Origin of the sequence: Galbibacter kalidii (assembly GCF_026241135.1) — a bacterium.
In the GTDB taxonomy this organism is placed as follows: domain Bacteria; phylum Bacteroidota; class Bacteroidia; order Flavobacteriales; family Flavobacteriaceae; genus Galbibacter.
This window is the reverse complement of the sequence record NZ_JAPFGA010000002.1, coordinates 346,029-403,699: the sequence shown is the minus strand read 5'-3', so window position 1 is coordinate 403,699 and position 57,671 is coordinate 346,029. Positions and strand designations below refer to the sequence as shown.

Below are 57,671 nucleotides of genomic sequence, written 5' to 3'. Positions count from 1 at the left end.
TCAGAACAGCCGTTGGCGTCTACAACCATCACCTCATAAATTCCGCTTTCCCTGATCACATAAGTGGCATCACTTCCCTGGGAAACCCCGTTCACGAAATATTCATAGGGTCCAGAACCTCCAGATGGTGTCATGGTAAATTCATTCAAGTTGCTTTCACCGACACCCATCACAAGTGGATCTACCGAGTCTACGGTAAAGCCTTCCTCTATGGTTTTATCACATCCTTCGTAGAAAATGGTTATGTAATGCTCAACTTCAGGAGTAACATTTCTAATGATCCCTTCCCCGTCGATAACCTCATCAAACAATTGCGCTTGACTAACGTCGGTAGAGTTAAGGGCATACATCACATCTGCAGGGTCTATGTCTGAATCTGGCAGGCTTACCCTCACTACATTTACAGCGGTATTATCCTGACAATCAAAGCCAACCTGAACCTGAGCTGTTAAATCGCCTAAGGACGGAATAGTAAACGGACGTTCTACTTCACAACCATTAGCATCATTCACAAGGACTCTGTAATCTACTCCTCCTCGAAGCTCTGTTAATGGAACCTCCTCATTTTCATTAGCAGTACGCAATTCCATTTCTTCTCCGGTCGTATCGTTAAACACTCTCACATCATATGGCCCTGTACCTCCGCTAACACTAAAATTATAGTATCCTTCGTCGGCTCCATGACAAACAACATTGGATTTATCCAACTCATTGAACACAATCTCCTCCGGTTCTTCGATGGTTACTTCTTCACTAGTATAGTCACAGCTCCATGCGTCGAATATGGTAACCGTATAAGTTCCTGCAGTCAATCCACTAAATACCGGTGATTCTTGGGTGTCTGATGATACTCCCGTAGTTACGTTGGTCAAGGCAAAGTAATAGTTGCCTTCTCCGGCACCACCCGTAACGTTTACGGCTCTTATTTCGCCTACGGCTTCTCCATTACATAATATGTTGGTCTTCGCAACCTCCGCACTAATCCATTCAGGTCGGGTAAGTTTCAGTAATTCAGCATCAACCACACAACCCTGACTGTCCGTTACTACAGTCTGGTAAAGCCCGGATTGAAGGTCTATAAACACATGTCCGTTTACATCAGTTACCGTTCCGATCAAGCTAGGATTATTCACAGGCTCTGTTGTTTCTTCCCCTCCGTGATAGTACAAAGTAATATCGTAAGGCGCATAACCTCCCGCAGGGTTCACATAGATTTCCCCTTGATGATCCGGACAGGTAACATTAGCCACTTCTTCCATAATCACACTCAATGGTTCATTGGATTGAGAAATACTGAACCTGCTTGAAGCAACACTACAAGCTATACCGTTAAGCTGAGCTGATACTTCATAGGTTCCGGCCGAAAGACCCTCTACCACAACCTCACTGCTCGTAGCAGTTCCGCTGGTTACAAATGACGTATCGCTAACCCCGGTGATGGTATAGTTATAATCATTGGACTGATCGCCATCATCCTGGAAGTGATCATACATTGTTAATGTCACCGTTCCGGTTGCCGTATCGTAGCAGGTCACAGGCGAGTTCTGCTGAGCTGTTAATTCGAAACTATCTGCAGGATTGTTGATATTATGCGATGCACTGATCTCACATCCTGTATCTGTATTAAGAACCGTTACAAAGTAAGCTCCGTCTTGAAGATTAGTAAAGCTGTGGTTCAATGTTTGTACCACTCCTGAATCTTCAATTATATTTCCTTCGGTATCTTCAATAGTGTATTGTAGGTTTACTGCAGCTCCGGAAGGCACTACTGAAACCGTAGCTGTAATGTCTTCTCCATCAGAACAAGTGATATAGCTGTCGACCATCAATTCAAGGTCGTCAAGACCTACAAACGGATCGATCGGCACATCCATGGTGCCGCTACAACCCTTATCGTCATAAACATTTACAGTTACTGTTCCGCCGTTAAGGTCGGTAAAGGTTAAATGATCAAGGCTGCCATTTTGCAATACGTTTCCGTTCTGAATAAACTGGTAGCGAACAAAGTTTCCGCTACCGCCTTGAACAGCATCGGTATCTACAGTAATTGTAGCATATTCAGTTATATTACTATCGGCATTACACAAGAACTGACTCACAGTCACTGCAGGTGTAATCACGATTGGTGCCGGTGCTGTGATAGTTTCTGAAATTGTATCCGTACAGCTATTGTCCGCTGTTGCTGTAATGGTGTATACAATTCCGTTTACTGATCCTGCTAGCTCATTGAAAGTAGCTGTATATCCCGTAGCAGATGATGGCGTTATCGGGGTCGTTACAGAACCATCCGAAGCTGCTGTAATCTCGAATGTAAACGGTCCGATACCATTATCAACCGCACGAACTACGATCTGTCCGTTTTGAGAAGCCGAACACATTTCGTCGATCGAGCTGACAATCTCCAAATCCGGAATAAGAAGTTCAGGAACAGTTACTGTTCTTTCTACTGAACAGCCTATAATATCATCGGTAATAGTGATAATATAGTCACCTGATGCTGAGGCACCAGTCCATTCAAAAGGAGTAACAGCTATATCGTCCGAATCCGTAATTCCATTAGGTCCGGTAATGCTGTAGCTATAATCCCTTGAACCATTAAAACTATCCAGTGTGATTATGGCATTGGCAGCATCAGCAGGCTCACAATCAAGCAGGGTTGTTACCAATGGACGGAATTCAAGTGGAGTAATGGTTTGTGTACCATTGCTTGCTCCAGCAGTACATCCATTAGCATCTCTTATTTCGATGTTATAATCTCCTGCTGTTAAGCCTGAAATTACATATTCGTTATTCGTATCAAAAGAAACATTGCTCAAGGCTCCATTTACACTCAAGGTATAAGGCGGTGTTCCTATTTCGTCCAGACTTACAGTGATTTCATAACCGTCTGTTGGGTCACAACTGTCTGTGATTCCGGCTGAGATGGATAGGGGTTGTGGTTCTGTGATTTCCTGTTCGACTGTAGAGGAACAACCTGTAACTTGAGAAATTGCCTCAATAGTATATACCCCCCAATCAAGACCTTCAAACACTGCCGTGTATCCATCTGATTCATCTGGTGCTATATTTGAAATGTTTGCGCCATCCAGTTCTGTAATCGCAAATGTATATGGGCTATCAGTACCATTCGCTTGAACCACAATACGACCATTCTGGGCATCATAACACGAAATGTTATCATAATCCAGAACCGTAAAGTCAGGGTATTGACGTGGAGGAACAACCACTGTCACTTCGTTAGATTCACATCCTGTCCCTATATCATTAACATTAATAATATATGTTCCTGCATCTCCATATTGTAGTGCTTTTGGATTTTCATCTAAAACATCACCTGTAACATCCCAAGTAGAACCTTCTACCCAGTTTACGTCATAAGTAAAGTCTCCTGAACCTCCTTCAACTGTTAGTGTTATTTCTGCATAGTTATTATTACAATACAAAGGCTGAGTCATGACTGCATCCACACGTAATGGCTCATGAATTTCTTCTTGTGTCTCTCCTATGGCAGGACAACCATTGGCATCATAAACCTCAACAGTATGATTGCCCGAAGTAAGACCTGAAATTGTAGCAATTCCACTATTAAATGTAATTGCTTGTTGAGCACCTCCATCTACACTTACTGTGTAAGGAGCTACACCCGGAGTAACAAGTGTTACATCAATTTCATAATTACCCTCTCCGGCACAAACATTATCAGCCAAAAGTGAAATTTCAGGTTCATCGTCATAACCAATATCAAACGGTTCATCAATACTACAAGTGTTTGCATTGGCATCCCGTACCCATGCCGTGTATTCCCCTTCAGCTAGGTTTTCATAAGCTTGTGTTGAATAATCAGCATCGGTTGGTGTAGTACCTTCTGGCACAAAGGCATATTCATAATTACCACTGCCTCCAGTAGCACTTAAGGTAACGCGCCCTAGTGCATTACAGTTTTCATTAATGGTTTGCTCTACCGTAAGAACTAACGCATCAGGCTGGGTAATGTTGAAATCAGCTTCTACAACACAACCGGGGTCATCTACCAAAGTAGCAGTTACTGTGTAAGTGCCGGCATACAATCCCGTTTCCGTAGCTGATAAACCATTCGAGGTATTTGTAATAGCTAAAATCGTAGTGCCATCATATCGTGTTCCATTGATTTCATATTCAAAATCACCTGTATAACCATCCGTCAAATCATCTAAGTTTAGGGTCACGCTGCCATCATTAACACCATAACAGCTTACATGAGCAGGTATAGCATCCAGATCAAAAGTGTCCGGATCTGTTACCCTATGTGTGGTCTGTACATAACATCCCGTATCTGTATTGGTCACGGTGATCAAGTAATTTCCGATATCCAAACCAGTAAATATTCCCGTAGCGTTGTTTTCATCATAGGCATTATCAGTACCATCTACATGATAATCCAAGGTGGCACTACCACCGGTCTCAGTAACGGTTACGGAGATGTCTTCCAGATTATTACACGTAATCGCATTGTCTATAGCAACCATTGGATCTGAAATCTCAACAAACGGATCTATCTCAATATTTTGTGTACCAATACAACCGTTACTGTCATAGACATTAACTGTATAAGTTCCTCCCGAAGTGTCCTCTACAATATATTCCGGGCTGGCACTGTCTTGTAAAACTGTTGTTCCATCAGGAGCGATAAACTCAAAACGGGTGTAAGTGGTACTTCCACCGGTAACCTGATTTGGGTCAACAGTTATCACGGCATCATTCATATTGTTTCCTGTAGTACAATCGAATGGCGTTGCCGATACTGCTGTATTTGGAACAATTACTTCCGCCGGTTCTTCTATTTCGTGAGTAATTTCAGCCGGACATCCAGTTACATCAGAAACCGCCTCTATTGTCCATGTTCCATAATCAAGACCTTCAAATATAGCTGTATAGCCATCTGATGGTGTTGTTGGAGAAATAGGTCCAACAGGAGCACCATCCAATTCCGTAAGCATAAATGTGTATGGTCCATCATCTCCGGTTGCTGTTACTGTAATAACTCCATTTTGGGCATCATAACAAGAAACATCCGAGGTACTAGACGGTACAACCTCAAATTCCGGATATTGACGTGCTGGCACTTCTATTGAAATATCTTGGGAATCGCAACCCGTTCCTACATCGTGAACTGTTATTGTATAAGTTCCCGCATCACCAACCTGTTGCAACATTGGATTAGAAGACATCGGGTCACCATTAACTGTATAGGTTGCCGTATCTTCATGGTATACATCATAAGTGAAATCTCCAGAACCTCCAGAAAGTACTTCTATCGTTACTTCTGCATAATTATTGCTACAATACAACTCTTGTGTTAAAGTAGCATCAACCTGCATGGGTTCGTAAATTTCTACAGGCTCAGCCGTTGTAGATTCACATCCATTGTTGTCCCGAACAACGACATCATAAGTTCCAGCTGCTAAACCATTAAAAATATTACTGTCTTCGAAAGTTACACCATCATCAATTGAATACATATAGGGTTCTGCACCTCCCGGTGGCATGGTGATAGTAAGTGTAGCTCCTGTATCTGGGTCGCAAGATGCAACATTTACATCTGGTACAGCAGGTGGTTGAGCTATATGCATTATAATATCCTGAGTATTTGTAGTACACTCAAATTCATCCACAACACTTACTGTAATCGTAATAGGTGTGTCTGTTGTATCATCAATATCTGTTAGTTGAACAAAAATATTTTCATCAGTACTAACAATATCACTAATAAAATTAGGACTCGACAAGGTGTACGTATAATTTCCGCTTCCGCCTTCAACATCTACAGAAACAACCCCAGGATTAGCACAGGTAATATCCCTCTCTGTTTCAGCAAGCAAAGTAACAGGCTGTAATTCTTCAATAAATTCATTGGCGCTTCCACTAGCTGTGGATGTACATCCAGTTATCCCGCCATCTGTGGTAATGACAATATAATAAGAGGTGTTGGGGGTTAGGTTTTCAACCGTAATTTCATTTGTACCCGGCCAAGCCACACTTCCACCACTTGTTTGTGCCGGCGTTGTTTGGTTGTTTAAATCAAATAACTCCCATGAAATTGGAACCTGGCTCTCTAAGTTTGAACCGTCCAATGTAAATGTAATTGTACCAGTACTTTCTCCCGCACAAGAAGGTGTAGATTCTACTGAAATCAAAATCGGGATATCTTCTTGTACATCGTCATATAATGTAGTATCATCACTTTGACGGATACATCCGGCTTCATCCCTTACAAGGAAAGTATAGCTTCTACCCGGTATCAATCCATGTGTTTCATCGAAGATAAATGAACCCGATGTTGGACCGGTACCAGGATACCAATCTGCTGTATCCGGATCAAAAGTTTCAATATTATCTGTAAAAGCATATTCATATGGCTCGTCTCCTTGTGTTCCCTGTACCTCAACTGTAAGGGTATTACATTCTACAACAGCTTCAACCTGAATCAAGAGTTCATCCAGTGGATATGGTACTGTATATCGTGGGAAACGACGCATACAAAGTGTGTTTCCATCAACATCAACAGTACGCATCGCAGGTCTTACTACTGTTCCCGGTAAATGACCCGTAAACACAGGATTTGGATCCCACGTAGCTCCATTATCATCACTGAATTCAACATCAGTAGTTGGAGTATAGTTTACAAACTCAAATCCGTAATCATTTGCATCCAAACCATCACAAGTCGCAGGGAGGACAGGTTCAATATCGGCTGTCAATTCAACAGGCTGTATGATGGTAAAAGTTTCAACATCTTCACAACCATATCGATCTGTAACAGTCATAGTATAATCTCCAGGCTCTAAATTGTAAACCGGATATTCATTAGGTGATACATAATCTGGTGCGTGAAGTACCTCGGTGCTTGTTGTATTGTTTTCAAGAACAATATCAAAAGCTCCTCTTCCACTTACAATCGTCATTAGAATCTCTCCTGTATCTCCAAAGCAAACCGGTTGTGTTTCGTCTATATCTATATCCATCGGTGGAGCATTGTCCACGATAGCCTCAACCATCGCTTGACAATACGTTGTGTTCCCACTACCATCTACTCCACTGTTATAACGAACATACACATCATAGGTTCCGGCAGCTGTAATATTTGTCAAGCTGTTTGAACTTCCCCAATCACCTGCTCCAGGAGCAGTGCCTGTTGCCATAAAAGCATATTCATATGTTGCGGAACTATCCCCTCCGTTTGCAGTTGCAGTAATACTTCCTTGTGAACAACTGGTAAAGTCTGTAGCTTCAGCCGTTAAAGTAAGTTCAGGATGGATAGTAATATTCTGAAAGTTAGCTGTACAACCCAATCTATCACGTACTTCAATAGTATGTGTTCCTGCCGGAAGTCCTGTAATAATGTTGTCTGTAGGTAAATCAGTCCAAGCACTACCATTTCTTCGGTATTGATAATCTCCATTACCGGTAAGGTTAGTTACTTCAATCCAACCTTGATAATCTCCTTGGTAACAATCTATGGCCTCAAGGTCGAAAGCAAGCGTTTCAGGTTCTTCGATTGTAGGAGGGGTATCATCTTCGGCTTCACAACCGGCATCATCCATAACTTCAAAAGTATGTGCAACTCCGGGTGTGGCAGAAAATGTATTGGTAGGCTGCCAAGCCCCGCCATCCATTCGGTATTGGTATGGAGCTGTTCCGCCTCCAGCAGTAACGGTGACGGTTGCTGGTGTACTTCCCGAAGCACTACAACGGGATTCCGCAGTTATTACAGCATCTGCTGTCAATGCAGCCAAAGGTTGACTTAAAGTCTGCGTAAGAGGTACAGAACAAGCTGAATCATTAGGATCTGTAATAGTAATCGCATAATCCCCTGCTCCTAAGCTTGGAACAGTAATAGGGGAAGTGGTTTCACCATTGCCATTTGCAACGGTAGTTCCGCCTGTCGAAACTATATAATCATAACCATTAACAGGGTCAAAATTACTTACCTCAAAGGTTAAGCTTCCGGTAGTTTCACCATAACAAAGGATATGTTGAACATCGGTAACTCCTGCTTGAAGTTCCTGACCGTCTTCCACTAGCACTATAATCTCTTCGGTACATTCGCTACCGTAATTTACAGTAACGGTATGCGTACCCACAGCTACATCTTCAAAGACATTATGATCGGTTGCCATTGTATTATCCTGAGGAGTAGCTCCATCTAATGAATAGGTATAATTTTCCTCTAAAGGTGTAATCCTAACAATTCCAGTACCGTCACAACTGTAAGTCACGGTATAATCCAGGTCCGGAGGTGTTGGTAGTGGGTCAATTATCTCTTCTTCTGTAACTGTACAAGTAGTAGCATTTGCATCACGTATCGTTACTTCGTGAGTGCCGTCTTCTAATGTAATTGCTTCCAATTCGGCTTGAGTTATCCAAGCCCCGCCGTTAAGTTGGAATTGATAATTACCACTTCCCCCTTGGGCTGTTACTACAGTCAATGTAGCATCTTGGTTACATGTATATACCGAAGCACTTATATCGAGTACCAACGCATCAGGTTCGTCAATGTAAATTTGTTCAGGCTCGGGTCCACATTCATTTTCATCTGTTACTGTATAAGTATAAGTACCTTCAACCAATCCTACAAAGATCACTTCAGTACCATTGGATGTAAATGTTTCATCATAACCGTTTGGTCCGGTTAGATGTACATCATAAGGTGGAAGTCCACCATCAGGTGTGATACTTATTTGCCCATTATTACCTCCAAAACAGGTCACATCTTCTTTTGAACTCGTAGCTGTTGGTGTTTCCAAGGGATCGATCACAAATACTGCTTGGGCAGTACAACCTTCATCATCGGTAATATCAAAGGTATAGGTGCCGTCTGTTGATGCTGTATGGGTAAAGCTTGTTTCTCCCAAGTTCAATGTCGTTTCTGTACTAGCATCCCCATTTACTGTATAAGTATAGGGTTCATAGCCTCCGCTAATGTTTACCTGGATAGTCGCATCAGGTGAATCTGAACAATCCAAGCCTTTTGGGGAATCTGCAGAAGCAGTTAACTCTCTCCCAATATCCACAGTAGCTGAAGCTTCGCTCTCACAACCGTAGGCATCACGTACCAAAACATCAAGGGTTTGGGCAGTGTTTACCGTTATATCAAAAGTATTGCCCGTTACTGTTGTCCAAGTGCTTCCGTTATCTCTACTGTAATAGTAAGGAGCAACACCCTCGGTAATGGTAAATCCAACGGTAACCCCGTCATCGTCCATACAAATATCATTGTCCGCATCAGGAGTAACGGTTGGCGGAGTAGGTTGTACCAAGTCGAAAGTATCTGTTTGCTCACAGCCTTCCCCTCCGTCATCGATAACGGTTACCGTATAGGTTCCTGTTTGATCAAGTCCGGTAAAGGTATGGCTTGCCCCTGAACCTGTATCAGTAGTCGTGCCATCAGGATAAGTCAGTGTATATTCATAACTCCCCCATCCGTCTTGAGCAGAAACGGTAACACTTCCGGTGGTATATCCGGTTTCGCTACACTTGATAGGTTCAATTACTGGTTCGTTAAGTGTCAATGCCGCCGTAGGCTCATCAATAGTTATCGTAACATCGTCTGTACATCCATTGTTATCCGTCACTTCAACTTCATAGATTCCGTTATCTAAATCTTCAAGCGTTATGGTGTTTGCCGTTAGACCTTCTCCCTCGGTTGTTCCGTTTACGGTATAGCTGTAAGGTGGTGCCAGTAGATTATTTACAGTTAGTTCAGCTTCTCCATCTACTGCTCCCAAACAACTCACACTACTTGTAGAAGTCACACTAAGTGTCATTTGCGGATTGATGGTCAGCGTTCGTTCATCAATGCATCCATAGCCGTCTTTTACATATACGGTGTATGTCCCTGGAGTTAAGTTGTCAAAAGTGTATTCTGTTCCTCCTTCTATATCTGGGTCAAACCAAGCTGCTGTATCTGCATCCCATACTTCACCTTCAGGACTAATGCTAAACTGATAGTCCCCGTTTCCTGAGGAAACCGCGACATCGATAGTCCCGTTAGAGCCATTGTAACAGTCTACAGCATTGGCCGTAAAGGCAATTGTTGCAGGTTCAACCATTTCAATAACATCTTCTGCTACCTCTGTACATTGATTAGTATCACGAACGGTAACGGTATAAGAGCCCACAGCTACGTTTTCGAATGTATGTTGTGTGCCTCCTTCTTCATAAGGTACTAGCACACCACTACTGTCTGAAAGTTGATATTCATAAGGAGGGGTTCCTCCACTTGCTGTTACCAAGATAACGCCACCATTGTTCGCCCCACAACCTACTTGCATATCTACTTCGGCATCGACATCAATAGGATCAGGAACCTGAATTGGTATTTCGGTTTGCATATCAAATCCACAATCGTGGTCATTTGCATCCCTTACCTGAACAAACACTTCATCACCACCTTCCAAATCACCTATGGTCACTTCTGTTGCTGTTTCCGATATCCAACCACCTTCCCAGGTAGTGCCTCCGTCTGTACTGTATCTGTATTCATACCCAATAGTCGAATCAAGTACGTTACTCACTGTAAAAGTTACAGAGCCATCAGCAGTATCATAACAACTGGTATCGCTTTGGCCTGTGATCTCTCCGGCAAAACCACCGTTATTATCAACAGTCACAGCCAAGTCCATAGATGAAGAACAGATAGTAGGCCTTTGATAAGCCTTTACTCCATCAATGGCTATGTCGTTACCATTCATCTCTGTGGAATAGCTTATCAATTGTAGGGTCAAATCCTCATTAGGCCCTGCATTTAAAGTCATACTTACATCATGCCATTGTTCATCATTTTCAATTTGTCCCGCAGTATCTTCACTTACTATATTACCTGATGAATTTACCAGTACAGCTTTGATTTCCGGGTCGTATGCATTAGAATTTTGATATAAAAGGTTAATAACATTAAGGTTTAATTCTATTTCCGTTCCGGGTGTAATATCATGTATCTCTTTCTCATAAATCACCCCTCCAGACCCTGCTGCATCTCCAATATTGATGGCTAAATAACGACCCCCTGTCTCTTCAGGATCGAGTACATCATCCAACCATTCCTGCCCATTTCTAGGTATTAGGTGTTGTGTTACCACATACTCTCCGTCATCCAGCATGGAATCCCAATCTCCATCGTCAGGGTTGTCAGGATCGTTTGACTCATAGACATATGCTGAATTTACTTCTGGCCATGGAGTATTAGCTCCTCTACCAAAATCTTCTTCCAACAACAAAGAAGGAGTGGGATTGTCCGGGTTTACGTTTTCATAATAAACCGTAACCTCGTAGTTTCCGGGTTCCAAATTTTCAAACACTTCTGAATCCTGAGGTATGCCGTTGTCCAAGCTAAAAGTATAATCATAGATGACTCCGGAATCATTAGGAACATTTGCTTCAATAGTCGCTGTTCCTATACCTTCACAATCATAGACTACGGAATAGTTTAATTCAGGTGGAGCAGTATAAGTGTTGACATCGACAAACATTTGAAATTCACAGCCATTGGCATCCCTTAGGTACACATAATCGTCATTAGACATATAGCCTAATCTGTCGGTATCAGTTCTCCATTCACCGTCAATGTTGTATTCATAAGGAGGTGTTCCCCCTGTAACATTGGTAATCCGTACTTGTGATGACGGCGTATCAGAATCACCCGGCTGCCAACAAGAAACATCCCTTACAACACCTGCAAAAGCTTCAAGTGGGGCATCGGGTTGGGTAATAGTGAATGATTTGGTAATGTTACAGTGCTGTTCTTTATCATTTACCCCAGGGATCGTAATGTCTACTACGATATCGTAATCTCCGGGTTCAAGATTAGGAAAAGTTCCACTAATGTTACTGTTGATAGGAGTATCTTCTCCTGACCTGTATAAGTCAACCACTAAATCCATTTCATCATCAGGGTTGGCAAATTCCAAATTTACTGATCCATCACTTCCACCATAACAACTTACATTTTCAGTGATTACATCAAATTCAAAAATAATATCCAACTCTATGTGTGTGGCTTTGGATATCACATAGCCATAAGTGGTTTCGTATTCCACACAATTCCCCCACCAATCCCAATCAACACATTCCTGACCAATCTCATAACGGGTAACAAAAACGTATTCCCCTGCCCCCTGATAGTCGATTTCAAAGACCTGAGAATTAGGGTTTGGCTGATTTGGTATCTCTCCCCATGGAATATCTTGAAAAGAATCGTGCAATACCTCTCCATCATAACTCCACACAGCTACTTTTGGTGCTCCACCGGGAGGTAAGTCTCCTTCACACTGTCCCGTGAGCACTTTGATCATAGCCCGATCACATTCTTTTGTATTTCCGTCACCCTGATCGTGTTGTTGTACACAAAGGTCATAAGGGTTGTTATTTTCAACGGTTATGGTTTCTGTATAGACACAACCATTTCCTGAAGTAACTGTTAGTGTATAAGTTCCTGCGAAGAGATGTTCAAATAAGTGAGTGGAATCGGTAGTAGGTCCATAGGTAGCCGAAAAACCATCAGCACCTTCAAGAAGATAGGTAAATTCCCCTCCATTCATCTGGGTATCGACGTTGATACTTCCCAAATGTTGTGATGTGTAGTTTTCTATATCAACAATTGCGTTAATACCATCATAGACGTTAAAATAAAAATACTTAAAACATCCATTTTGAAACTGTACATAGATCCTGTAGGATCCGGCTTGAAAAACTGTATAAGATGATTCACCAATGGTGTTGGAAATAGTATTCCAGTCACCATTTGACTGAGGGCAATTTTGAAGGGTCGCATTCCCACCTAATCTTTCCCATTGAATGTTTTGAATATCGACAAATCCTGTTTCCAACGTTCGGGTATCCCCAGCATTACAGAGAAGAATGTTTGGCATTTGACTACCATCACTGGAGCATATCCCCATATTATCAGCCTGATCGAAAAAAGGATTTGTAATATTTGTCCAGTTATATACATTTACTGTTTCTGTATAGGTGATTTCCGTTCCATCGCAATCAATAGTTTTTTCAGCAACATAGGTGCCCTCTTCGGTGATTTCCACATCTTGGGTGTTTGCAACAAAAGCCCCATCCCTGGTCCAGGTATAGGTATCAAAACCATCCCCAGCGGTAATAGTCATACTATTACCACATAAAACTTCCGTACGAGTTGTATTTTCACCGGCATCCAAGCAAAAAACCGTTGGAGTGGCCAATGTTTCTGTGTCGTTGGAAAAACTAGGCTCTTCAACAACATTGTTATAAGTAGCAAAGGCCTGGTTGCTAATGCTACCATCCCTGATGTTTTCGACATCATTCACAGTTGCGCTAAGCCGTACTTCTCCGGTTTCACCAGCAGCAAGAGCACCCACATCAATAGACAATACCCTTGTTTGAGTATTATATACTGAGATATCTGGATTAGAGCCATTGAATGATACTAACTGCGGAATCTCATCAGTTATTTCGTAATCCGGAACCGTCTCTGTAGAAATATTTTCATAACTAAGTACATACACCACATCCATTCCCGGAGCTACAGGACCGGTAATCGGGTTTCCATTGATATCTTCAACCGTTTTGATAAGTTTTACCTCTCCGGCAAAAAGTTGATCATTGCCTGTTGTACTTTGAAAATTGGCAGTAGATGCAGCCCTTGAACTCTCGGAATTATCGATAATATATCCGTATTCCGTTCCATTGGCGTCTGTGTAAACGATTTCATTATTCATCCCTAATCCATTGGACAGGTCGGGCATGAATTTCATAGCTAAAATACTTGCAAGAAATATGCATGCAAGCAGTAGGTATACTCTTAAGGTTAAGTAATTTTTTATCATAGCATTAAGTTTTGGGACAATACTATATTCCGTTATGTAATTCTATGGTCTATCAACCATAGGTTTGTTAGTTATTGTTATTAATATTTCTTTTTATGTTCTACATGTTTCCTGAACCCTTCAAGGGTTGATTTTCATTTGCCAACGCACCGGCTGGCCCGTTTCTAGAGATTGTCACCCTGAGCTTGTCGAAGGGTAGTGAAAGTCAAATAGTCTTCGACAGGCTCAGACTGACATCTCATCAATTCCATAAACCCTTTTAGGTGTTCTTTACAGACATAATCCATATATCACTTTTATAATTAATTCCGGAGCGATAGGAAGCCATCGCTTTTTTCCAGGTTTCACTTTTGTTCATATACACATAATGATATCCATTTTTCGGATTGATATAAATATTGGCATCATAGCCTTGTTGTTTCAATTCTTCTAGATAATACTCAGCACCTTTCGGATTGGCAAATACATTAGCGACGATATAATATTCCTTTTCAGGTTTTATGACAGGGGCTGTTTTTTTCTTTGATATCACCCTGCCATATCCATTCTCTTCTGATGCAAAAATTTCAGATATATACTCATCGGTACATTTATTTACTCCGTTGCCGGAAAGCATAACTTCAGGATTAAATGCCTGCTCTGTTCCACCACTGTTTTCGCCTTCTTCTTCAATATCGTTATTGGCATATGCCCCTTGTGAAGCATCCCTGCTATCTCCCTCTACATTCATGATCCAAGTCTCACCATCATACATGCCACCGAAACGGTCTTTGTACGCTTCTTTGGCATCGGTCATGTTATCATATCTTTTGATATAAACGTATTGCATGCCGTTCTTTTCGATGTAACCGGCGTCGATTCCCTGGTTTTTCAACTTGTCCAAGAAAGCGGTAAAATAAGGGCCGCCTTTATAGACATTGGCAATCACATATGCCCCGCTTTGCACTCCATTCACACGTGTTGCAGATGTAGTAGTTGACGAAGGCGATCTACTGCTACTTCCTGTGGGTTGTGAATAAGATCTTGATGTACGGGCACTTCTACTTGTATTGCTTGTTCTGTTTGAAGAACCAAGGTTGTTATAGTCGCTATCATACTTTGCCTGTGCAGCAGCATAGGCATCTTCGTCCATGGCTTTCATCATGTTTACTACGTCTTCTTTTACCTGTTGCTGGTTGTTGGCATTCTTGTTGTCGTTAATGTATTTTAGTATGTAAGCAAACCGTTTGTTGATATCATTCTTTCGGGCTTCTTCCATAGAATCCTGTTTGAACATCATCTCGTCTATGACCATATTGCTTTCGGCCAGTTCTTTCTGCAAACGTGCAATCTCGGCATCTTTATCAGTAACCGTATCCTGTTCTTCTTGAGCTTCTTCCTGCATTACCAGTTTTTCATCTTCTTCAAGGTCTTCAAGTACTCTGTCTTCAGTAAGTGTAGGCTGAAAAGTATAGGCGAAATTCACCTCGTGGGTAACCCCGAAATTGGACACTTGGTCTTCAATTCCCTTTTCAATGGTATAGCCTAAGGACAAACGCTTGGTCAGGTTAAACCCAAGACCGGCTGCTACCCCGTAATAGTCGTCATAGCCCGCCTGTATCCACCCGAGCTTTGGCAGATCGAGTATCAAACTTCCCGAAAGGTTCATATCTTCCTCTTCGCCTCCCACTCTGCGCACTCGACTCAAGATGCTGAATTTACCGTCTTCCATAATACCCTGACCGTTTTTAAACCGATCGGTATACATCAAGTGTGCGGCAAATGTTTTTTCATCAAAAGCGGTAAGGGTCTCGTTGGTTCTCATGTTGTAATCAAAGGCATTCTCCGCATAAAGTCCAACATCAAATCTCCCTAAGGACAGGTTGATTCCTGGTTGGAAAGACAAAAGCGATTGATCTTCCAAATCGGCTATGGTCGGGTCATTTTCCTGAGCTGTACTCAATCGGTTCCTATCCACCCCACTATTGTAGTAGGACATATTGAAACCGAAGGTCAGGTTACTCTTCTCCGAAAGTCTCACTCCGTAGGCATAGTTGGCAATAGCACCAAAGTTGGATATGATCCCGAAACGCTGGTGATACACACTCAGTCCAAGACCGGATCTATCACTGATCCTCCCTGAATAACTCGCCAAATAGGTTTGGTAATTGTCTTCAAAATTAACCCATTGATTTCTATGGTATAAGTTGAAGTATGAATTGTCTTCATTAACCGTTGAAAAAGTAGGGTTGATCATAAAGCGATCAAACTTCAACAAGTTTTGTCCGGGAATGCTAATAGCAGCCACAGGCATCTCTTCTTCTTGCGCAAAAAGGCAAGAGATGCTTAAGAGCAGGACTATTAATAACCCGGAGTTCTTCATTTTAATAAGCTACTTTTTAATTACAGTTATGGTTCCCTGCTTCAAAGTTTCTTTTCCTTTCATAATCCGGTAGTAATAAATCGGAGGATTACTTCCCGAAAAGGTAATACTTGAAGCCTGAGGCCAATTGTTTTGATATCCGCTTGTTGAAAATACAGGTGTTCCCGATTGCTCATAAATGTCTACCGTAACATCTTCTTGGTAAGCATACGAATTAGGAATCACCCACATATCGTTAAATCCGTCTCCATTTGGAGTCACCACATTGGGCACAACAAAACTAGTCAAATTTGTGACTTTAATGGTTTTTGTTACCTGACATTCTCCAACAGATGCCAATAAAGTATATTCTCCTTCTTCTGATAAGGTCACCGACGAGCTACTGCTCATCAATTCATGTTCTGTATTAAACCACTGATATGAATCTCCTCCGTAAGCGGATACAATCTTGGTTTCCCCTTCGGGAATAGATACTGTTTCTCCCACATCTACGGTCACTACTGAAGTATCAAAAGGCTCAATTACAAACTCGTTTGACACTTTTTCACAACCATTGGCTGCTATCTTCAATTGATATTTTCCTATGAGATTGGTTTCCAGTGAAGGTGTGCTTTCGCTAAGGGCAACGTGGTTTCTGTACCAAGTATAGGTGTAATCATCGCTTGTAACTGAAGATGAAATAACGATCATGTTCCCGTTTTCACAGCTTACATTTCCGCTACCGGTGATTTGAGGGGTTTCACTCAAACCGAGTTTCACTTCAACCACTTCGGAAGTTGCTGTTTTCCCTTCCTCTACAGCTACATCAAGTTTATACTTTCCGTTAAGGGAAGCATCACTAACAGTAATGCTTTGGGAAGTTTCATCTGCTAAAACATTGCCTTCATATATCCATTGGTATGAAAATCCGTTCAATACAGATTCAGGAAGGACGTAGGCATTACTGGTTCCCGGATTCGCTTCAATTTTATCCAGGGAAATCGTTACTGATGAATTCTCACATGCAGCATAATTGGAAGCTGAAATGTATGCCATATAATCCGACGGCTCGGTAATCTCAACGGCATCAGAAGTTTTACTGAACACACAACCCGCTCCCTGGGTTACCTCTACATGATAGGTTCCGATAGCAGAAACCACGAGTTCGCTTTGAGTTTCACCATCGAGAGCTGCACCATCCTTATACCACTGATAACCGGCTGAACCAGCATCCGTATTGGCTTGCAGGCTGATAGTCTGCTGAGGGAAAACAGTCGTTCCTTCCGGTGTGTCCACAGTTAAGGCAAAACTTTCCTTTTCAATGTTTACGGTTGAAGTTTGCTCGGTACACCCATTTCCTGTCTCCAATTCAACGTAATACTCCCCGGCAAAACCAGGATCATTACCATTGACTTCCAAGGTATTGCTATTGTTTTTAACTAACAATTGACCGTCTTTATACCAAGCGTAGGTCTTACTCGTATCTTCATGGTCAGTGGTTAGCGTATAGGTTTGGTCTGTGCAAAGAGAAACTTGTTTAGCGCCTAGTAACTCCATGCCCACAGCACTTTCAATAGACACCTCAACCAGATTCGATGACGTGCTTGAAGAGCAATAATCTCCATAGTCAAGCTCTGCAAAGTAAATGCCGGGTTCAGAAACTTCAAGCGAAGGACCATTTTCCCCGGGAATCAAAATCATATCCTTGTACCAATTATAAGCCGCCTCACCCGGATAGTTGTCCACCTCCAGATAGGAAGTCAAGGTTTCACAAACCGAAGCTTCCTCAAAATTATTGATAATCAAGTTGTCATTAACTCTGATGTAGTAAGCTCCAAACGAATCACTTACCGGACTCGTTTGAGCCGGACTAGTACTTCTTACCCGCAGTTTATAATTATCTCCACGGACTGTTTCAGGCATGGAAAGCTCTACATCAAAATCAAAAGTTGTGTTTTTGTCGGTAAACGTCGCCAAAGTGGTAGGGGAAGAAAAATTACCGGAGGCGTCGGAAAGTTCAAAAATAAATTTGTTGTCAGAGGCCACCATTTGTGTTGGCTCCCAACTGAATTTAACCGGAAAACTATTATACTCCACTGCGGCGCAAGCATCTTCAAAGCCCAGTACAGGCTTCTTGAGATCTTGGCCATACCCCAGTGCTATACTTGCAAAAAAAAGTAGCATCAGGCAGGAGCGAATAGATGGTTTGAGTAAAGTTCTATTCATAAGTTCATGTATTTGGGTATTACAAAGTAACGATTTTTTATAATACTAACCTAAAGTTATCACAATTTTATTAACAATTGTTTGTTTTGTGGTGAAACCCCGTATTTTATATTCCAAAGGGCTGTTTTTTAATATTTTAACTAAAATATACCCATTGGTTTTGGTAAAAATTAGTGTAAAGGAAGGGTTTTTTGTAGGTAAAGGGATTGTGTTTTTATGAATCTATTTTCTAGAAAACGAATGGTATATTTTAATACTAGTTATTTTATTTGGGTTTTGAAGTTTTTTGATTTTTGAAAAGTGAGACCTGAGACCTTCAAGGTTTTGAAAACCTTGAAGGTCATATTGCTTTATTGGATGTTTTCAATCTCTAAGTTTTTTCAAAAAGAAAATGTCCGGTGGGCATTTAAGCAAAGATGCCTGCTGGCATGCGGGCAAATCAAGATAGATTATGGAAAAACCAGAGGCTCGGGATTTTACACCCCTAAAGAGCTGCGCTCGCAAACTTCACGTCAAAATATATTTTGCCGCTCTGTTTGTCCTCAAGGGGACAATCTGTCCTTTCAAGCTTAAGGGGAGCAACAATAAATTCCCTCTTTTGAAAGGCCTGTGCTGAACAAAGTTTCAGTAGGGATTTAGAGGGATGTTCTTTGAAATTTACGTAATTTTGTCGCCTGATAATCCTAAAGAAATGGCAGAAGAAACAAAATCACTCAATTTTATCGAACATATCATCGAAGACGATCTGGAAAACGGCTTCGACAAACAGGATTTACGTTTTCGTTTCCCTCCTGAGCCCAATGGTTACCTGCACATAGGACATGCAAGTTCTATATGCCTGAATTTTGGTCTGGGACTGGATTATGACGCTCCGGTTAATCTCAGGTTTGACGATACTAATCCCGCCAAGGAAGAAAAAGAATATGTAGAAGCCATTAAAAGGGATGTTGAATGGCTTGGTTATAAATGGGATAAGGAATGTTACGCCTCCGATTATTTCCAGCAGCTCTACGATTGGGCTGTAGAATTGATCAAAAAAGGAAAAGCCTATGTGGATAGCCAAACTTCTGAGGAAATGGCTGAGCAAAAAGGTACTCCGTCCCAAACGGGAATCGAAAGTCCGTACAGGAACCGTTCGGTGGAAGAGAACTTGGATTTGTTTCAACGTATGAAAAACGGTGAATTTGAATCGGGAACCCATGTTTTACGTGCCAAAATCGATATGGCTTCTTCAAATATGTTGATGCGCGACCCGATCATGTATCGCATCCTTCATAAAGCTCACCATCGAACAAATACCGATTGGTGTATTTACCCAATGTATGACTGGACACACGGAGAGAGCGATTATATCGAACAAGTCTCACATTCTTTTTGTACGCTGGAATTTGCCATGCACCGCGAATTGTATGAATGGTTTTTGGATAATGTTTATGACGAAAACAAAGTAAAACCCAAGCAGCGTGAGTTTGCCAGAAGAAATTTAAGCCATACCGTAGTGAGTAAGCGGAAATTGCTTCGTTTGGTGGAAGATGGTGTAGTAAACGGATGGGACGATCCGCGTATGCCAACCATTTCCGGATTGAAAAGACGTGGTTACACCCCTGAATCCATAAAAAAGTTCGCAGAAACCATCGGAATTGCAAAACGGGAAAACCTCATTGATGTTTCTTTATTGGAATTCTGCGTAAGGGAAGACCTCAACAAAAAAGCCCCACGGGTGATGGGCGTCCTTAATCCGCTAAAAGTGGTTATCACTAACTATCCCGAAGATACCGAAGAATATCTCGATGCGGAAAACAATCCGGAAGAAGAAAACATGACCTATAGAAAGGTTCCTTTCTCAAGGGAACTCTATATTGAACAAGAAGATTTTAGGGAAGAAGCCAATAGGAAATTCTTCCGTTTAAAGCTTGGTAAAGAAGTACGACTTAAAAATGCCTATATCATTAAAGCTGAAAAAGCCATTAAAGATGATGAAGGTAATATTACTGAGGTGCATTGTACCTATGATCCGCTGAGTAAAAGTGGGAGTGGTACTCCGGAAAGTCAACGAAAAGTAAAAGGAACCCTGCATTGGGTATCCATTCCACATGCCAAAGAAGTAGAAGTACGCGAATATGACCGTCTCTTTACAGATCCGGAACCCGACAGACATGAAGGCAAGGATTTTATGGAGTTTATAAATCCGGATTCACTGCGTGTTACAAAAGCTTTTGTTGAACCAAGCCTGGCCGATGCCAAAGCCGGTGAACATTTTCAGTTTCAAAGAATCGGATATTTTATCGTCGATCCTGATTCAACCGACGAAAAGCTCGTTTTTAATAAAACCGTAGAGCTACGCGATAGTTGGGCAAAGATTGATGCTAAGAAGTAGCTAGTATTAAGTACAAAGGGTTTCCGTTTGTTCTTCATCTGATTTAAGGACTTAAGATAAAAGATAACGCTTCTAAAAAGCTCTAAATTCTGATGTCATGCTGAGCTTGTCGAAGCACAGTTAACTAAAATCAACAAGTCTTCGGCAGGCCTGCCTGACGGTAGGCAGGCTCAGACTGACAAATCAAATTGATCAAGGCTTTTTTAGAAACCTTCTAGCTAGGTATTTGTTTTAATCCCTACAACTTTAACTAATTCAGCCTCTTATAAACTGCTTAATTTTGTACATTGTAGTCGGATTCTTCTTTATGGGGAATTTTAAATCAACCTAGAGGGACTCGATTGCAACAACAATGAGTATTTGGCAAATTTTAATCAGTATATTTTGTGGTGTAGGGCTTTTTCAAGGCCTTGTTTTGGCGATTTATCTTATTGGCAGAAGTAAATTCAGTTTATCTCCTTCATTATTTCTTGGAGTGATGCTTATCGGTATCGCCTTCAGGCTTGCCAAATCCTATTTTGTGTTTTTGCCCATGGTTGAATATCCTGAATGGGGAGTTTTAGCCGGAGTAGCAGGTTTGTGGCTTATCGGACCTTCCTATTTTTTATATCAGAAGTGTCTTCATAAATCTGTAGTGACCAGAATACATTTCCTTCATTACCTCCCTGCATTTATCATCATCGGGTTGGGCATTTTCAATTGGGGCGACTATATCATCAGTTTTTATTATAGCGGACTATTACAAATGGCCTTGTATTTCGGAATTGGATATTATTTCGCCAAATACCGTAACACCGGTCCCCTCCCCAATCATTTTCCTGTTTTTTCCATCAGTGTGTTTATCTTGCTAGTCTGTTTTGTAGTACAGGCATACATCGAAGGAATTACCGTCTATGCAACCGGATCTGTTCTGGCCGTTGTTCTGCTGTATTTTATCAGTTATAAAATCCTTCAAAATTCATCGCTGCTGAATGATGTTTCCAATGGAAAAACATTGAATAAGGACGAGGTAAACGAAGTGATTTCCACACTCAATACCGTTTTTGAAAAAGAGAAACTACACAGAAGCAAAGGACTCACTGTGGCGGACGTTTCCCGGGTTTCCGGTCATGCTTCCTATCGCGTTTCTCAGGCCATCAATCAAAAACTCGGACTTCGATTTAATGACTACGTGAATAAATTCAGAATAAAAGAAGCCACTACACGCTTAAAAGATACAACGGCCAATGACAAGGTGGAAGTCATTGCTGACGAAGTTGGGTTTTCCAGCATGTCTTCCATGTATCAGGCTTTTAAAAAAGAAACCGGGCTCACACCCCATGCCTACAGACGTAGATATTTAACAGTGACTGCAGCTGACTAACTTATTCTTTTCAAAAAAACCAGTTTTGTCCTAAACAAATTTTACCTGTTCTTTTTTGCATCGCCCAAAAAAGTCTAGGCTGACGATAAAAACATAAAAAATACTACGGAATCCCCAGCCACACCTGCCTGCCGGCAGGCAGGGATAAAAATAACTCATTCCGCCTTAGGGCGGAACTCAAACAGATTTTTATCTTTAACCCCCACTGCTTCCTTGATTTTCAATGTTTTTATCGTAGGCCGGAACCAAACCCGAAAACCTTGGAATTTAGTCTAAGCCTCAGTTAATTTCATAAATTAAACACAAACGTTTAGGACGTTATTGCAAAAAAACACCCTTTGCCTATTGCAAATTTAGAAGAAAGAGCCTTGCAAAAGTTCACTAAGGTGTGGGAGATGACAAAGGATGTTTTAAGCTTAAGTTAGTTTGATGTTGGTTAAATCCATTGGTAGTTTCCTAAGCCTGACTCCGGTTAAATTGAAAATAGCATTGTTGAGAGCCGGAGCGATAGGAGGTAAAGCAGGTTCGCCTACCCCACCCGGAGTATCTTGGTTCGCGATGATATGTGTTTCCATTTCCGGAACTTCATTTATGCGCATCAGGTTGTATTGATGAAAGTTTTGCTGCATACAAACCCCGTTTTCATAGGTGATTTCTTCTTTAGTGGCCGCACTTAATCCCATAACTATACTACCTTCCATCTGTGCCCGTACCATGTCTTCATTGACAAAAAGTCCGCAATCCAAAACAGATATCACCTTCTTCACCCTTACCCCCTGTCCTTCGGAAACAATAAAGACACAGGCTGCTGAAATACTCTCAAATGATTTCCAGATGGCAATACCACGAGCGGTCCCTCCTGGCAAGGCTTCGTGATAATTTGCTTTTTCAGCCAATGTGTTTAATACCAATCGGTATCTTTCATCTTTAAGGATATCCAATCGTGCTTTTAGCGGGTCTATCCCCCCAAGGTGGGCAAGTTCATCGATAAAACATTCCTGTCCGAATGCAAAACTTCCCGCATAAACAGACCGCCACCACATGATGGGAATATCTGCCACCACCCGGGTATAGCTGATTTTTGTGTGATCGAGCACATATTTGCTGTTTTCAAAGCCTATTTCCCTTCCAATTCCCTCATCTACTTCACCTACTTTTGGAGAACCATTAATTTGTCCGTATATGCTTTCACCAATAGCATGATGATGGAGGCCCGTTATTTTCCCGTTTTCAACCGTGCCCTGTAATTTAGAAAGCGAGCCCGCACGGTATGGTCCTTGTGAAACATCCTCCTCCCTGGTCCATGTCACTTTTACCGGTTTCTGTAACTTTTTGGAAAGCATCCCAGCTTCCAAAAGAAAATCATGATAGGATTTTCGTCCAAAAGAGCCGCCCATGAGTTTGACATTCACTTTTACATTCTCAGGAGGCACTTCCATATATTCTGCCATTTGGTCTTTAATCTGTCCCGGGCCTTGCACACCGGCCCATACTTCTATGGTTCCATTGTCTTTTACCTCAACAATTCCATTCATGGGTTCTATCGGAGCGTGTGACAAAAAATTAGATTCGTACAGCCCTTCAGCTTTTATCCTTGACTTTGAAAAATGCTGATCAAAAGTTCCGGTTTCAGAATATAACGCTCCTGGATTTCCGGCTGCTGTGTATAAGCTTTCAGAATAGTCTTGTGTACTCACATGATCTCCTTCACCGCCCCATTCCACCTGTAATGCCTTTTTGCCCTGCATTGCCGCCCAAGAGGAATCAGCTATGACAGCCACTGCATCAAATTTGGTATAAAGCATGCTGCGTTCACATTTCATCACATCGATAACGCCCTCCACTTTTAGTGCTTCAGTAGCATTGATGGATACCACTTTTCCTAAAAGCGTAGGGGAATGCAAGATGGAAGCATGTATCATTCTTGGCACTTGCATATCAATACTGTAGGTTGATTTTCCTGTAATTCGTTCAATAACATCCCCCCGTTTGTGGCTTTTTCCTATTAATTTAAATTCAGATTTACTTTTCAATGTAGGGTTTTCCGGGACTTCTAAAGTAGAAGCCAGCGTGACCAGATCCCCATATTTGAATTTTCTGTCATCAATTCTGTTATAAACATGTGCATTCTCTGCATAGCATTCTGCTAATGGTATTTCCCAGCTTCGGCTGGCAGCATTCAGTAGCATCTGCCTTACTGCTGCCCCGGCTTTTCGAAGAGGTTCCCACGATCTTCTCACTGCTCCACTTCCCCCCGATATCTGAGGGTCATACTTTGCCTGTCCGTCACTTGGTATGATGCGTACCTCTTCCAGTCCGACTTCAAGTTCTTCGGCAATCATTGCTGCTGATGCCTGAATGGATCCCTGACCCATGTCTGGATTCGGATTTACCAGTGTGATGTTGCTTTCGGTATCTATGTGTATAAATGGTGATAGTTCATGGGAAACACTATCTGCCTCAACACTGAAAAGCTTGGTCACATTGCCCAACGTAAACCCAACAGCCAGTCCTGATGAGACCATAACAGTGTTTTTTATAAAATTTCTTCGGTTTGTTATTAGTGTCATAGCATTTGCCTTTTAAATCCCACTAAGGGGTCTTATTATTTAATACTCTACATTGAGATGAGTTAAGGTCTATTTATTTGAATACCTCATGTGCTTGTCCCTGTGAAATATTCCCAGAGGAATTTCACAGGACTTGCCCTATGGTAGTTGATTATTATCTTCTGATAATTGAGTAGCCAAACGAATGGCTTTTTTTATTCTATCGTATGTACCACAACGACAGATGTTGCCAGACATCGCGTCTAATATTTCACCATCACTGGGGTTGGGGTTTTGTTCAAGTAAATGCACTGCACTCATAATTTGTCCGCTTTGGCAATACCCGCACTGTGGAACCTGAAGTTCCTCCCAGGCTTGTTGTACGGGATGAAGTTCAGCATTGCCTATCCCCTCTATGGTGGTTACTTCTGCTTCCCCTACAGAATCAATTGGCGTCACACATGATCGCACTGCGTTTCCGTCCAAATGAACAGTACAAGCTCCACACTGACCTATACCACAACCGTACTTTGTACCTGTTTTTTGCAAAACTTCCCTCAACACCCATAGTAAAGGCATGTTTTCATCACATGTGAAGGATTGATCTTCTCCATTAATATTGATTGTATAAGTAGCCATTGATTTTGAATTTTATGATGTTAAAAATAATATGTAAAGAATATAATTAGCTAATAATCATTGGGTTAATTACTACGGATTTAGCTAAAACGAAAAAAAGAATATGAGAACAGCTATTTATCAAGCCTTATAAATGAAATTTAGAATCCCCGAAAAAATATTATATTTGAATTCTCCCCCCTTGTGAATAACAAAAACCTACAACTTATGGCGACATCCGTTTTGATGAAAAGCATACAGGAAAAGTATGTACAAGGCATCAATAAATTGCTTGAAACTGAAAAAAAGTTAACTCCCGACAACATCATTACGCTCTCAGAAAAACTATATGCCAATTTTAAAGTAAGAGGCATTTCAGTTGAAGAAACCAAAGAAAACGACATGCTTTTGTTTCAATATGGCACCTACGATTGGGGTGACGAATTAGGAGAGCACTTTAGTTTTGACATTACACGTCAATTTTATAAAAAGAACGGTGATATATACCAACTTTCCCTGACTTTAATCTTTGATCCTATAAACTTTAAAGAATTAAACCCCTACAATAAGTGGAGCTCCTATTTTCAAAGTATAGGCGAATGGGCAACACATATAAAAACCACACAGGGTTATCATTTGAGCAAATCACAGCCTATACAATCTTATGAACTGACGATGGACAGGGTATAAAGTCTTCGAAATAAAACTCTTGTCTCATAATACAACGTTAGTCAGAATTAACACAAAAGCGTCAATCCATTTAAAAAACCTTACAATGAACATAGAAAAACTAGCCTATAACAAACAGCTTAAAAAGCTCGAACTTGAAGACATTCCGTTTAATCAACTTCCGCTGTACAATATTCCAAAACCTTCTTATCAAAATCAACCATCCTATATAGTTGTAAGGTGGAAAAACAATAATTCTATAGATAAACATGAATTTATAGACCTACTATTAAAACACTTGTCAAAAACGCTAAACGACACTGTTTTAAAATTAATCATCATCACTCCAAGACACATCGGATCGCCATACAATGCTTTTGCTTTTTTAGCAAGTAAACAAATTGTAGCACTACATTTTGAAGATTCGGAACACTTCAAGCAGTGGATGGAAATCATTTTTGAAAAATTTAAAGGTCCTCAGCACGACAAAGTCAATGGAACGCTGGAAAATCAATCTGAACCTATCTCTCAATTTATGCTTAATATAACAGGTAGTGGGCATTCCATTAGTCCGGTCAAAGCAATAAATGATAGCGAAAAACCATATAAAAACACAGGTAAATTCATCTTTAAAAATGTCCCTCAAAAGTATAATGAAAAAGAAATTAGCGACGAAAGGCAGGATTTTATCAAAAAATATATCGATACCAGTGGCGCGAAACTCGATTTGGCGGAAATAAACAGTCTGTTCAAAACATTTATAGCAATCAAAGGGCTCAAGCCTACACCTCCGGTGGACAATGAGCAGACTTATCAAGAATTTGAAAACACAAGCGGTATACCATTTCCGGCGGAATTAAAGGCACTGAATGATCTGCACAATGGATTTGAACACGACGATGAGGTCAAACAAGAATGGTTTTCGTTTTTATCTGCTGAGCAAGTCCTAAAAGAATGGAAAAACTGGAAAACGGTTTATGATGATTGGACGCTGGAAGATTTGACCGGGAATATTGACCCTGATGGGGAAAAAACTATTGGGATGTACACCAATCCGTATTGGATTCCTTTTTGTTCCACCGGCGGCGGAAATTTTATCGGTATAGATTATGCCCCAGGTAGTCAAGGGAAGTCGGGACAGCTAATCGCTTTTGGGGCCGATGAATATAAAATCAGGTTTATTGCCGAGGATCTGGGCGACTTTTTACAGCAGTTTATTGATGGTAAAGATGTTTTAGATAATGGGTTTGACGATTAAGCATGTCTACCTCTCTAATCGTTACACTAGTGTAGTGCGGAAAACCAAAAAGATAAAAACCTAACGACCAACGCTGTGAGTTTTTTAAAAAACATATTCAATAAAATTCCTTTTCCCAATGCACCGAATTTGATATGCGGCATTGGGGAATCGGAAATTGGACATCGGGAAATTTTGATTTCAGAATATCCCTTTGAACCCTCCATTGCATTTCCGAACAGGAGGATAAAAGCAGATGAAATCGATTGGGTGTGTTATATTTCCGGGCCTGCGAAAATTAAAGTTGATAAAGACCTCATTTTTATTTCTACTGAATTGAAAAACGAGCTGAAAAAATTTGCTCAGCGAAATAAAATCAAGATCCAGGAACACAGCTGGAATTGGGAATGGATTTTAGATCCCTATCTTGATACAACATTAACTGCTGAAGAAGAAAAAAGGCTTTTAAAAAACCTCTCAGAAAACGGATTGGAAAAAGCTGAAGTCGAACGAATACGAAACGAAGTGGGTCAACAAATGCTCAAATACAACTTCGACACCATGCTTTGGGAATGGTGTAGTTTAGGACTTTATGATGTGCTTTCCGCTATGCGGGCAAAATACGATGAAGAAAAATTTCGTGAATTTTACGTTAGGGCAATAGAAATAGAACAACGTGGGAAAAACAAAACAAACAACTAAAACAGAGGACAATTGTCATGGCAAGACTTACTTGGAAAGAAGGAACAATGTTGAGTATCGAAACACGAAAGGGTGTTTTCGCTCTTGCGCAAATGATTAAATCACCATACTTGGCGTTCTTTGATATCTTTTCTGAACAAATAAACTTTAAAGACGCCCCTCTTGATAATAAAAGACTCCTCTTCTGTAGCGCTGTCACCAAACAATTTTTAAAATCAAGCAACATCATGAAGTTGAAAGGTGTGGCTCCTGAACAAAATCTCAACATCCCAAAATATTGGATAAAAATATTTCCCGGGAGTCGAGATACCGTGGTTTTTCAAGGAACGGACAAGGAAAGAAATTTAGCTGTTTTGGGAGAGGTTCCTGGCGGACAGTTGATTGAACAAAATATCGAAAACGGAGGGTTCCAGTCAGAATCAGTAGTTCTTGACACTATCCCTACCGACGATGATAAAACTATTGCACAATATGAGACCACCTCATTAGGCGTACACCCGGAATTGAATGAAAGGCTTTACTTGTGTTATTTGAACGATAAAAATGTCGATCCCATGAAATTGATTTATTTTGATAAAGATCTCCCTTTAGCATATACTTCTTATGTCTATGCCATCACCAATGATGCAAAAAAACTAGGATATTAAAACAAAAACCTGCACAAAATGAACACAATAACCAAAATAAAAAACACTTCTTCTACTCTCAATCGGAATTTTATTAACGCAAATCCTTTCGCGTTATATAGAATTACCTGATTTTGCTAAAGGTGCATTAACCGGGGTCGGGATTATGCTGATCGCATTAATGAAAGGGAATTTTAAATCTGCTCGTTCAAAATAGAAATATTGGGTTATTCATTATAAAAATAGCAATCGTTTCGGTTTACCTATCCATAAATTCACAGAAAAAAGGGTAAATTTGAAAGAAGGGATAAATGCCATTGTGTTTATTTAACCCATTTTAGGGGGATAAACAGCATTATATGGAGGTTATAAATAAGTTGATGGCAAGTTTGAAGAATGATTACGGAAAGAAGAACAGTTCCGGTTTATTTAACCGCAATAAAACTAGAAATCAGTTCAGAAAAGCAACAACCTAAAAAATATATTGAACCAAATCTACTAACAGATTTTCTTTATCCAAATATAAGAGTGTAAGTCCATAAGTGTCGTGAATACCGTGCACTAACACAAGAAGTACTAGGTTGTTCCTGTTTCTATAAAAAATATAAGACATAATTAATGCCAAAAACGTAATGCTAATCATCCCAGAAAGCCCTTGGTAATAATGTGATACGCCAAAATATACCGAAATTAATACGCCTGATGCCAACCAAGCCCGATTGCTGTTCCCAAAAAGTTCTGCTAACCACTTCATATAATAACCCCGAAAAATTAATTCCTCGCCAAAAGCGGCAAAAATCCAAACAATTGCCAATGTGATGAGATATTCAGCCGTATCGTGGACAATGCCTTGCAAAGAGGAAAGGTCAGGTTCGCCGAAAAAGTGTTCAACTAAAGTGCTAAAAAGGGTATCCACCACAATAAATCCTATCGTTATGAGGAATGCCCATAAAACGGTTTTCATATTGATTTTTTTGCCGAAACCAAATAATGACAAATTGAACCCACTTGACCATAAAATCAATAAAACAATGCTCAAACAAAAAAAATAGCTGAAATTTCTGTCCAAATAATTTAAAAACGGCGCAAAAAGCATTACCAATACAACTGCATAAGGTTTAGATAATGTAGCATAGGTTTTTTCTTTTCTTGATAAAGGTTTTAATTTTTCCATAATGTGATTGCTGTTAAAGTTGTATTTTCCTTCCTGTATGAAGCGCCCTGTAATACTTATTGTTTTCTATGAGCAAGCCTTCTGATTGTTGTGGGGGAAAGGTTTTTTTATAATCTTTTGGGTGGATAACGTCAATGCCGAAAACTTTTCCGTTGTACATTTTTTTAACTTTGAATTGTGGCGTATGCCCAACAATGATTGCTTTGGCATTGAATTGGTTCAGGCCTTTTTCAATTTCTTCTTGAGATAAGTCATCGTAAAAGTAACCTCGGTACCAAGACGGGCCTTTTGTGGTAGAGATAAGCAACTGTTTTAAATTTTTCTCTTTTTTCGGATAATAGACCTGACGGTAATTTTGCCTGACGATCGAGTTTATTTCTTCAATACTCGTGTCGTAATTGGTAATTGCAGGGTGTAATCCGCCGTGAAGAAAAAGGTTCCCATTTATAAGTTCCAAGGTATTTTTGCTTGCCATCCATCTGCCGATAAAGGAGTTTTCATTATAGAGCTCATATTGTTGTTTGCCTAAAATAGTAGCGGCATAAAAATATTTTGGAGAAGCTTTCCTGTAATCGCCTTGTAAGTTTTTAATTTCATGATTGCCCAAAATAAAGTGAACTCTCCCGCCTGATTTTTTGGCTTCCTGTTCCAATTTATAAATAAACCAAAGGACTTGGGTCGTGGAAAAACCCCTGTCAACAAAATCGCCAACAAGCACCAAATGCCCGTTTCCAAAGGTCCATTCCAAATCTTTATTGATTACTTTATTGTTGATTAAGAAATCTCGAAATGTTTTATAACCGCTTTCAACATCAGAGATGGCAAGGATTTTATTACTATCTTCATAGATAGCCTTTGGGGTATGTATATTGGCATCAATGGCAAACTCGAAATGAGAACCATCAAGATTGAAATAACTGCTCGTTTTGATTTTTGAACCGATGTGGTATTCTTTACGTCCAACCCGCATTCCATCTTCTTTGTTACCCGTGATATGGTTGACACTAATAACACTGTTGTTTTCAAAAAAGATGTACGGCCCTTCTTGTATCCAATTTCTTTTAACGGGATTATCAGCGTAATAAATGGTCCCGTTCAATGACCAAATCGTAACAACAGCTATTGATAAAAGCACCAATATAGTTGCAAAAATGTGCTTGAAGTATTTCAATATACGTCTTTTCATTTGCCCAATTTTAAATTTCAGGCTAATGTAGAAGGATGCTGTTTTAGAAAAAAAGTATTGGGATATAAACCATTTTGGGTGTTTAAAAAACTGCTTTAAGCGTGACAAAGTACGTTCACCACACTTTTGGGAGGTTTTACCCTATATTTGAGTTGGTTTGACACCACTTTTTGAAGGTTGAAAATGGATTGTTTAGTTTTATGCTATGATTAAATGGATTGAGGCTAATAAAAAACCATTGGCGATTGTTGCCGTTGTTTCTGCATTGATACCAATGCTGATAACGGCTTATGAACTTGTTTTTAAGGGCAAGGAAGCGGTCGCATATACATTTAATTCCACCATTGGGGTTTTGATAATCCTGTATTATGTGTTGCTGATAATTGCCGGTGTATCGATAGGCATATATTGGCTTATCAATCAGATTAGGCACATCATTCAGCTTAAAAATGAAAAAACCAATATGGAACTGATGCATTTAAAGGCACAGATAAACCCTCACTTTTTCTTTAATATTTTGAATAATTTATATGGTTTGGTCGATAAAGATTCTGAAAAAGCCAAACATCTGATTTTGAAATTGTCAGAAATGATGCGTTACAGCATTTACGAAGGGCAAAGGGGATTCGTAACTTTAAGGAAAGAAATAAGCTTTATTTTCAATTTCATCGAATTACATAAAATGCGGTATCACAAAAATGTAGAGGTTGAGTTTATTGTTGAAGCAGAAGATGAAGACATAAAAATTATGCCATTGGCTTTTATAATTTTGGTGGAGAATGCTTTTAAACACGGTGTTGAAAACTTGCGTCAAAATGCCTATGTGAAGGCAAAACTTCAAACAAGCAAAGAAAATATCTATTTTGAAATAGAGAATAATTTTGATTCACAAACCACAACAGAAAAAGGTTTGGGGTTGAAAAATTTAAAAAGAAGATTGGAACTTGTTTATCCAAATCGCCATAAATTGGAAACCATATCTACAAACAGCATTTTTAAAGCACAATTAACTTTGAACCAATGATAAATTATATCATAGTGGATGATGAAGATATCGCCCATGATATCATAAAAGGATATGCTGACCTATTGCCAAATTTGAAGTTGGTTCAACATTGTTATGATGCCATAGAAGCCAATGAATGTCTTAAGAAAAATAAAGTGGATTTGATTTTTTTAGACTTGAATATGCCAAAACTCAAAGGATTTGAATTTTTGAAATCCCTATTACACCCGCCAAAGGTTATTGTAACCACGGCATATCAAGAACACGCTTTGGAAGGTTATGAATTGAATATTGTGGATTATTTGTTAAAGCCATTCAGTTTCGAACGTTTTATGAAAGCGATAAACAAAATTAAAGATGAAAAAAGAGCTGCTCAAAATTTAAAAATAAAGAAATCAGGGGAAGATAAGCGTTTGTTCTTATATGCGAACAAAAAGCATATTCAGCTAATATTAGATGATATTTTATTTGTTGAAGCTGATGGAAATTACTGCAAAGTAGTTAGCAAAGTGGATGAAATTAGAATTAGAACTAAATTATCAGATTTTATAAAAATCTTGCCTGAAAGTATTTTTTTTCAGACCCACAAATCGTTTATCGTTTCCAAAAAGCATATTAAAACAATAGAGGGAAATCGAATTAGTCTATCAAGTTATAAAATCCCCATAGGTAAAGTTTACAAAGCAAGCATCAAGGAATTATTGAGATAAAAGTGTTATGTCTACAATGGTTTGTTAATGACAGAATAAATACAAACAGAGGAAAACCAGCCACCAACAACGCCTCCCATAAAAAGCACTAGCACAGTCCTTCACCAAAAAGCCTAAAGCACAACTTGAAACAAATAACATATAGAAAAGGACAGCTTAGTGATCTAACTGCATTGCAAGAGTTGTTTGTAGACGCCATAACCTCCGTTTGTAAGGAGGATTATAACGATGACCAGATTCGTGTCTGGGCTTCCGGTATTGAAAATATTGATCGTTGGCGCGACATGCTGACAAATCAGTTTGTTATAGTGGCTCAACTCAAAAACAAAATCGTTGGCTATGCAAGCTTGGATAATGGGAATTATCTCGACATGTTCTACGTTCATAAAGATTACCAACGACAAGGAATTGTTCATAAACTTTACACCGGGATTGAAAAAGAAGCTGTTAGAAATGGGGAAGTCACATTAACATCAGACGTGAGTATAACCGCAAAACCTTTTTTTGAAAGCCTTGGTTTTCGCACAATAAAAAAACAAACCGTAGAAAGACAGGGCATTGAATTAACAAACTTTAAAATGATGAAAGAGTTAACTAGATAAATAAGACTTCACAGGTTTTCCCGACGCATTTTGGTCGGGACAAGCGGAAACCTGTGAGGTCTTGTTGTATATAAATCCCAATAACTTGTCCATGCCACAGAGCAATATATAAGTGTTTCATTCCTGCCTCTTGTCAAATATTTCAATTCGTCACTAAAAATAAACAGTTCAGAATAAAAAAATAAATATCTAGCACAGCTATGGTTACATTTGAAAAACATTTAATGAAGTGATTTAAACTTTTTTGATTGAAGCGAAAATTAGTCATTTTGAGTCTAATTGAAGGTTTTTTTGAGTTTCATAGCAGCGCTATGGAAGGAAAAAAAGGCAAAAAGTAGGCTCAAAAGGGCAATTTTTTAGCCAATTGAGAAAAGTTTAAATCACTTCAATACAAACAGTCAGCATTCATTAAAATAAAAATGGAATATTTAGTCGGAGATATATACGGATTAATCCATCTGATTTCATCAATAATTGCTTTGGTAGCTGGGACATTAGCCCTGTTTATGAAAAAAGGAACAATCCGACATAAGCAAATTGGGTATGTTTATGTAATAAGTATGGTATTATTATTACTGAGTGCTTTTATGATTTATAGGCTGTTTAACGGATGGGGAGTTTTTCATTATGCAACTATCGCCAGTCTTTTAACAATTAGCTTAGGAATGATACCAATATGGACTAAAAAACCAACCAAAAAATGGAAATACATGCATTTTTCATTTATGTATTGGTCAGTAATAGGTTTGTATGCAGCATTTGTAGCAGAAGTTTTAACAAGAATCCCGGAAACCCCATTTTTCGGAATGGTTGGAATTTCATTTGTAATAATAACGCTTGCAGGTGGTGTATTCTTTGGAGTTAATAAATCAAAATGGTCAAGTCTATTTGGAATTAAGAAATAAAAAAGACCTCACAGATTTCCCTCCGACGCCCCGAAGTCTCAGGGGTAAGGAAAAAACAAAACCTGTGAGGTCTAGTGATTTATTCGCATATTGCTTTATTCCTCCCCGCCTTTTTTATTTTTATGTCTTTTCATGGCTTCACCAAGTTGGTTGCTGGCAGTAAAGCTGGCCACCATATTGTTTAGCATATCACTTCCGGCTTGCGGGGAATTAGGTAATAATATCAGGTTGGTATCGGTCTCTTCCCCTATGGATTGTAAGGTGTCATAATGTTGTGTCACCACAATCAAGGCAGAAGCTTCTTGTGAGTTGATACCCACTTTGTTCAATACTTCAACCGATTCTTCTAATCCACGGGCAATTTCCCTACGCTGATCGGCTATACCCTGCCCTTGTAAACGCTTGCTTTCGGCTTCAGCCTTGGCTTTTTCTACAATCAGGATACGGGCGGCATCCCCTTCAAACTGAGCGGCTATTTTTTCACGTTCTGAAGCATTAATACGGTTCATGGCTGCTTTTACCTGCGCATCGGGGTCGATGTCTGTCACCAGGGTTTTAATGATGTCATAACCATAATCCAACATCGCGTCTTGCAATTCCTCTTTTACTGCATTGGCAATGTCGTCTTTCTTCACGAAAACGTCGTCGAGTTTCATTTTTGGTACCTCGGCACGCACTACATCAAACACATAAGAAGTAATTTGTTCGTGCGGATACTCCAGTTTATAAAAAGCTTCATAAACCTTGTCCTTGATCACTACATATTGTACTGATACTTTCAGCTTAACAAAAACATCGTCCAGGGTTTTGGTTTCTACAATCACATCCAATTGTTGGATTTTAAGGCTCATTCGGGCCGCAATACGATCCACCAATGGGATTTTCATTTGTAAACCAGAGTTCCGGATACTGTGAAACTTACCGAAACGCTCTATAGCAACGGCTGTTTGTTGTTTCACTATAAAAAAAGACATGAAAAGGATAATTATTCCGAAGAATAAAATTGGGATAAGTAATATTGACATAATAATAATGTTTTAAATCGACGGGTAAATTACAAATAATCTTAGAATCCCAATCGTTTATTTGGTTAAATAATTAAAAAGTATTGCTGACGTCATTCTTTAAAGTCTTATATCATGTTTTTTATCTGATTAAATGAACGTCTATGTTATGGCATATTTATTGTTACTTTGCTTTAAAACCCAAAAACATAGCATTATGAAGACCTCCTACCTTACTTTTTTACTTTTGTTATCATTGAGCATTGTCTCCTGTGGAAGTGGTTATGTTTATCTGGATTATCCACAGGGTCCTGAGGTGCTATTACCTGATGGGGTTAACAATATCGCCGTGGTAAACCGCTCGTTGACCAAAGATGAAGATCAGCAAAAGAAATCCGTCGAAGCTGTAATAACAGGAGAAATTGCAGGATCTGATAAATTGGCTTCTGATGAAGCTGTAAAAGGTGCTATGGCGGGCGTTCAAAACAAAAGTGATATTAGGATCATTATCCCCGATACGCTACGTATGTACGGCACCGGAACCCGAAAAACACCCGATGTAATTCCTTGGGATAAGGTTAGCGAAATTTGCGATGCTTCCGAAGCTGATGTGCTCCTGGTACTCGAAAACTTTGATTCTAACTCAGACCTTGTGCTTTCAACGGCTGTAGAACAGGTGACTTCAGTATTAAAAACGGGAAAAGCAAGTTCACGCCTTCCTCGGCAAACCCGTGTAAATGTAAAGAGCTATTGGCGGCTTTACGATCCGTACACCAAAACGATTATCGACCAGTTTCAGCAGACATTTTATATGAATTTTGATCTGGCAAACGGGGAACTTCCCCATACTGCATTATCTGAAACGGCTTATGCCGCCGGACTCGATTATATAAACCGGTTTTTGCCCAGTTATTACCGGGTAAAGCGCGATATGCATAAAAAAGGAAAAGGACGTGACAAAGCCCAATTTGATGTCGGATGGCGTCGTAGCGAAGTGGCCAATTGGGATGGAGCCATCGAAATATGGACAGACATAGCAAACAATCCAAGCAGTAAATCTGCCGGAAGGGCAGCCCTTAACGTTGCTGTGGGCTACGAAGTATTAGGTAAAACGGATCTCGCTTTAGAGTGGGCCCAACGTGCCTATGAAGATTATGGCGAAAAACTGGCACGTGATTATGCCAAGATATTATTGCGGAGGAAACGGTTTGAGTTGTGACTTTTAGAGGTTGTCTAAAAAACTACAAAATCAGATGTCATGCTGAGCTTGTCGAAGCATAATTCGGTGAGTGCCAACAAAACGTCTTCGACAGCCCTTCGACAGGCTCAGGGTGACAAATCAAGTTCGTTTAGTGCTTTTTAGACACATTCTAAAGATACCAAGCAGCTTATCATGAACTTAAGACAACATCCTCAGTATTACCCTAAAACCTCAATCGCTTTTTCAAGTCTTGAAATGGTATTTTCCTTACCGATCATTGCGACGATATCAAACACATGCGGACCTTTCATAGCGCCCACCAAAGCCAATCGGAATGGGGGCATCACCTGACCGAAACCTAATGCTGCATCTGATATCCATTGTTTTACAACCTTCTCTACATTTTCTGATGAAAAATCATCTATATCATCGATAATCCCAATGATCTCTTTCATATAATCACCGGTATTTTCTTTCCATTTCTTTTTGGCCGCCTTTTGATCATATTCATCCGGAGCAACGAAGAAGAAACTACTTAAATCCCACAGTTCGTGGACAAAATCGGCTCTTTCTTTTATCAAGGCAACTACTTCGGTTACATATCCTTTAGAAAAACCTTTAGCAATGGTTTCATCCATTTCAGCTATAAACAAATCGGCTAGTGTTGTATTTCGTTTTTTCTGAAGATACTGATGGTTATACCATTTTATTTTATCCGGATCGAAACGCGCCCCGGCTTTATGTACTTTTTCGAGTTGGAAGGCATCGATCAATTCATCCAAAGAGAATATTTCTTGTTCTGTTCCCGGGTTCCAACCCAAAAAGGCCAGGAAGTTAACCACGGCTTCACTAAAATAGCCGTCTTCTCTGTATCCACGTGAAACATCACCGGTTTTGGGATCGTTCCATTCCAACGGAAACACCGGAAAACCGAGTTTATCACCGTCACGTTTGCTTAATTTCCCTTTGCCTGTTGGTTTTAAGATCAGCGGCAGATGCGCAAATTCCGGAGCTTCCCAACCAAATGCACGATATAGGAGTACATGTAAGGCCAAAGAAGGCAACCATTCTTCCCCACGGATCACATGAGAAATCTCCATCAAATGGTCGTCCACAATATTTGCCAGGTGATAGGTAGGCATTCCGTCACTTTTGAAGAGTATTTTATCGTCCAATATGTTAGTGTCGATTTCTATATCCCCACGGATGATATCTTTTAGCTGCAATTTTTCATCCTGTGGTGATTTAAAACGAATGACATAGTCTTCACCACTATCAATTTTAGCTTGCACCTCTTCTTCCGATAGCGAAAGAGAGTTTTTCAACCTCAATCGGTTGTGCCAATTGTAGATAAAGGTTTTTCCTTCTGTTTCGTGATTTTTTCTGTGTGCGTTGAGTTCGTCGGCCGTATCGAAAGCATAATACGCCCATCCTTTTTCTAGGAGTTCGTCGGCATATTGTTTGTACAATGCTTTTCGTTCGCTTTGACGAAAAGGTCCGTATTTTTTCTGAATTTCACTCCCGGAGCCTGGTCCTTGGTCGTAAGGAATTCCGCACCAATTCAAAGCATCGACAATATATTGTTCTGCTCCTTCTACATAGCGGTTTTGATCGGTATCCTCAATGCGAAGGATGAAATCCCCGCCGTGTTTTTTGGCGAACAAATAGTTGAACAAAGCCGTTCGAACACCCCCGATATGCAAGGGTCCCGTGGGGCTTGGCGCAAAACGAACACGTACTTTTTTACTCATTGCTAGAATTTTTACCAAAGATAATCCATTATCGTTCGACGGGCAAAACAGTTTGTGCTTATTCAACCTTTGAAGGGTTTTCCGACAATGAATTATGTTTCGACAGCCCTTCGACAAGCTCAGGGGGACATTGTACTCTTTTTATTACTATATCACTACCTTTGTTAGTTTGAGCTTGTCGAAGACTTATTCGATTAAGTCCAAACCTCGTGAGGTCTTGCTTCTTCAAGGATCTACAGCTAACTTATTCACTATTAATCTTCTGTTAAATGTTCAGTATTTTTTGTCAGTTCTATTGATTATTGTAGTTTCGGGCATTAACAACATTAAAAATTAGATATGAGATTTTCAAAACCATTTAAAACTTTACTTGTTTGTTTTGTGACGATTGGTATGAGTGCTTTTACACAGGTGAATGCTCAAGAACAAGTAGAAGTAACTGACGCTGAATTAGGAAAAATTGCTGCTGCATTTCAAGGCATTCAAAAAATAAATATGGAAGCGCAACAAAAAGTAATGAAAACTGTTGAAGATAGCGGATTTGAAGCCAACAGATTCAACGAAATGTACGAAGCTTCCGTATCTCCGGAAAAAAACGTTGAAGCTACAGATGAAGAAAAAGAAAAGTTTGGAAAAGTAATGAGCCAAATCCAAGAAATGCAGGCCGGCTTTCAAGGACAAATGGAAGAGGTGATTGGAAAAGAAGGAATCAGTATGGAGCGCTATGAAAAAATAGCCATGGCATTACAAACCGATACGGCATTACAACAACGTTTGCAAGCGGAAATAGTAAAGCAACAACAGCCGTAACCCACTAAGTGGGATTTTATTAGCTCCCAAAAGGAAATGATTAAAATTTTTCCTTAAAAATATAAAACCCTCGGATGATCTTGATTGTCCAGGGATTTTTGTTTTTATAGACCTTTAAAGTTTTTGAAACCTTAAAGGTCTTGTTTTAATCCTCTTTCTTCCCAATATCATCCAATTCGTCGATAACATTGATGTAACTCTTTTTAAAATTATTTTCCAGCAAAACATATAGCCCATAGGTTGCCAATAAACCGAAGGGAAGTACAATCAGGCTAAGTACGATATCATTGCCATTTTCAATAAAAGAAGGGTTTATAAAGGCGATAACAATTCCGGCTATAAACGTTCCGACATAATAGGCTACAATGCCGATTATTGCAAATAGCCACTTGTTTTTATGGTGTTCTTCAGCAAGTTTATAATAATATTTACCGATCCAGAAAAGGAGTAGTAGTCCAAGCATAGCAGTTTAGGTTTTGGGTTACTTCCAATAAGTAAATATAGAATTTTTATTGAAATAGTGGTGTTTTGACTAAAAAAACAAGCTTTTCCAAAGTTTGGAACTTTGGAAAAGCTATCAAAGGCTGGGTTACATTCTTCCGCGAAGTCGGGAGACTTTACGGAGCGGATGTTTTTAATAGTTTGTGCAACGATTACCATCTTGTTCGTTTACTTTTTAGCAAGAGGGTATTTATTAACTCATCAGGATATAGTTTATCATAGCTTATTTTATTGATTTAAAATGTTGTTTTATTAAATGACCGTGCAACAGTTAAAAGAAGAATGTTTCAAATAATATTTAAATCCTTAAATAAAGATTGCCGTTGATAGTCTTGAGTTTAAGAGTATTTAAAGGGTTCTTTGTTTCCCCTTTAACCTTTTGTCCAATCATACGGTCCTCTGAAGTCAATTTAATAGCCTCGTCTGCATAAATGTTGCCATGAATGGTTTCTGCTACTATACTGGTATTGATAAGTTTCAAATCAATTTCACCATTGATAGTACTTAAATCCATTTTACCTTTGTAATCTGCAATATTGATATCCCCGTTGATCAAATCTGCTGTAAAATCACCTTCAATAGATTTAGAAGTTATACTTCCATTAATACTTGAGATCTTAAAATTGGCATTTTTAGGGATATACAAAGTATAGTTGAATTCATATTCAATATGGCAGCAATTCACATATATCGTTTTTCCATCTTCACTCCTTTTCTCTCCGTATTTTTCCTGAAATGCTTTAAAAACAGGTTTGGCATTGGATTCAATGGTAATAAGAGACTTTTGTTCGGTAATATTTAATTCATAAAGGTCAAGAAATTCTTCTTCGTCCATCGTTAAATCCGCCTCCAATTGAATTGTTGATTTGTCCCAGTTCTTAACGGTGATATTGAAAGCAAATGGTACTTCTATATCAATTTCCTGATTGTTGTAGTCTACGGTTTTTTCAATATGCCTTTGTGCATATATCGAAACCCCGAATAAAAATAAAGTGATTACTAGTATCTTTTTCATGATTGATGATATTTAGATTATTGTTTTCTTAGGTATATGGTTCCTGTAGCTGAGTTTAGTTGAATTTGTACCCCTCCATTATTGAGCGTTCCTTTTACGGTTCTTGCAGAAACCATTTTCAAACCATCTTCGCTTTCAAGATTTAGATCAAAGTCGGTATAGATCTCTCCAGTGGTCGATCTCAAGACTAAATCAGCCGATGTGGTATTCGGAAGACTAACATCTATATCTCCAGTGGTGGTGGTAATACTAATGGGAGAAGATTGATTTACTTTAGAGAATATTACATCAATTTCTCCAGTATTGGTGTTTGCAGTAATCGGACCTGTAACATCCTTAATTTTAAGTCCTCCGGTAACCTTGATAGTACACTCTATTTCACTACTGAATCCGTCTATAGAGACATCACTGTCAATTCCTGATGCATTTACAGATATATTAGTGGACGCCGGTAACAGAATAACAGGAACCTCTCCTTCTTTGCGAAGGTTTTTTACAATAAGATTATTTCCTTCCTTGATTACATAAAACCCTACTTCTGTATTGTCAACCCCGCCTAGTCCAACTAATTTTAAACCTTTTGCTTTTTCCGGGGTTTCTGACCTATCCGCTTTAATAGTAAGTGAGTTTTGATTGTAGGTCTCTACGATAACATCTGACTTAGTTTCAATCTTTACCCACTCTATCCCTTCCAAGGAATGTGTATAATTAGACTGTGCCAGAGTAGAAACGCAAATAAAAAATGATGCGATAAATAATTTGAATGATTTCATGATTGTTCGTTGTTTTGATATTAAACTATTGTTGGTATAAGTGATTTAATTTGTTCTTTTACAAAGTCTGGGGTATCTTCTTTATCCAGTAACTTCTTCATAACCTCAACTGCATCTTTGTCTTTGATCTGTACAAGTGTATGCATAACCGCTAATTGTACAACTGGTTCTTTTTCAATCTCCAATGCCTCAACCAAGGCTCCTCTTACCGTTTCCGAGGAGGTAAACCCTGTAAGTGCATTTACTGCTGCCAAGCGTACATTAGGATTCTCATCAATAAGCATACGATCGATCAAGGCTTTAAGAATTTTAGCTTCCGGATGATTGAATTCTTCTACGTAACTCACACCCTGAATACGCTTACTGGCAGATTTATTCTCCATGAGGGAAAGCATGGCCGTTTGTTTAATTCCCTCATTTTTCTTCTGCAACTCAACAATCTTTAGATTTGACTGACCGCTCTGGTAATACCTTCCTGCGTAAAACCCTCCTATTACCAATACAATACAAGCGGCAAGCCTGATCAATTGCCCGAGTCCATATGATTTTTTGGAATAACTTTTTTCTAGTGATACGCCCTTAGGCTGCATTTGTTTTTCTTTTTCGATCTGCTCATAAAAGCGTTGCCTGATCCTGTCAGCCGGGCTAATTTGCTTTTCATAATTAAAAGCCTTTAATAGCATTTTATATTCTTCCTGCTCTTTCTGGCACTCAGGACAATGCTCTAAATGCGCTGCTACTTTTTCTCTTTCCCTATCGTCCAACTGATCCTCTATATAGTGCGGTAAGAGGTCTTTTATCTGTCTGTGCTTCATAGCTATATATCTTTAAAATAAATCGTCTTTAATTTTTGTATTGCCCTGAAAACTTTTGCTTTTACAGCTCCGGGGGTACTGTCCATGATAACTGCCAGTTCATTATATCTGATGTTCTGTAGTTTGGCCAGTGTTAATAATTCCCGATCAGGTAATTCCAAATGATTCAATGCTTCCTCTAGATGTGATAACTCTTCCTTAGCTTCTATATCACTAACCAGATCCTTAGCTGATCTAGGGTCAAAACCCAAAGAATCCTCTTTCTTTTTACGCATATGTGAACTCAAACAATTCCGGGTGATGGTAAACATCCAGGAAACAAATTTCCCATCCTTATATGTTTCCCTATGTCTCATGATTTTATAAAATACCTCTTGTGTTATATCTTCACTAAGCATTTGATTCCTAGTCATTTTAAGTAAAAAATTATACACATGACTGTGATGCCTTTCGAACAAAATTTTAAGTTGATCCAGATTTCCCCGGGAAACTTCAAGCATTAATTTTTCGTCAGTAATAGTCTTCAAAAAATATTATTTAGTTGATGTTCATTATTATATACTCATGAAATCACAGATGGTTACATCTAAATCCCATAAATTTTCACAGCGAAGTATAAAGGTATGTATTACTGAAAGATCTGTTTAAGTAATTTACTGTATGTCATACATGAGAATTATTTAAGCCCAAATCCCTATTCCTAAGCCATTTTAACACCATCTTTTGAAAAATGCTGATTTACAATGCCAAACAAATTGTATTTTTATGGTAGAAAGTTTATCGTTGTAAGTGATACACTTCGATAGTCCTTTCGACAAGAGGCTGTCCAAAAGCTGCAAATTCAGATGTCATGCTGAGTACTTCGATAAACTCAGTACAGGCTCTGTCGAAGCATAATTTATTGAAGATCAATGTGTCTTCGACAACCCTTCGACAAGCTCAGGGTGACAAGTGTACTGAACTTTACTATTTTAACACAAAAAAGAAATATAAATACCAAACTATGCAGGCTTTACAGCAGATAAAACAAAAACTGGAAGGGTTTTTACGAAAATACTACGTCAACGAACTGATAAAAGGGGCGATTCTTTTTACAGCTGCGGGTTTGCTGTATTTTATCTTTACGGTGCTGCTGGAATACCTTTTGTGGTTCGGCACCACCGGAAGGCTACTCCTCTTCTGGCTTTTTGTCGCCGTTGAGCTTTTTTTGTTTGTCAAATTTATCGTCATTCCCTTGCTCTATTTGTTTAAAATCAGAAAAGGGATCGACCAAAAAGCGGCCTCGCAGATTATTGGTCAGCATTTTCCCGAAGTGGGCGACAAGCTGCTGAACCTACTCCAACTTTCTGAAAACAAAGAGAAATCAGAATTATTGATGGCCGGCATCGAACAAAAAGGAACGGATCTGCGTCCGATTCCCTTTCAACGGGCTATTAATTTGAAAGCAAATTTGAAATATGTCTGGTATGCGGCTGCCCCTATTCTAATTATACTGATTGTTATATTTTTAGGCAAAACAGATTTATTTTCAGATAGTTACAAACGTGTGGTGAATTATAAAACCGCCTATACACCACCGGCTCCCTTTGAATTTTTTGTACTGAATGATTCTTTGAATGCTATTGAGAACCGTCCGTTTACACTGAATGTAAAAACAGCCGGAAATATCATTCCTGAAAATGTTCAAATCCTGATAGACGGCGAGGCTTATTTTATGCAGCAAAAAGAAATGGGTCATTTTGAATATGTGTTTACACAACCCAGAGAATCGGTTTCCTTTTCTCTAAAAGCCAATGAAGTGGCATCGCCCACCTATCAATTACAGATTATCGAAACCCCTTCGCTTCTCGGTTTTGAAATGATGATGGATTATCCCACATACACCGGAAAAAAGACGGAGGTGTTAAAAAATACCGGAAATGCCCTGATTCCGGAAGGGACTCAAGTTTCTTGGAAATTGGCAACCTTAAAAACTGATCGCGTAGCATTGCAATCAAAAGATACCGTATTGGAATTCAGTAAGAATGACAACGAATTTCAACTGGAAAAAAGAATTTTCAGTACGTTGGACTATTCCATCAGTACGAGTAACAAAAATCTGAAAGATTATGAAAAACTCGGTTTTTCCATAGAGGTCACTAAGGATCAATCCCCGGAAATCCGTGTAGCCGAAAAATTGGACAGCACAAGTAATCGAAAAATATATCTGGGACAGCTCTCCGACGACTATGGTATCAAGAATTTAAAGTTGGTTTATTATCCGGAAGGGACTGATTCGCTTCAGCAAATTTCCATTCCTATCAATCCTGGAAATTACGACCGATTTGTTTATGAATTTCCGGGTGATCTACCATTGCAAGCCGGTATTCCGTATGAATTTTATTTTGAAGTCACCGATAATGATGGAATTCGCGGTGGAAAATCAGCTAAAAGTCCTGTTTTCAATTTTAGAAAACTCACTGAAGAAGAACGAAAAGATCAGCAGTTGGAACAACAAAGTGAAAGCATTCGCGATATGGAAGAATCCATGCAAAAACTGCAAAAACAGGAAGAAGACCTTGAAAAAATTTCAGAAACCAATAAACAAAAACAACAGTTGGGCTTTAACGATCAGAAACGTGTTGAGAACTTTTTGGAAAGGCAACAGCAGCAAGATGAAATGATGAAGCGTTTTCACAAGGAGTTGGAAGATAATCTGGATGAATTCCGAGAAGAAAACAAAGAACGATCTGAATTTAATGAGTTGCTGAAAGAACGCTTGGAACGTCAGCAAAGAGAAATGGAGAAGAATGAAAAATTGATGGAAGAGTTAAAAGAGCTTTCTGACAAAATAGATAAGGAAAAACTTACCAAAAAACTTGAGGAACTCGCCAAGCAACAGAAAAAAGACAATCGGAATCTGGAGCAAATACTGGAACTCACCAAGCGCTATTACACCGAAGCCAAAGCGGAAAAAATCAAAAAGGATCTGGAAGAACTAGCCCAAAAACAAGCTGCTCAAGCTGAAAAAAATCCGATGGAAAATACACCTGAAGATCAAGAAGAATTGAACGCTGATTTTAAAGAGTTGCGAAAAGACATCAATGCCCTGGAAAAGCAAAACGAGGAATTGCAAAAGCCGATGGATTTGGGAACTGATGAAGAAATGGAGCAACAAATTGAAAAAGATCAGCAAGAAGCCAAGGAAAAATTAGAAGAAAACAAGCAAAGTGAGAATCAAAAACCTGAAAACGGGGCTCAACAAAAGCAACGAAATGCCGCCGGAAAAATGAAACAAATGGCACAGAACATGCAGCAACAAATGCAAGCCGATGGGCAACAAAGTATGCAAGAAGATATAGAAACGCTACGGCAGATTTTGGACAATCTCATTATTTTTTCCTTTGAGCAGGAAGATATCATGAAAAAACTAGATCAATTTGATGAACGCAATCCGGAGCTTGCCTCCTATTTAAGAAAACAAAACGATCTGCGTTCGCTCTTCGAACATATCGATGATAGTTTGTTTGCTTTGTCATTGCGCCAGCCTAAAATTTCAGAACACATTAATGAAAACATTACCGATGTCTTTTACAATATTGACAAAACCTTGGAGCAATTTGCCGAAAACCGATTTTACCAAGGTTTATCACATCAACAATACACCTTAACGGCTTCAAATGAATTGGCTGACTTTTTGAGTGATCTTTTGGACAATATGCAGCAAAGTTTGGCATCTGGTAGTCAAGGCGGAGGTCAAGGTTTTCAACTTCCGGATATTATCCAAAGTCAGGAGCAATTGAATCAGCAAATGCAGGAAGGAATGAAAAAGGGCGAAAAGCCATCAGAAGGAAAAGAAGGAGAAAAAGGTGAAGGTAAACAACCCGGCGACAAGCTCAATGAAAATATGTCTGAAGAATTGTTTGAGATCTACAAGCAACAACAGCAATTGCGAAATGCTTTGGAAAAGCAATTGGAAAACATGGATGGAAATGCTGAAAAGCGACAAGCAGTCCAATTATCTAAACAAATGGAGCAGATAGAAAATCAGCTTTTGGAAAAAGGTTTTGATGAAAATGTCTTAAGCAAAATGATGAACCTAAAACATGAGCTTTTAAAATTGGAAGAAGCCAGTTTTGAGCAAGGGCAGAAAAAAGAACGCGAAAGCCAGACAAGCACAAAAGAATTTCAGAATAAAAACATAAAACAAAGCTCTGATATTCAACAATATTTCCAGGAAGTTGAAATATTAAATAGACAAGCATTACCTTTGCGGCAAAATTACAAACAGAAAGTAAACGCCTATTTTAAGGAAGATGATTAATTTTCATTACGAAACCGATTTTCAATTGGATAACGAAAAGCGGTTTTCAAACTGGATAATACAGCTTGTCCGATCTGAAGAAAAAGAAGCCGGAACGATCAATTACATATTTTGTGACGACACCTACTTACACAAAATCAATGTAAACTACCTCGACCATGATACCCTAACCGATATTATCAGTTTTGATTATTCCAATGGAAGTTTAATTGAAGGCGATATTTTTATTTCGATTGAACGGGTAAAAGAAAACGCGACCGAATTTGAAGTTGCTTTTGAGAATGAATTAAAACGTGTAATGGCCCACGGCATTCTTCACTACTGTGGATATACAGACAAAACTGTAAAAGATAGGGAAATAATGCGACAAAAGGAAGAGGAAAAAATGGTTTTGTTCGATTCTAAAAAAATATAGATCGCAGTAATAATAAGGCTTAAGAAAGCTGTTTCACGTGGAACACAGCAAAAAGTGATAAAGAAAAACAGATTTTATGTTTGATAAAGTATATGATGTTATAGTGGTTGGAGCAGGACATGCCGGATCGGAAGCAGCAGCGGCTGCCGCCAATATGGGTTCTTCTACTCTACTCATCACCATGAATCTCCAAAACATTGCACAAATGTCTTGCAATCCTGCTATGGGTGGAATTGCAAAAGGACAAATTGTTAGGGAGATTGATGCCATGGGCGGCTATTCGGGTATTGTAACCGACAGGACCGCTATTCAATTTAAAATGTTGAACAAATCTAAAGGTCCCGCTATGTGGTCACCAAGAGCACAAAGTGACCGCATGCGATTTGCAGAAGAATGGCGTTTGCTTTTGGAGCAAACTCCGAATCTGGATTTCTATCAGGAAATGGTGAGTGGTTTACTGATAGAAAACGGAAAGATAAAAGGTGTAAAAACATCCCTCGGATTGGAAATAAAATCCAAAACCGTGGTGTTGACCAATGGAACTTTTTTAAACGGATTAATTCATATCGGAGAAAAACAATTAGGTGGTGGCCGTGCTGGCGAAAAAGCATCAACCGGAATTACGGCCGATTTGATTGAAGTAGGTTTTGAAGCAGGAAGAATGAAAACCGGAACCCCTCCAAGAGTTGATGGAAGGTCTTTGGACTATTCAAAAATGACCGTTCAACCCGGTGATGAAAACCCGGAAAAATTTTCATATTCAGACAAAACAAAACCTTTATCAGAACAAAAAGATTGTCATATGACCTACACAAGTGCAGAAGTTCATGATCTGCTTCGTGAAGGTTTTGACAGATCCCCAATGTTCAACGGAAGAATAAAAAGTATTGGTCCTAGATATTGCCCCTCTATAGAAGATAAAATAAATCGTTTTGCTGATAAAGACAGGCATCAAATTTTTGTAGAACCCGAAGGATGGAATACGGTTGAAGTTTATGTAAACGGATTCTCTACTTCCTTACCGGAAAATGTACAATTTAAAGCCTTGCGTTCTGTAGCCGGATTTGAGAGTGTAAAATTCTTCAGACCGGGATATGCGATTGAATATGATTACTTCCCTCCTACACAATTAAGACATACGCTAGAAACAAAATTGATTGACGGTTTATATTTCGCCGGACAGATAAACGGAACAACCGGATATGAAGAAGCGGCTTCTCAAGGATTGATGGCGGGAATAAATGCGAGTCTAAAAGTACAGGGAAAAGAGCCTTTTATTTTAAACAGAGATGAAGCTTATATCGGAGTTTTGATCGATGATTTGATCACAAAAGGAACAGAAGAGCCTTACCGAATGTTTACCTCCCGAGCAGAATATCGAACTTTATTGCGACAGGATAATGCCGATTTAAGATTAACACCGAAGAGTTTTGATCTTGGTTTGGCATCTGAAAAGCGATTGAAAAGAATGCAGGAAAAGGAAAAAATGTCTAACTCTTTTGTGGAGTTTTTTAGAGAGACAAGTGTAAAACCAGAAGAGATCAATCCGATATTGGAGACAGTAAATTCTTCACCAATGAAACAACAGGATAAGATGTTCAAGATATTTTCGCGACCAAATGTTACTTTAGATCATATGCGAAAAGTAAAAGCTGTGGACGAATATATTTTGGAGCATCAATTAGATACTGAGGTTTTGGATCAAGCAGAAATTCAGGTAAAATATTCCGGGTATATTCAAAAAGAAAAGAACAATGCGGATAAACTAAATCGTCTTGAAGAAATCAAAATCCCGGAAAACTTTGAATACGACAAGTTAAAATCCCTCTCTTTTGAAGCGAAAGAAAAACTTAAAAAAATAAAACCGAGAACGCTTTCACAAGCATCTCGAATTAGTGGAGTTTCTCCAAGTGATATTAGTGTGCTATTGGTTTATATGGGTCGATGATTTTTCCCCACCCAGATTTAGCTTTTTGCTAAATCTGACCTCTCCAAAGGAGAGGTAAAATAGACTTGGATATAGAACTTAGTAAAATTAAAAACGAAATGGTTCCACGTGGAACCATTTTTTTATTCCATACAATCTTCCGACTTTTACTCAATTAAAACTTAATAGGTTTCGACTGCGCTCAACCTGACAATATCAAGCTTAAATTATTTTTTTAAAAAGCCTCAATTTAATATTGAAAAAGAATGAATCAAAAAACATATGTTCGTTGTAAAGATCACCTGGTCTCTTCCGAAGAATTTGAATTAATAAAAGTCGAACCCAACGGACTTTTAAAAACAACTCCTGTTCCATCTGAAGAAAAAATTAGTGAATATTATCAGAGTGAAAATTATATTTCGCATACTGATTCTAACAAAACTTTGATGGACAGGATTTACCAATTCGTCAAAAAAATATCGCTGAAAAGAAAATATAAAATCATAAAAAAACATCATCCGGAGTCAAAAACACTTCTCGATATTGGAGCAGGAACAGGTGATTTTTTGACTTATGTAAATCAGTTTTTAGATGGTATTGGAATCGAACCCGGAGAAAAAGCAAGAGCAATTGCGAAGGAAAAAATGAACAAGGTTGAAGAAAGTTTTGATAAAGTAAAAGGAAAAAAATTTGATGTGATTACCATGTGGCATGTTTTGGAACATGTTCACGATGTGGAAAAACAATTGCAAGAGATCAATGGAATCTTGAATGAAAACGGACTTCTGATAATTGCTGTTCCGAACTATAAAAGTTATGATGCAAAATATTATAAATCACATTGGGCTGCCTATGATGTTCCACGACATCTTTGGCATTTCGATCAGGCATCGATCAAAACATTAGTTAAACGTCAAAATTTTAATGTAGTAAAAATCTTACCTTTATATTTTGACTCTTTTTATGTGAGTTTGCTTTCAGAAAAAATAAAATCTTCTAAAAGTAATTTTATACGAGCATTTTTTATCGGATTACTCTCAAATATCAAAGCAATAGCTTCAGGCGAGTATTCATCACTGATTTATGTGGTAAAAAAGGGGAAATAACTAATTAAATTACTTTATTTAATAAGAAGGTGACAAATCCACACCAAGACATTAACAAAAATAAAAAGTCGCTTAAATCGTCTTAAAATAAGTCAGTTTTAATAATAAACCTCTATGAAATCAATACTTATAATAAGATAATCTTATGTTATAAGAAAAAGGGAGATCAGAATAAAATCTCTTGAAGAAAGCACAAGATATTCGAACAAATACACTTCAGCTAAATTCTATTCAGAACATCATGGAATTAAACTCACTAAGTGGGATTAAATCGATAATCTTTTTTATTTTTGCCCTCAACACATTATATATACATAAAGATGAAAAAAATAATTTTGATTTTAGCCGTTGCAGCTGCAACCTTATCATGTGAACAGAATAAAATTGCTTTTGTAGATAATAGCAAATTAATCAACGAGTATCAGGAAAAAATAGATATTGAAGCCAAGTATAAAACCAAACTTGAAAAATTCAATAAAAAGGCTGATAGTATTTCTAAAATATTTCAAGAAGAAGGTCAAGCATTCCAAGAAGAAGCTAAAAGATTATCACAATCAAAAGCCCAAGAAAAATATAACACTTTGTTACAAAAAAGACAAAGTATTGGACAACAATTACAGCAAGAGGAACAACAACTCTCTATTGAAAGTCAGACTGAAATTGACAGCCTGATTAATAAAGTGAAAGACTTTGTAAATGATTATGCTGAAGAAAAAGGATATACTTTTGTTTTGGGTGCAAACGATGGTGGTAGTGTTCTTTATGGTGAAGAATCTAAAGATATTACCAAAGCTGTTTTAAAAGCCTTGAATGAAAAGTACAAGAAATAAAAGAATTTATTATAAAATTCTTCTAAAGCCATTCAGAAATGAATGGCTTTTTTATTGAAGATGTCTAAAAACTGTTTTTACACGAATTGTCAGTCTGACAAGGTTTACAAGACTTTTTAGATACCTTCTTTTTATTGTTATTGCAATAAAAGATACAAACAAAATACCGTAGGAATGATGTAAATAACAATTTTCATGGCACCATCAAAGTCTTTTGCTATTCGCTGACCTATAAGGAATAAAAAGAGTGTGATCAGTGAGAAAACACAACTTAGGACACCATAAACGGAGTTATTTGAAGTAAGTAATTCATAGATACCGATTCCTGCAAATACGAAAGATAACAGCTCTAAAAATATTATCAAGAATAAACAAATGGGAACAATTCTGCGGATGAAAGTGCCATCAAAATGATCCCTCAAAAAAATAATATTTCCTTTCCAATCTGATACTTTATCCAAAAAGCTAAACAAGAAGGTAATCAGGATAAAAATGAGGAGAAATAGTTCCGGAAGTGAATTTAATATATTTATCATTGTTCCCTGATATCTTCAATCACGTTTTGTAATTTTTCTTTTTCATTGGGAAAAAATCCTTGTAAAACTAAAACCAATCCGAAGAAAATAAGCATCAGGCTAATAACACGTTTAATTTTAAAGATAAGCTTAGGTGTTAATTTGTTACGCAGTTGTTTGGCAAGTAAAATTTTAAAGCAATCTACAATTAAGTATGTGCATAAAATACTACCTATAAAGGTAAAAATGCGTTCATCTTCCATTTCTAATTTTGGACCGAAAATAAAGATAATACCCAACCAAAAACCAAGTACGCCAATATTGATAAAATTTAAAAAGAACCCTTTTATGAACAACCGAAAATAATTCTTTTTAATAATACTGAAATCAATATCTTCTTGAACAATACGCTTATAATCACGTTTGCATTTAATAAAGGAAATAACTCCATAAGTGATTAATAAAACACCGCCAAAAATAAATAAGGATGGGTCGTCTTTTATCTTATGAAGTATCTTGTTTGTACTGAAATATGCAATCAGAATAAAGAAAATATCACCTAAAACAACACCTACATCAAAGGAAAGCGCTGCCCTAAACCCCTTTGTGGCACTGGTTTCTAACAAAACGAAAAAAACAGGCCCAATGGTAAAGGCTAATAAAATTCCCAGTGGTATTCCGGATAATACATCTTCTATCATTGAAATACAATCATTACTCACTAAGTGAGGTTTAATGAGATAATTTAAATATCTACATTATTATAACAGCCATCAATCAAATAGTTCAGGGCAAACAAATCTACCGACAAAGGCAGATTTACTTAGTTACATTCAAATAATGCTCCAAAAATAATAAATCATCACAACCAAAATAAGTCATGATGATTTATTATAAAGATTTTTTAACCATTATTATTCTTCATTAATAGTTCCTCCAATAAAAACTTGTTGTTCTATCACTTTAGGTTTACCGTGAATATTGATTGTCCCTCCTATTCTTACTTTAGCATCTATAAAATCTGATGCATTAACATCGGCCACTCCACCTACTTTTACCAGTACTTCTGCCTGTTTGGCTATCAATTCTGATGCATTCAAAGTACCACCGGTATTAACCTTCACCAAAATATTATCTGATGTTCCTTTGAGAATTATTTTACCTGCAGTAACCGATTTTGTATTCAAACGTTGCAATTCAACATCTAAATCTATTTCGCCTCCTTCCTGTGCATGAAGTTCCAACTCTATTTGCTTTATTTGGTAATCTGCTGAAACAAAGGCATTTTCATTTACATCTATTACATCAATAATATCTTTTGTATAGAGAACTACAAAGGTTTTATGTCCATCAAAAATAACATGGTTTCTGGTTCGTATCCTAAGCTTACCGCCTTTATTCACGATAACAACATTGGAAGGATTTTCTCCGGAAACAACAGCTTTGTTACTATCGCCTTCAATAATATTAACCGAAAGGCCATTAAAAACTTTTACTTCGTGAATTTCGCCTAATTTAACAACGACCTCTTCTTGTGCGGAAACAAAAAAAGAACTGATAAATAATAATATGGTTAAAAACTTCATTGTATATATTTTTTAAACTTTTTTTCCTGTAAGTTCAAAATCCAAATGCCTTTTTGCAAGGTCTGTGCTTTTTAATTTTACAAACACTTCATCGCCTAATTGGTAGCTATTTTTTGAAACTTCACCAATCAACGCGTATTGATCTTCATCAAAAGTATAATAGTCGTCTTTAATATCCCGGATCCTGATCATTCCCTCGCATTTATTTTCGATAATCTCCACATAGATCCCCCATTCTGTCACTCCGGATATTACACCAAGAAACTCTTCATCATAACGGTTTTCCATGAATTTTATTTGCATGTATTTAATGGAATTCCGTTCTGCACTAGTCGCCAGATATTCCATATTTGAAGAATGTTTACATTTTTCTTCATACTGTTCTTGATTGACAGAATTTCCACCATCAAGATAATATTGCAATAAACGATGTACCATCACATCGGGATATCGCCTGATGGGTGATGTAAAATGTGAATAATAGTCGAATGCCAATCCATAATGACCAATGTTATCAGTAGAATAAACAGCTTTACTCATGGTGCGAATAGTTAAAGTATCTACCAAATTCTGTTCTTTCTTTCCTTGAACATCTTCCAAAAGTTCGTTTAAAGAGCTTGTAAGTGTTTTTTTGCTCTTCATATTTATCCTGTATCCAAATTTTGAAATAACTCCCTGTAACAGCATTAATTTTTCGTCATCCGGTTCATCATGTATCCTATAAACAAAGGTTTTCTTTTGTTTTCCTATATATTCAGCTACTTTTTTGTTCGCCAGTAGCATAAACTCTTCAATAAGTTTATTGGCATCCTTAGAGGTTTTAAAATAAACACCAATAGGTTCATGCTTATCGTTTAATTCAAATTTAACTTCAACCTTATCAAAAGAAATGGCACCGGAAGACAATCGTTTTGTACGCATAATTTTAGCCATTCTATCCAGTGTTTGAATAGCATCGGCAATATGGGCTTCCACTTCATATTTTTCTCCTGTTAATGATACGTCTGCTGGAACCACATTATTTTTATTATCTATCATAGCTTGCGCTTCTTCATAGGCAAACCTTCTATCAGAATAAGTAACCGTTCGTCCAAACCACTGATCTATAACTCTAGTGTTTTTATCCATTTTGAAGACAGCTGAAAATGTATATTTTTCTTCATTTGGTCGTAATGAACACGCATTATTCGATAAAATTTCAGGCAACATAGGTACTACTCTGTCTACCAAATAGACCGAAGTGGCCCTGTTGTATGCTTCTTCTTCCAAAATAGAATCGGGAGTTACGTAATGGGATACATCAGCAATATGGATACCTACTTCATAATTTCCATCTTCCAAAACCCTAAACGATAAAGCATCATCAAAATCCTTTGCATCTTTAGGGTCTATAGTAAAAGTAGGAACATCCCGCATATCCCTTCGCTTGGCGATTTCTTCTTTTGTTATGGAAGTATCAAGCTTATTGGCATAGTGTTCTACTTCATCCGGAAAACTGTATGGAAGTCCGTATTCTGCTAGAATAGCGTGTATTTCTGTATCGTGTTCTCCCGGCTTCCCCAGAACTTCTACAATTTGCCCATAGGGGGAATCTGCATTTCTAGGCCAGTCTTGAATTTCAACAATCACCTTATCGCCATCTTCTGCTTTGCCCGTTTTGTTTTTAGGAACAAAAATATCGGTGTACATCTTGAAGTCCGTCGGGTTTACAAAAGCAAAATTCTTTTGCATTTGAACGATCCCAACAAAAGTTGTCTTCTTTCTTTCTATGATCTTGGTGATCTCTCCTTCTAATTTCTTGCCTCTTTTTCTTCTTGGAAAAACATAGACTTCTACCACATCACCATGCAGTGCTTTATTGAGTAAATTAAAGGGAACAAATACATCGGTATCAAGATCATCGCTTATCACATAAGCATTGTTTCTTCCCGTCATATCCACTACACCTTCATAATAATCTTGAGATGGAATGGCTTTATATTTTCCTCTATCTACCTCTACTATTCTATTCTTTTGTTTCAATTGGCCTAACCTTTTAATTAATAAATTTCTTGCACTGGTATCAGTTATATTGAGTTTGGCCGCAATTTGTTTATAATTAAAAGCTTGTTCTCTATTATTTTCCAATACGGTAAAGATCCCTTTTGTAATCTCATTCTTTATCTGCTTCTGGGCTCTTTTTTTTCTTTTTGTCATATATATAATTTGGTAAAGTAAACTACCCCGTGCTTTAACACGAGGCATTAGGTCAAAACCTAAAAAAATTTCGACATTATTATCTAATTATTTAAAATCCCACTTAGTGAGTAAAGTACGAAATATTATAGCAGTTCTCTACTATTTTTCCAAGTTAAATTTTTATTAACCACTTAGGGGTTCATTTTAAAGCATTTTAAGATTTCCTTAAGATAATTTATTATTTGTGTAACATTTCTGTTTTTAGTTCGTCTATTATAATAGACAATAAACTGCCTCTAGGCAAGCCTGTCTACTGATAGTCAGGCATCTGAACATTTCAAATCTCACTTAGTGAGTAAAAAACATATATTGAAAAAGTTTTATAAAATATTGATTTTCTTCATCCTTGTTTTTGTAACGGGTGTTTTTGCTTTTGTAAGATATATCGATTGTTCCCTGGAAAAGAAAGCAGAGCAAAAAACTGTAAATAGCTTAGAAAAAGAAAGCAAAAAATACCATTCCTTTAAAACCTTACTCACTAAGTGAGATTTAAAGCGATCTGAAGCTTGCATATAAAAATTTTTAAGGTTTCCCACCAAATGCTTCGTCTCCTAATATATAAAGTTATTGACTTTTCTTTTAAAAGAAAATTTTCACTACATTTAATAGAAATATAACCCACTTCAAAATGAAAAATTTTGTTTTGGTTGCTACATACACCTATCCACATGAGTACTTGGTCTTGAAAAATTTATTGACTGAGGAAGATATCCCGTTCTTTTTTGAAAATGAAACCATTGTTGGCGTCTCTCCTTTTTACTCCAACGCCTTAGGCGGCATAAAGCTTAAAGTCCACAAGGACTACGCTAATTATGTAAAGGAATTAATAGAAAAATTGGACACTCCGGGATCACATTTAAAAATAGTTTGATTCATCAATGTTTTCATTGAAATTAACTAAAGTTTATTCTCTTGAATGTTTCACTTCCAAAATCAATAATTTTTTAAAGTTATTAACTATATAAACAATTACATATTTTTCTTTTTTAAAATTTAAATTAAATATGATGATGATGATAGTGTGTTTATAGTTGCTAAAACTTTTTAGAATTTAGTTTGGAAGTAAAACTTATATCAATTTATAAACAGCTATTAACATCTTATCATTTTTTAAAGTTCTGATAGTAAATCAAAAATCAAAAAGAATCAACAGTTGTCAACAACTCCAACTAACATATTTTTCTTGATAATTATTTTATAAAATTGATGTTGATAACTGTTGAAAAGTGGTTGATGAAATGTAAACTAAAAAGAAGAAGTTTCCCTTGTGTAATTGAAATAATTTTACAAATTGAAGTCAGATATTAGAAATGCAAAAAAACTTAATAGATTTCACAACATAAATATCAACAATTAGTGTAAAATTATAATTAATTGAAAATTAAGCTATTGTAAAATTAAATAAACGGCTATGTTCATAACTTTAAAATGAACTATTCCCTACCTTTGCTCACTAAGTGAGTATTAAAAATTGACCGATATTTTAGGTCTAAATATTTTTTAGGATAGAAGTTTTATCATTAATTGACTATTGAAAACATAAAAAATGAAAATCGTTATTGGAAATGATCATGCAGGAACGGGTTATAAATTAGCTGTAGTTGATCTATTGAAAGAAATGGGAATTGAAGTAACCAATTATGGTACGAATGAAAGTAATAGCGTGGATTATCCGGATTTTGTTCATCCAGTAGCAAAAGCAGTAGATAATAGTGAAGCTGATTTTGGTATTTTGATTTGCGGAAGCGGTAATGGAGTTGCTATGACAGCTAATAAATATCCTGGAGTAAGAGCCGGTTTGTGTTGGACCAAAGAGATCGTTGAATTGGTAAGAGCACATAACAACGCTAATATTTTATGTATTCCAGCACGTTTTACGGCTAAAGAGCAAGCTTTGGAAATGGTAAAAACGTTTTTGGAAGCAAAATTTGAAGGCGGAAGACATCAAAACAGGATTAACAAAATTCCGTTATCTTGCTAGTATGGCACATGTGCACCCGTATAAACACTCCCACGAACCATTAACGGGAAAGAACCTTTTTATATCCATTTTACTCAATGTTTTAATAACCGTTGCTCAGGTTATTGGAGGTTTAGTATCTGGTAGTTTGGCATTATTATCGGATGCACTTCACAACTTTACTGATGTTATTTCATTGATCATCAGTTATATAGCTAATAAACTCACCAGAAAAAAAGCATCTACCCACAGAACATTCGGCTACAAAAGAGCAGAGATCATGGCAGCTTTTGTCAATGCTTCAACATTGTTGGTTATAGCTGTATTATTGATCATCGAAGCTGTAAAGCGCTTTAAAGATCCGCAAATCATAGGCTCAAACCTGGTTATTATACTTTCATTTATTGCTATTGTAGCTAACGGATTGAGTGTTCTTTTTCTGAAAAAAGATGCTGGAAGGAATATCAATATGAAATCGGCCTATATACATTTGTTAACCGATATGATGGCCAGTGTTGCGGTTTTGATTGGAGGTATTTTGATGAAATACTTTCAAATATACTGGATAGATAGCGTACTTACTTTTTTAATTGCATGCTATCTTGTTTTTGTAGGTTTCGATCTTTTAAAAAACTCCACTCGAATGCTCATGTTGTTTACACCGGAACATGTCGATATTAAGGAAGTAGTGAGACAAGTACATAAAATTCCCAAAGTGAATAAACTTCACCATATTCACGTTTGGTGTTTGAATGATGACGAATTGCATTTAGAAGCACA

38 protein-coding genes (2 of these 38 cut by a window edge) are annotated in these 57,671 nt (G+C 38.2%); 20 read left to right on the top strand and 18 right to left on the bottom strand.

Going from position 1 to position 57,671, the window contains the following annotated elements:
* The 3 genes from OOZ15_RS03950 to OOZ15_RS03940 all read right to left on the bottom strand — a co-directional run.
* On the bottom strand, positions 1-13,850 hold the 5' portion of the coding sequence (locus tag OOZ15_RS03950) for a T9SS type B sorting domain-containing protein (protein ID WP_265954488.1). The gene continues 295 nt to the left of window position 1, outside the view; 13,850 of the gene's 14,145 nt are visible here — the first part of the coding sequence; it begins with the start codon at positions 13,848-13,850; its stop codon lies beyond the left edge, outside the window.
* Positions 13,851-14,109: 259 nt separating this feature from the next.
* Positions 14,110-16,212 (bottom strand): PorP/SprF family type IX secretion system membrane protein, encoded by a 2,103-nt coding sequence (locus OOZ15_RS03945; protein WP_265954486.1) that lies wholly within the window; start codon positions 16,210-16,212, stop codon positions 14,110-14,112.
* Positions 16,213-16,221: 9 nt separating this feature from the next.
* Positions 16,222-18,417 (bottom strand): T9SS type B sorting domain-containing protein, encoded by a 2,196-nt coding sequence (locus tag OOZ15_RS03940; RefSeq protein ID WP_265954484.1) that lies wholly within the window; start codon positions 18,415-18,417, stop codon positions 16,222-16,224.
* Between the two features lie 691 nt (positions 18,418-19,108).
* On the opposite strand from OOZ15_RS03940, the gene OOZ15_RS03935 reads away from it, so the two are divergent.
* Both OOZ15_RS03935 and OOZ15_RS03930 read left to right on the top strand, forming a co-directional pair.
* On the top strand, positions 19,109-20,794 hold the full coding sequence (locus OOZ15_RS03935) for a glutamine--tRNA ligase/YqeY domain fusion protein (RefSeq protein WP_265954482.1): 1,686 nt from the start codon (positions 19,109-19,111) through the stop codon (positions 20,792-20,794).
* Positions 20,795-21,146: 352 nt separating this feature from the next.
* Positions 21,147-22,157 carry a helix-turn-helix domain-containing protein gene (locus OOZ15_RS03930; RefSeq protein ID WP_265954480.1) on the top strand — a complete coding sequence of 337 codons (1,011 nt, stop codon included), beginning with the start codon at positions 21,147-21,149 and terminating at the stop codon, positions 22,155-22,157.
* A 416-nt stretch (positions 22,158-22,573) separates the two neighbouring features.
* Here the strand turns inward: OOZ15_RS03930 and OOZ15_RS03925 are convergent, their stop codons facing one another.
* The gene (locus OOZ15_RS03925; RefSeq protein ID WP_265954478.1) at positions 22,574-24,727 is read right to left on the bottom strand and encodes a xanthine dehydrogenase family protein molybdopterin-binding subunit; all 2,154 of its coding nucleotides are present in this window, start codon (positions 24,725-24,727) and stop codon (positions 22,574-22,576) included.
* A gap of 138 nt (positions 24,728-24,865) precedes the next feature.
* Positions 24,866-25,345 carry a (2Fe-2S)-binding protein gene (locus OOZ15_RS03920; protein ID WP_265954476.1) on the bottom strand — a complete coding sequence of 160 codons (480 nt, stop codon included), beginning with the start codon at positions 25,343-25,345 and terminating at the stop codon, positions 24,866-24,868.
* A 207-nt stretch (positions 25,346-25,552) separates the two neighbouring features.
* On the opposite strand from OOZ15_RS03920, the gene OOZ15_RS03915 reads away from it, so the two are divergent.
* From OOZ15_RS03915 to OOZ15_RS03900, 4 genes are all read left to right on the top strand, one after another.
* Positions 25,553-26,014 carry a hypothetical protein gene (locus OOZ15_RS03915; RefSeq protein ID WP_265954474.1) on the top strand — a complete coding sequence of 154 codons (462 nt, stop codon included), beginning with the start codon at positions 25,553-25,555 and terminating at the stop codon, positions 26,012-26,014.
* Positions 26,015-26,099: 85 nt separating this feature from the next.
* Complete coding sequence (locus OOZ15_RS03910) at positions 26,100-27,251, top strand: SMI1/KNR4 family protein (protein WP_265954472.1); 1,152 nt, start codon at positions 26,100-26,102, stop codon at positions 27,249-27,251.
* 75 nt (positions 27,252-27,326) lie between these two features.
* Positions 27,327-27,932 carry a hypothetical protein gene (locus tag OOZ15_RS03905; RefSeq protein WP_265954470.1) on the top strand — a complete coding sequence of 202 codons (606 nt, stop codon included), beginning with the start codon at positions 27,327-27,329 and terminating at the stop codon, positions 27,930-27,932.
* Between the two features lie 17 nt (positions 27,933-27,949).
* Positions 27,950-28,579, top strand: a complete 630-nt coding sequence (locus OOZ15_RS03900) for a hypothetical protein (RefSeq protein ID WP_265954468.1) — start codon at positions 27,950-27,952, stop codon at positions 28,577-28,579.
* 451 nt (positions 28,580-29,030) lie between these two features.
* Here OOZ15_RS03900 and OOZ15_RS03895 read toward each other — a convergent pair whose 3' ends face one another.
* A complete protein-coding gene (locus tag OOZ15_RS03895; protein ID WP_265954466.1) occupies positions 29,031-29,732 on the bottom strand; it encodes a CPBP family intramembrane glutamic endopeptidase in 702 nt (233 codons plus the stop codon).
* A 13-nt stretch (positions 29,733-29,745) separates the two neighbouring features.
* Positions 29,746-30,918: a metallophosphoesterase gene (locus OOZ15_RS03890; RefSeq protein ID WP_265954465.1), complete on the bottom strand. Its 1,173-nt coding sequence runs from the start codon at positions 30,916-30,918 to the stop codon at positions 29,746-29,748.
* A gap of 205 nt (positions 30,919-31,123) precedes the next feature.
* On the opposite strand from OOZ15_RS03890, the gene OOZ15_RS03885 reads away from it, so the two are divergent.
* The 4 genes from OOZ15_RS03885 to OOZ15_RS03870 all read left to right on the top strand — a co-directional run bounded on the left by OOZ15_RS03885 (position 31,124) and on the right by OOZ15_RS03870 (position 34,141).
* Positions 31,124-31,942 (top strand): sensor histidine kinase, encoded by an 819-nt coding sequence (locus OOZ15_RS03885; RefSeq protein WP_265954464.1) that lies wholly within the window; start codon positions 31,124-31,126, stop codon positions 31,940-31,942.
* Between the two features lie 14 nt (positions 31,943-31,956).
* Positions 31,957-32,634: a LytR/AlgR family response regulator transcription factor gene (locus OOZ15_RS03880; protein ID WP_265954463.1), complete on the top strand. Its 678-nt coding sequence runs from the start codon at positions 31,957-31,959 to the stop codon at positions 32,632-32,634.
* A 125-nt stretch (positions 32,635-32,759) separates the two neighbouring features.
* Positions 32,760-33,236, top strand: coding sequence for a GNAT family N-acetyltransferase (locus OOZ15_RS03875; RefSeq protein WP_265954461.1), 477 nt, complete (start codon positions 32,760-32,762; stop codon positions 33,234-33,236).
* Positions 33,237-33,655: 419 nt separating this feature from the next.
* Positions 33,656-34,141, top strand: coding sequence for a DUF2306 domain-containing protein (locus tag OOZ15_RS03870; RefSeq protein WP_265954459.1), 486 nt, complete (start codon positions 33,656-33,658; stop codon positions 34,139-34,141).
* A gap of 95 nt (positions 34,142-34,236) precedes the next feature.
* Here OOZ15_RS03870 and OOZ15_RS03865 read toward each other — a convergent pair whose 3' ends face one another.
* Positions 34,237-35,166, bottom strand: coding sequence for an SPFH domain-containing protein (locus OOZ15_RS03865; protein ID WP_265954457.1), 930 nt, complete (start codon positions 35,164-35,166; stop codon positions 34,237-34,239).
* Between the two features lie 196 nt (positions 35,167-35,362).
* Between OOZ15_RS03865 and OOZ15_RS03860 the strand changes: the two genes are divergently transcribed.
* The gene (locus OOZ15_RS03860) at positions 35,363-36,364 is read left to right on the top strand and encodes a DUF6340 family protein (protein ID WP_265954456.1); all 1,002 of its coding nucleotides are present in this window, start codon (positions 35,363-35,365) and stop codon (positions 36,362-36,364) included.
* A gap of 200 nt (positions 36,365-36,564) precedes the next feature.
* Here the strand turns inward: OOZ15_RS03860 and gltX are convergent, their stop codons facing one another.
* The gene (gltX, locus tag OOZ15_RS03855; protein ID WP_265954454.1) at positions 36,565-38,097 is read right to left on the bottom strand and encodes a glutamate--tRNA ligase; all 1,533 of its coding nucleotides are present in this window, start codon (positions 38,095-38,097) and stop codon (positions 36,565-36,567) included.
* Between the two features lie 339 nt (positions 38,098-38,436).
* Between gltX and OOZ15_RS03850 the strand changes: the two genes are divergently transcribed.
* Positions 38,437-38,907 (top strand): DUF4168 domain-containing protein, encoded by a 471-nt coding sequence (locus tag OOZ15_RS03850; protein ID WP_265954452.1) that lies wholly within the window; start codon positions 38,437-38,439, stop codon positions 38,905-38,907.
* Positions 38,908-39,052: 145 nt separating this feature from the next.
* Here the strand turns inward: OOZ15_RS03850 and OOZ15_RS03845 are convergent, their stop codons facing one another.
* From OOZ15_RS03845 to OOZ15_RS03825, 5 genes are all read right to left on the bottom strand, one after another.
* Positions 39,053-39,370, bottom strand: coding sequence for a hypothetical protein (locus tag OOZ15_RS03845; RefSeq protein ID WP_265954451.1), 318 nt, complete (start codon positions 39,368-39,370; stop codon positions 39,053-39,055).
* Positions 39,371-39,706: 336 nt separating this feature from the next.
* Positions 39,707-40,423, bottom strand: a complete 717-nt coding sequence (locus OOZ15_RS03840; RefSeq protein WP_265954449.1) for a DUF4097 family beta strand repeat-containing protein — start codon at positions 40,421-40,423, stop codon at positions 39,707-39,709.
* 17 nt (positions 40,424-40,440) lie between these two features.
* Entirely contained in the window at positions 40,441-41,196 is a 756-nt protein-coding gene (locus OOZ15_RS03835; protein WP_265954448.1) for a DUF4097 family beta strand repeat-containing protein, read from the bottom strand.
* 20 nt (positions 41,197-41,216) lie between these two features.
* Positions 41,217-42,011 carry a HEAT repeat domain-containing protein gene (locus tag OOZ15_RS03830; protein WP_265954447.1) on the bottom strand — a complete coding sequence of 265 codons (795 nt, stop codon included), beginning with the start codon at positions 42,009-42,011 and terminating at the stop codon, positions 41,217-41,219.
* Between the two features lie 2 nt (positions 42,012-42,013).
* Positions 42,014-42,538 (bottom strand): RNA polymerase sigma factor, encoded by a 525-nt coding sequence (locus OOZ15_RS03825; RefSeq protein ID WP_265954446.1) that lies wholly within the window; start codon positions 42,536-42,538, stop codon positions 42,014-42,016.
* 476 nt (positions 42,539-43,014) lie between these two features.
* Between OOZ15_RS03825 and OOZ15_RS03820 the strand changes: the two genes are divergently transcribed.
* From OOZ15_RS03820 to OOZ15_RS03800, 5 genes are all read left to right on the top strand, one after another.
* Complete coding sequence (locus tag OOZ15_RS03820) at positions 43,015-46,314, top strand: DUF4175 family protein (protein ID WP_265954444.1); 3,300 nt, start codon at positions 43,015-43,017, stop codon at positions 46,312-46,314.
* The gene (gene ybeY / locus OOZ15_RS03815; RefSeq protein WP_265954442.1) at positions 46,307-46,729 is read left to right on the top strand and encodes an rRNA maturation RNase YbeY; all 423 of its coding nucleotides are present in this window, start codon (positions 46,307-46,309) and stop codon (positions 46,727-46,729) included. Before OOZ15_RS03820 ends, ybeY begins: the two co-directional genes overlap by 8 nt.
* Positions 46,730-46,805: 76 nt before the next feature.
* A complete protein-coding gene (gene mnmG / locus OOZ15_RS03810) occupies positions 46,806-48,677 on the top strand; it encodes a tRNA uridine-5-carboxymethylaminomethyl(34) synthesis enzyme MnmG (protein ID WP_265954441.1) in 1,872 nt (623 codons plus the stop codon).
* 245 nt (positions 48,678-48,922) lie between these two features.
* Positions 48,923-49,762, top strand: a complete 840-nt coding sequence (locus OOZ15_RS03805; RefSeq protein ID WP_265954439.1) for a class I SAM-dependent methyltransferase — start codon at positions 48,923-48,925, stop codon at positions 49,760-49,762.
* 320 nt (positions 49,763-50,082) lie between these two features.
* Positions 50,083-50,592 (top strand): OmpH/Skp family outer membrane protein, encoded by a 510-nt coding sequence (locus OOZ15_RS03800; RefSeq protein WP_265954437.1) that lies wholly within the window; start codon positions 50,083-50,085, stop codon positions 50,590-50,592.
* Positions 50,593-51,124: 532 nt separating this feature from the next.
* Here OOZ15_RS03800 and OOZ15_RS03795 read toward each other — a convergent pair.
* The 4 genes from OOZ15_RS03795 to OOZ15_RS03780 form a co-directional block, all read right to left on the bottom strand.
* The gene (locus OOZ15_RS03795; protein WP_265954542.1) at positions 51,125-51,808 is read right to left on the bottom strand and encodes a LysE family translocator; all 684 of its coding nucleotides are present in this window, start codon (positions 51,806-51,808) and stop codon (positions 51,125-51,127) included.
* Between the two features lie 213 nt (positions 51,809-52,021).
* Positions 52,022-52,693: a head GIN domain-containing protein gene (locus OOZ15_RS03790; RefSeq protein WP_265954436.1), complete on the bottom strand. Its 672-nt coding sequence runs from the start codon at positions 52,691-52,693 to the stop codon at positions 52,022-52,024.
* A 12-nt stretch (positions 52,694-52,705) separates the two neighbouring features.
* Positions 52,706-54,889 carry a ribonuclease R gene (gene rnr / locus OOZ15_RS03785; protein ID WP_265954435.1) on the bottom strand — a complete coding sequence of 728 codons (2,184 nt, stop codon included), beginning with the start codon at positions 54,887-54,889 and terminating at the stop codon, positions 52,706-52,708.
* A 362-nt stretch (positions 54,890-55,251) separates the two neighbouring features.
* On the bottom strand, positions 55,252-55,443 hold the full coding sequence (locus OOZ15_RS03780; protein ID WP_265954434.1) for a hypothetical protein: 192 nt from the start codon (positions 55,441-55,443) through the stop codon (positions 55,252-55,254).
* 116 nt (positions 55,444-55,559) lie between these two features.
* Between OOZ15_RS03780 and OOZ15_RS03775 the strand changes: the two genes are divergently transcribed.
* The 3 genes from OOZ15_RS03775 to OOZ15_RS03765 form a co-directional block, all read left to right on the top strand.
* Entirely contained in the window at positions 55,560-55,802 is a 243-nt protein-coding gene (locus OOZ15_RS03775) for a DUF2007 domain-containing protein (protein WP_265954433.1), read from the top strand.
* 675 nt (positions 55,803-56,477) lie between these two features.
* Positions 56,478-56,912, top strand: coding sequence for a ribose 5-phosphate isomerase B (gene rpiB, locus OOZ15_RS03770; protein WP_265954431.1), 435 nt, complete (start codon positions 56,478-56,480; stop codon positions 56,910-56,912).
* Between the two features lies 1 nt (position 56,913).
* Positions 56,914-57,671, top strand: the 5' portion of a protein-coding gene (locus tag OOZ15_RS03765; RefSeq protein ID WP_265954429.1) for a cation diffusion facilitator family transporter. It continues 154 nt past the right edge of the window; 758 of the gene's 912 nt are visible here — the first part of the coding sequence; its start codon is at positions 56,914-56,916; its stop codon lies off the right edge, out of view.

Coding starts and splice junctions, on each gene's coding strand:
- OOZ15_RS03945 (WP_265954486.1), bottom strand. CDS start 16,212: ATGAAGAACTCCGGGTTATTAATAGTCCTGCTCTTAAGCATCTCTTGC.
- OOZ15_RS03940 (WP_265954484.1), bottom strand. CDS start 18,417: ATGAATAGAACTTTACTCAAACCATCTATTCGCTCCTGCCTGATGCTA.
- OOZ15_RS03935 (WP_265954482.1), top strand. CDS start 19,109: ATGGCAGAAGAAACAAAATCACTCAATTTTATCGAACATATCATCGAA.
- OOZ15_RS03930 (WP_265954480.1), top strand. CDS start 21,147: ATGAGTATTTGGCAAATTTTAATCAGTATATTTTGTGGTGTAGGGCTT.
- OOZ15_RS03925 (WP_265954478.1), bottom strand. CDS start 24,727: ATGACACTAATAACAAACCGAAGAAATTTTATAAAAAACACTGTTATG.
- OOZ15_RS03920 (WP_265954476.1), bottom strand. CDS start 25,345: ATGGCTACTTATACAATCAATATTAATGGAGAAGATCAATCCTTCACA.
- OOZ15_RS03915 (WP_265954474.1), top strand. CDS start 25,553: ATGGCGACATCCGTTTTGATGAAAAGCATACAGGAAAAGTATGTACAA.
- OOZ15_RS03910 (WP_265954472.1), top strand. CDS start 26,100: ATGAACATAGAAAAACTAGCCTATAACAAACAGCTTAAAAAGCTCGAA.
- OOZ15_RS03900 (WP_265954468.1), top strand. CDS start 27,950: ATGGCAAGACTTACTTGGAAAGAAGGAACAATGTTGAGTATCGAAACA.
- OOZ15_RS03895 (WP_265954466.1), bottom strand. CDS start 29,732: ATGGAAAAATTAAAACCTTTATCAAGAAAAGAAAAAACCTATGCTACA.
- OOZ15_RS03890 (WP_265954465.1), bottom strand. CDS start 30,918: ATGAAAAGACGTATATTGAAATACTTCAAGCACATTTTTGCAACTATA.
- OOZ15_RS03885 (WP_265954464.1), top strand. CDS start 31,124: ATGATTAAATGGATTGAGGCTAATAAAAAACCATTGGCGATTGTTGCC.
- OOZ15_RS03870 (WP_265954459.1), top strand. CDS start 33,656: ATGGAATATTTAGTCGGAGATATATACGGATTAATCCATCTGATTTCA.
- OOZ15_RS03865 (WP_265954457.1), bottom strand. CDS start 35,166: ATGTCAATATTACTTATCCCAATTTTATTCTTCGGAATAATTATCCTT.
- OOZ15_RS03860 (WP_265954456.1), top strand. CDS start 35,363: ATGAAGACCTCCTACCTTACTTTTTTACTTTTGTTATCATTGAGCATT.
- gltX (WP_265954454.1), bottom strand. CDS start 38,097: ATGAGTAAAAAAGTACGTGTTCGTTTTGCGCCAAGCCCCACGGGACCC.
- OOZ15_RS03850 (WP_265954452.1), top strand. CDS start 38,437: ATGAGATTTTCAAAACCATTTAAAACTTTACTTGTTTGTTTTGTGACG.
- OOZ15_RS03845 (WP_265954451.1), bottom strand. CDS start 39,370: ATGCTTGGACTACTACTCCTTTTCTGGATCGGTAAATATTATTATAAA.
- OOZ15_RS03840 (WP_265954449.1), bottom strand. CDS start 40,423: ATGAAAAAGATACTAGTAATCACTTTATTTTTATTCGGGGTTTCGATA.
- OOZ15_RS03835 (WP_265954448.1), bottom strand. CDS start 41,196: ATGAAATCATTCAAATTATTTATCGCATCATTTTTTATTTGCGTTTCT.
- OOZ15_RS03830 (WP_265954447.1), bottom strand. CDS start 42,011: ATGAAGCACAGACAGATAAAAGACCTCTTACCGCACTATATAGAGGAT.
- OOZ15_RS03820 (WP_265954444.1), top strand. CDS start 43,015: ATGCAGGCTTTACAGCAGATAAAACAAAAACTGGAAGGGTTTTTACGA.
- ybeY (WP_265954442.1), top strand. CDS start 46,307: ATGATTAATTTTCATTACGAAACCGATTTTCAATTGGATAACGAAAAG.
- mnmG (WP_265954441.1), top strand. CDS start 46,806: ATGTTTGATAAAGTATATGATGTTATAGTGGTTGGAGCAGGACATGCC.
- OOZ15_RS03805 (WP_265954439.1), top strand. CDS start 48,923: ATGAATCAAAAAACATATGTTCGTTGTAAAGATCACCTGGTCTCTTCC.
- OOZ15_RS03800 (WP_265954437.1), top strand. CDS start 50,083: ATGAAAAAAATAATTTTGATTTTAGCCGTTGCAGCTGCAACCTTATCA.
- OOZ15_RS03795 (WP_265954542.1), bottom strand. CDS start 51,808: ATGATAGAAGATGTATTATCCGGAATACCACTGGGAATTTTATTAGCC.
- OOZ15_RS03790 (WP_265954436.1), bottom strand. CDS start 52,693: ATGAAGTTTTTAACCATATTATTATTTATCAGTTCTTTTTTTGTTTCC.
- rnr (WP_265954435.1), bottom strand. CDS start 54,889: ATGACAAAAAGAAAAAAAAGAGCCCAGAAGCAGATAAAGAATGAGATT.
- OOZ15_RS03780 (WP_265954434.1), bottom strand. CDS start 55,443: ATGCAAGCTTCAGATCGCTTTAAATCTCACTTAGTGAGTAAGGTTTTA.
- OOZ15_RS03775 (WP_265954433.1), top strand. CDS start 55,560: ATGAAAAATTTTGTTTTGGTTGCTACATACACCTATCCACATGAGTAC.
- rpiB (WP_265954431.1), top strand. CDS start 56,478: ATGAAAATCGTTATTGGAAATGATCATGCAGGAACGGGTTATAAATTA.